This is a genomic window from Shewanella sp. ISS20, assembly GCF_056522965.1.
In genome coordinates this window covers 691,551-749,221 of sequence record NZ_JAWRZK010000001.1, presented here as the reverse complement: position 1 = coordinate 749,221, position 57,671 = coordinate 691,551, and the positions used below count along the sequence as shown (strand labels likewise).

Below are 57,671 nucleotides of genomic sequence, written 5' to 3'. Positions count from 1 at the left end.
TTCATCAATGGCGATGCGCTTGCGGGCTTCGGATAACAAATCATCCACTTGAGTACTGACTGGCCTAACTTCAAGCTCGGGATCGAGTAATCCCGTTGGCCGCACCAATTGCTCGGCAATATCAGTACCACTTTTTTCAAGCTCATATTTGGCTGGTGTCGCCGACACATAAATCGTTTGCGGCATTAAATCCTCAAACTCTTCAAACTTTAACGGTCGGTTATCCAGTGCCGATGGCAGTCTAAAACCATATTCTACTAAGGTGGTTTTGCGCGATCTATCGCCTTTATACATGGCGCCAATTTGCGGCACTGTGACATGAGATTCATCAATGATCATCAAGCCATCGGCGGGTAGATAGTCCAGCAAGGTCGGCGGACTTTCACCAGGGTTACGCCCAGATAAGTAGCGTGAATAATTTTCAATGCCAGAGCAATAACCTAGCTCCACCATCATCTCGATGTCATATTGCACTCGCTCAGAAATTCTTTGTTCTTCAATGAGCTTGTGGTTTTCGAGTAGTTGCTTTTTACGTTCGACAAGTTCAACTTTAATCAGCTCAGTCGCCGCCAGTATGGTTTCTCTTGGCGTCACATAATGACTTTTGGGATAAATAGTGGTCCGAGCTAAACGCCGATTGACTTGGCCCGTCAAAGGATCGAATTCGCTGATGCGCTCAATTTCGTCATCAAATAATTCGACACGAACGCCGTGATTTTCAGCATCTGCCGGAAAAATATCAATCACTTCTCCGCGCACCCGAAAAGTGCCACGATCAAACGCCATGTCATTGCGCTTATATTGCAGATCAGTCAGGCGCTTTAAAATATCGCGCTGCCCCATAGTGTCACCTTGGCGCAGGTGCAACAGCATTTTTAAATACAGCTCAGGATCACCCAGACCATAAATCGCTGACACAGAGGCAATCAGCACCACATCACGCCGCTCTAATAAGGCTTTGGTGGCAGAGAGACGCATTTGCTCAATATGAGCATTGACCGAGGCATCTTTCTCGATAAAGGTGTTTGACGCCGGCACATAAGCTTCGGGCTGATAATAATCGTAATAAGAGACAAAATATTCGACGGCGTTATTAGGAAAGAACTCTTTCATTTCCCCGTAGAGCTGCGCCGCAAGGGTTTTATTGGGCGCCATGATAATAGTCGGGCGACCTAAATTGGCAATGACATTGGCCATAGTAAAAGTTTTACCTGAGCCAGTCACTCCTAATAGAGTTTGGTGAGCCAAGCCACTTTCGAGCCCTTCTGTTAATTGAGCGATCGCTTTAGGTTGATCGCCTGCCGCTTGATAAGGCGCAACCAGTTCAAACAACTTTGACACTGTATCCTCTCTTTTTACCCGTTAGTGGTTTTTTACTGAAACTACACTGGCACATTAGTACTAGTTTCAACTTATCGCAGTGATTTATGCTAAAAAACCCAACAAAATAACAATTTAATTCATAAACAAATGGCGAGCAATTGTTACAAAGTTGCGACATTTGGCAACCTACCTATCAGCCACAAGCGCCAAGATTAAGTCACTGTTTATAAACACATTTAAAAAGTGCAACTAGATTTGGACATTTTAAGTCCAACCCAGTCTACATCGGACTTTGCGGGGTACTATACTCAGTAACCCACAAGTTTATCCACAGAAACAGTGGATAAGTGATTGGGAACCTTGACTCATAAGGGTTTGCTCTCGCACCAGCGAATAAGAGTGAGGCATCGCAAAAGTTGTAATTTTATGACATTTGAATCTAAGCCGTAACTATTCGTACCGACTGACTCACATTGCTGAGCCTGCAAGATAAAACTATTGGCTGAATTGATAGCTGCTTGCCTACTCGCTATGGCTGCGAGCCGTGAATGTAGCGTGATATTGCCCAGTGATAAATTCGGTCACCTTGAATCAAAGCCTTCGAATCAAATCACTTAGAGGCGAGATCAGTAGACATTAAATAAAACGACGACATCCGCCAAACGCAGCACTACTGATGTTAGCTTAGTTGCCTAAGCACGCCGCAGACAGACTGAGTATTCCCTCTTACGCATACTAGCAATTGCAGGCTGAAACATAAAGCAAGCCTGCCCTGGGATTGCGACTTTTCAGCACATGGCAGTACAAAAAGCGGTAAGGGATAAACTCAGTATTCAGACCGATAGTTAGTACGGAATCTGTATATCAGCATTTTGTGCTGTGTTTTTTGCAACTTGACACTAATAGCTTAATTTCATAGACGCTAATCAACACAAGCGAATCTCTCCATAACGGCCATTAGCCCATACTCAATCACTCAATCACTCAATCTCCATAGTGAGTATTTAGCGAATGTATTGAGTGAATAAGAGCTACGCAATCATCTTAGGAACTTGCCAACGCGAAGTGCCAGTGCGGCTAAAAACTAACTATTAAGCAGGTTTAAAACTCCAGTGTGCACAAATAAAATCAAGCTACTAGCAAGCATTGCTAAAAAAACCATCAATGTTTAGCCGCCAATCTTAAGCGTATGATGCCAAAGTCGAGTCATTATCCTGAAAAATTTAGCTAATCATGGTCACACGTCTAAAAAAACGAGTCATTTTCAAAAGTGAAGTGATAGCTAAATCGTTCTTTTTTAACCCGCAATGACTAAATATCACCCCCGATTGTTTGTAAGATAAACACTTGATTCACTATTTGGCATTTTTTTAGGAACGCGAGTTGACTCATGTGGCTGAGCGATTTACTATGCGCTCCGTTCTCAACGAGAAGTCGCAAACGATTCCCCAGTAGTTCAGTCGGTAGAACGGCGGACTGTTAATCCGTATGTCACTGGTTCAAGTCCAGTCTGGGGAGCCACTTCTCGGTGGTTAAATGAGAAAATGAAGTAATACGATTCCCCAGTAGTTCAGTCGGTAGAACGGCGGACTGTTAATCCGTATGTCACTGGTTCAAGTCCAGTCTGGGGAGCCACTTCTCGGTGGTTAAATGAGAAAATGAAGTAATACGATTCCCCAGTAGTTCAGTCGGTAGAACGGCGGACTGTTAATCCGTATGTCACTGGTTCAAGTCCAGTCTGGGGAGCCACTTCTCGGTGGTTAAATGAGAAATTGAAGTAACACGATTCCCCAGTAGTTCAGTCGGTAGAACGGCGGACTGTTAATCCGTATGTCACTGGTTCAAGTCCAGTCTGGGGAGCCACTTCTTGGTGGTTAAATGAAAAAATTGAAGTAACACGATTCCCCAGTAGTTCAGTCGGTAGAACGGCGGACTGTTAATCCGTATGTCACTGGTTCAAGTCCAGTCTGGGGAGCCACTTCTCGGTGGTTAAATGAGAAAATTGAAGTAACACGATTCCCCAGTAGTTCAGTCGGTAGAACGGCGGACTGTTAATCCGTATGTCACTGGTTCAAGTCCAGTCTGGGGAGCCACTTCTCGGTGGTTAAATGAGAAAATTGAAGTAACACGATTCCCCAGTAGTTCAGTCGGTAGAACGGCGGACTGTTAATCCGTATGTCACTGGTTCAAGTCCAGTCTGGGGAGCCACTTCTCGGTGGTTAAATGAGAAAATTGAAGTAACACGATTCCCCAGTAGTTCAGTCGGTAGAACGGCGGACTGTTAATCCGTATGTCACTGGTTCAAGTCCAGTCTGGGGAGCCACTTCACAGTTAAAGCGTTATTCCCTCCGCTATTATTCTAATCTCTCTTAGATACACGCCTTTTGTCATATTTTGATAGGCCATATACCCACAATTTCATTATTCCTCATCTCAATCTTGCTATTTTTATTTTCAGATCATAAATACGCCCAAGAACAGAGTTAAGTCATGCTTCTATAACCCAATTCCGTATACTTCTTCTCCAATGTATATAAATGCGTTATCTTATATTGGTAATATATGAAGAACTCAGGGACGGGTCATGGCCAAGCTATATCAAGTATTGCTATTTATTACATTTGCTATAGGAATATTGGCTCAGTTTTGGCTTCAAAAAAATCAATTAACTGTCAGTGCTAGCCAACATCAAACTGAGTTTGTGCAACTCGTTCATCAATATAAAGACTATCAAGGTGATGGCCAGCAATTATTCGCAACGATTAATGCCATTCAACCCTTACAGTTTTTTCAATACATCACTGACTTAAACCCACAGCAAAACTATACCTTCGGCGAATCACATCAAAGTCAGCATTGGTTGCAGCATTTACTGCCAGTAAAAATTACCCAAGATATTCAATTATCCAATGCCCGTTTGCAATTAAGTGCGGATACTCGCTCTTGGTATGGTGTCATTGAAACCAATATAATGACGCAAACCTTGATGCTACTGGCAATGTACCTGTTCCTCGTCATTAGCTTGCTATGGTTACAATCGAGAATAAAAAACAGCATTGCTTACAGCGTAACTTATATGTCGCAACTCATTGCCGATAATTATCCGCCACTACAAGCATCAAAACTCGGTGGTGAATGCAAGCCTCTGGCCAAGGCATTAGAGCAATTAAGACTTGATATCAAAGCTCATCAAAAAAACCTAGTTAGCAAACACGAACAATTAAACCAAGAATCATTGCAAGACTCGATTACAGGTTTTGGTAATCGCCAACAATTTACTCAAACATTGGCGCAACTGACGAGCGTTGGCACGTCGCAACTAGGAACTCTCGCACTGGTTAAAGCCTCCGAACTTGGCGCTATCAATCAGTTATATGGCCGTCAGGCCGGTGATGAATACTTAGTTACCATCAGTAAAACCATCAAGCATTCGTTAAGAGAATTTAGCTTTAGTCAGTGTTTTCGAATAAGCAGCGCTGATTTTGCTATGTTTATCCCGGATCTTTCGATAAAAGACGCCCCGAGAATATTTACTTCATTGAAGAATCAATTTGATGATTATCAGCAACAATTAGGCTCAGATAGCGTTGCTTATATGGGAATAGTGCCTTTTACCGAGCAATCCAACCCGGCATCACTGTTGGCCTTGGCTGATTCTGCGGTCAGCATTGCGCAAACATTGGGACCAAACCAATTCCATACCCTTGAGCATCAAGATGACCTAGAAGAACAAGGTGATAATCGCTGGCAAAAAGCCATAGAGTCTTTGTTAGATCACCGCAATATTGAGTTTTATCAACAGTCTATTCAGCCTTGTCGTCACAATGTTGATATGTATCGCGAGTTATTGGCGCGCTTTTATAACAGCAATGGCAAGTTATTACCGACAACCACTGTGTTTGCCATGGCCGAACGTCATGGTAAAAACCTTGAAATGGACAAACTCATAGTTCAAATGGTAATAGAGCGCTTAATAAAAGACCCATTACTTACTGGCTGGTACGGGGTTAATATCAGCGGCAACTCAGTGTTACAACCTGACTTTGTGGCTTGGCTTAAAGACACTCTCAACCGTTATCCAGAAATAGCAGCGCGCTTAGTTATCGAAGTTAATGAAATCAGCATTCACAAAAATCTGGTTTCAAGCGCTCATTTTGTCAAAGCCGTACATAGCGCCGGGGCGCGAGTCTCTATTGAGCGTTTTGGCATGGGATTTACCTCATTTAAATTCTTTCAAGAATTACGCCCAGACTTTGTCAAACTCGATGGTAGTTTTAGCAATCAAGTACACTTGGACAGCAGCAATCGCTTCTTTATCAAAATGATTGTCGATATTGCCAAACGACTCAATGTCAAAATCATTGCTACTGGTGTAGAAGTCCAAGAAGAAAAATTAGCACTCGAGCAATTATTGGTGGATGGACTGCAGGGTTACTATATTGCCAAACCCTTAGCCCTTGATAAGACGCCTTAGTCACGGTGGGCTGGATGGTGGAATAAATGCCACAAAATGAAGATATTATCATCTTCAATTGCTTTAACCCTGCATTCTATCGGTTGTTAATCAGGATCAAACCACCGATAATAGTGCTATTCCCAGCCTAAAAATTTATATTGCGATGAGCGAATATTTACTGTTGTTGATTGGTACTGTGCTAGTCAATAACTTCGTGTTAGTTAAATTCCTCGGTTTATGTCCATTTATGGGGGTATCGAGCAAACTCGAATCAGCCATAGGCATGTCAATGGCGACGACTTTTGTATTGACACTGGCGTCAATTCTTAGCTATTTGGTCAACACCTATTTACTGGACCCATTTCAATTAGGCTACTTGCGCACCATGTGTTTTATTCTGGTGATCGCTGTCGTCGTGCAATTTACTGAAATGCTAGTGCAAAAAACCAGTGCTTCGTTATATCGAGCATTGGGAATTTACTTGCCTTTGATCACCACCAATTGCGCGGTACTTGGGGTGGCATTACTCAATATCAATGAAAAGCATAACTTCTTACAATCTGCTGTATATGGTTTTTCCGCTGCATTAGGATTCTCGTTAGTGTTAATCCTGTTTTCTGCGATGCGTGAACGACTCGCCGCGGCCGATGTCCCCTCTCCTTTTCGCGGCGGCGCGATTGCCATGATCACCGCAGGTTTAATGTCACTGGCCTTTATGGGCTTCACTGGATTGGTTAAGTAATATGTCCACTATTCTTGTTGCGGTCATCTTATTGACCCTGCTGGCTATGCTTTTTGGTCTGATTTTAGGTTTTGCCGCCCAAAAATTTAAAGTCGAAGGCAACCCTATTGTTGATGAACTTGAAGCCATACTGCCGCAAACTCAATGTGGCCAATGTGGTTATCCTGGCTGTCGCCCTTATGCTGAAGCCATAGCTAACGGTGAGAAAGTCAACCGCTGCCCACCTGGTGGCAGTGCTACCATGGAAAAATTAGCCGAACTCATGGGCGTAGAACCTGAACCTATGAGTGCTACCACCGCAGAACCCATCAAAAAAGTCGCTTTTATCCGCGAACTTGAATGTATTGGTTGCACCAAATGCATTCAAGCCTGCCCTGTGGATGCCATTATCGGTAGCGGCAAATTAATGCATACCGTGCTTAGCAAAGATTGTACTGGTTGCGATTTATGCGTAGAGCCTTGCCCAGTTGATTGTATCGATATGATCCCAGTGGTTCAGGGCATAAATAATTGGGATTGGAAGCTAAATCAAATTTCATCACAAATACCGGTCAAATTTATCGAAGAGGATAAGCCGTGTTGACTATGTTAGATCAAATTGATCAAGGGTTTGTCTGGCCAATTCATGGTGGTATTCATCCGCCGCAAATGAAAGATATTGCGCCAGCGACATTACTCAAACACTTACCTTTGTCATCACGTTTTTTGGTTCCTATTCCACAAGTGAATGACAGCGCTGTACTTACGGTAGACGTGGGCGACAAAGTCAGTAAAGGCCAAAGTCTCACTCAAGGCCAAGGCCGGTTCTATCTGCCCGTACACGCCCCTACATCGGGTGTAGTCAGTGCTATTGAGCCGCGCCCAAGTAATCATGCATCAGGTTTACCCATACTCACCTGCGTGATTGACTCAGATGGCTTTGATACTAGCGTTAACTATCAAGCGGCCAATCCTGCTACGCTTAGCACAGATGAAATCCTTGCAAAAATCCAGCAAGCAGGCATTGCTGGCCTAGGCGGCGCCGCCTTTCCTAGCCATATAAAATTAGCGTCTGTCAGTAAAATTGAGCTAGTGATTATTAATGGCGTGGAGTGCGAGCCTTATATCACAGCCGATGATGCGTTAATGCGCCATCACAGCGACGACATCATAAAAGGTGTCGCCATTATTGAGCAGTTACTTAAGCCGCAGCGCATTGTTATTGCTATTGAAGATAATAAGCCCGAGGCTATTGCTGCTATGCAGCAAGCCTTAGCGAGTAGCACACTGCCAAGCCCATTAGCCCGCGTGACCGTAGTGCCAACCTTATACCCATCTGGTGGTGAAAAGCAGCTAGTGCAACTTCTGACTGGCAAAGAAATTCCATCAGGCGCTATCCCTGCGCAGCTTGGCATGCTAATTCACAATATCGGTACCTGTTTTGCTATTCATCAAGCCGTAAGCGAAGGTAAGCCTCTCATTGAGCGCGTAGTGACTGTCACGGGGAAACAAGCATCAGAACCTGCCAATTATTGGGTACCTATTGGCATGAGCGTGCACGATATATTGCAGCAGCTCAATTTCCGCCCTCAAGCAGAGCAAATGGTGATCATAGGTGGCCCTATGATGGGTTATACCTTGCCTGTCACCCAAGTGCCTGTGCTCAAAGGCACCAACTGTATTTTATTACCGGCGCAACAAGAAATGATGGCCCCGGTTGAGCAAGCCTGTATTCGCTGCGGCGAATGTGCAGTAGCCTGCCCTGCTATGCTACTGCCCCAACAACTCTATTGGCACAGTAAAGCTGAAGAGTATGACAAAGCCAGCAGTTTTAATTTACGCGATTGTATTGAGTGTGGTTGCTGCAGTTACGTGTGCCCAAGTGATATTCCCCTTGTGGAATATTTCCGCATTGCTAAATCGGCACTTAAAAAAGTGGCCCATGAAAAAGAGCAAGCGGAGCGCGCTAAACAGCGCTTTGAAGCCAGAGACAAGCGCTTAGCGGCAGAAAAAGAAGCCCGAGAGCTTAAGGCTAAAGCAGCCAGTGCTAAGCGTCAGCAGACTATGTCAAGTAATGAGAAAGATGCCATTGCTGAGGCTATGGCAAGAGTGAAAGCTAAGCAGGCGCAAAAAACGCAAGCCGCTGAACCTTTAGCTAAGATAGTCGCGCTTACAAACGATGACACAAAGCTTGTGCCAAGCCCCAATGCAAGAGTCAATGTCAGCACAAGCTCAAATACAAGTACTAGTGAGCCAGCGAGTACTAGCAATGCTGATAAAGTCAGTGCCGCAATCGCGCGCGCCAAAGCTAAAAAAGCGGTATTAGCGGCTGCCAGTTCAGTAAATGGTGCGGTTTTGGTGGAATCAAATCACCAGAATAAGGCTCAAGCTGCTGCAAGTAATCTGCAAAATGATGCCGACAATCACGTCGTGCCTCACGCAGACATTGTGACTCAAGCGGAAAGCAAAGCTGATAAAGTCGCGGCCGCAATCGCCCGAGCTAAAGCTAAAAAAGCTGCCATGGCTAACTCAACTGCGAATGAGAGCGACACTCTGCACCAAGCAAAGAATCAAGCAACAAGTCCAACTGAGCTTGCCGCAGAAAAGACAGTTGATGCTGGTGTTGATGCCAATTCCGAGGCTGTTACTAACACGGTAAGTAGTGCTGATAACTCAGCTGACACTAAAGCCGCTAAAATCGTGGCTGCCGTTGCCCGCGCTAAAGCTAAGAAAGCCGCATTAGCCGCCGAGCAAGACTCTTCTAACGAACAACTGAATATGGCGCCCGCGCCAGAATTAGCATCATCGGCATCAAATGCCATAGCTAACGCGCACCTTGAAGATAGCCTTGCCAACGACAAAGCAACGAAAGTTGCTGCTGCCGTGGCGCGCGCTAAAGCCAAGAAAGCGGCTAAGGCTGCTGAGTTAGCCGGTGTTAATGCTAATGCGACTGGTACTGGGGCAAATAATACTCAGTTTATTGAAAATCAAGCTATTGAGACTCAAGCCGCTGAAATTCAACTCGTTGAGCCTCAAACCGTTGAAAACCTAGCATCGCTCACTGAGGTTGCCAAAACTGAAGCTACCGAAGCTCAGCCTGTAGATGCGCGTGATGATAAAGCAGCCAGAGTGGCCGCCGCCGTGGCCAAAGCTAAAGCCAAGGCTCTTGCCAAAAAACAACACTCTGTCGATGAGAACAAGGATTAATTATGGCGTTTAAAATTGCCACTTCACCCCATATCATTAATAAGTTGCACACCTCAACTGTGATGCAGCGGGTGTTAATGTGCGCCTTCCCGGGCATAATTGCCCAATGCGTCTTCTTTGGCTGGGGCACACTCATCCAATTAGCCATAGCAGTCGTTGTTGCCATCGCCGCTGAAGCCTTAGTGATGAAACTGCGTGGACGCAGTATCAAAACTGCGCTGAGCGATTACAGCGCTGTGGTTACCGCCTTCTTATTAGCCGTCGCCATACCGCCTTTAGCTCCGTGGTGGCTAATAGTGATTGGTACCTTGTTTGCCATCTTAATGGTTAAACACGTCTATGGTGGACTGGGTAACAATGTATTTAACCCAGCCATGGCCGCGTATGTGTTATTGCTGATTTCATTTCCAGTGCAAATGACCAGTTGGTTAGCGCCAGCACCTATTGCCGCTCATATCCCCGATATTTTATCGAGTTTACAAGCTATCTTTTTGCAAGCGGATATCAGTGCTTATCGCCTAGGTTTTGATGGCATCAGCATGGCAACCCCTCTTGATGCCTTAAAAACGGATTTATCTATGGGTCTTACCGTCACTGAGTCCATGTCAAAATCCATTTTTGCCAATGGCGCTGGTGTGGGTTGGTTTTGGGTTAATGCTATGTACTTAGCTGGCGGCTTAATGCTGTTAAAGCTTAAGGTCATTCGATGGCACTTACCGGTCGCCTTTTTGGCCAGCTTAACCTTGTTCAGTGCCATGGGCTTTGTTATGGGTCCTGATACTCACGGCACGCCTTGGTACCATTTATTCTCTGGCGCGACTATGCTCGCTGCGTTTTTTATCATTACCGACCCGGTCACTGCCGCGAGTAGCCCACGTGGACGTATTATCTTTGGTGTCTTGATAGGCTTGCTTGTATACCTTATTCGCAGTTTTGGTGGTTATCCCGATGCCGTGGCCTTTGCGGTATTACTGGCCAACTTGTGCGCCCCGTTTATTGATTATTATGTCCGCCCTCGTGCTTATGGACATCGCAGTGGCCATTAAGCCTTTAGGAGCAGCGTTGTGAAAAAATCCATGGCTAAAAATGCCGCTATCTTAGGCCTGTTTGCTTTAGTTTGTACGGCAGTCGTGAGTCTGGTTGATTATGTCACTAAAGATGACATTTTATTGCAACAGCAACGTCAGTTACTGAGCATATTAGAGCAAATCATACCTACCGATTTGCATGACAATGACTTGTCGCAAGCCTGTACATTATTATCATCACCCGCTCTTGGTACTAATGAGCCCATGCCGGCTTATATCGCCACGTTAAATGGCAAGCCTACGGCAATTGCCATGGAAACTATTGCCCCCGATGGTTATAGCGGCGCAATTAAAATCATAGTGGCGGTAGATGTTAAAGGTCAGGTACTTGGCGTTCGCACCTTAAATCATCAAGAAACCCCAGGGCTTGGCGATAAAATCGAGGTTAAAAAATCTAATTGGCTCAATGCATTTATCGGCAAAATGGTGAGCGGCGAAGATGATCCAAAATGGCGAGTCAAAAAAGATGGTGGTGAATTTGATCAATTCACTGGCGCGACTATTACGCCTAGGGCTTACGTTGGTGCATTACGCCGTACCATACATTATTTTGATACCAATCAAGACGCCATTTTTAACCAAGTTCGCCAATGTGAGGTAAGCCATGACTAAATTATCTGAAATTGCCTGGCAAGGACTGTGGAAAAATAACCCAGGCTTAGTGCAATTATTGGGATTGTGCCCATTACTTGCGGTTACTGCCACAGTCACTAACGCTCTTGGCCTAGGGTTAGCCACCTTAGTGGTGTTGGTTTGCTCTAATATTCTGGTGTCGTTAATCCGCCAATGGGTGCCAAAAGAAATCCGCATACCTGTGTTTGTGATGATTATTGCGGCCTTAGTGACCACAGTGCAGTTACTGATCAACGCTTATGCCTACGGCTTGTATTTATCCTTAGGCATATTTTTACCTTTGATTGTGACTAACTGCGTCATTATTGGCCGCGCTGAAGCCTTTGCTTCACGTAATAACGTAGGTCATGCCGCCTTTGATGGACTAATGATGGGTGTAGGTTTTACCTTAGTTCTAACCTTGTTAGGCGCCTGCCGTGAAATCTTAAGCCAAGGCACCTTATTTACAGGAGCTGAGCAATTACTCGGTCCTTGGGCGCAGCACTTAACCATACATTTATGGCAAGTGGAAACCCCATTTTTGCTGGCAATGTTGCCACCTGGGGCGTTTTTAGCCATGGGACTATTAATTGCTGGCAAAAATATCATCGACAGCAAACTTGAACAAAAACAAGCGCAAGTGGTTACAGACACTAGTATTACGCGCGTCCGAGTGACCAAAGTATGAATGCACTTAAGCGACGAGAAATCCTCACGCGCTTTCGAGATAACAACCCAAAGCCTGAAACTGAGCTCAACTTTTCCAGTCCATTTGAATTGTTAGTGGCTGTAACCTTGTCAGCACAAGCTACGGATGTCAGCGTCAATAAGGCCACAGATAAACTGTTCCCGATTGCTAATACTCCAGAGGCGATAGTGGCATTAGGAGTTGAAGGCCTTAAAACCTACATTAAAACCATTGGTTTATTCAATACCAAGGCAGTGAATGTAGTGAATGCCTGCCAAATGTTAATTGATAAACATGATGGCCAAGTCCCGGAAGATAGAGATGCCTTAGAAGCCTTACCTGGTGTAGGTAGAAAAACTGCCAATGTGGTATTAAATACTGCCTTTGGATGGCCGACGATTGCAGTGGATACTCATATCTTTAGGGTATGTAACCGCATGCGCTTTGCCCCAGGCAAAAACGTCAATGAAGTTGAACACAAACTGCTGAAAGTGGTGCCAAAAGAGTTTATGGTGGATGTGCATCACTGGCTAATCTTGCATGGGCGCTATACCTGCATAGCCAGAAAACCGCGCTGCGGCAGTTGTTTAGTGGAAGACCTCTGTGAATTTAACGACAAGGTGTATCCCGAGGAATAACAAAAACCGCGCTGATTGGCGCGGTTTATTTTTATAAAAATAACATAGTAAAAAATATACTGAGGATTAACGCAACCACAACTGTGATCCCTAAAGACATTTTTAACTCGGTTGACATACACTACCTCCCTTTCGTTAATAAAAACAATAACTCATAAATGATAGTTCTTCAAAACAAATAACCACAATTTAATTAAATTCCATTAACAACGACAATCTTAGCGACATTTCACACTGTTGATATAACAACCAAAAACATACTCTAAGGAATAATTGATGTCTCAACTACTGCATACCATGATCCGAGTGGGAAATCTTGAGCGTAGTATCGAATTTTATACCCAAGTATTAGGGATGAAATTACTGCGTACTTCGGAAAATACCCAATATCAATACAGCCTAGCATTCGTTGGTTTTGATACTGAAGCGAGCGGCGCCGCAGTTGTCGAGTTAACTTACAACTGGGGCACCAGTGAATACGACCTAGGCACAGGTTTTGGCCATCTGGCTATTGGCGATGACGACATTTATTTACGATGCGAGCAAATTAAAGCCGCCGGCGGCAAAGTAACCCGCGAACCAGGACCAGTAGCCGGTGGCAATACCCATATTGCGTTTGTTGAAGATCCGGATGGCTATAAAATCGAGTTTATTCAAATGAGCTCAGCTACTCACGGTCTTGGCTAAGCCTTATTGCAAAAGCCAGAACAATTCTGGCTTTTCCACTAAAATAAAGACATGTATTGACCATAAGGACATGTCTTTGCCTGCGCCAGATATCTTGACCTATTTGCCGAGAACTGCCTCTTTGTGGTTTCAAGGAATAGCCATATTTCTAATTTCACTATTTCTGGTGCTTAGGCTGTTTTTAATGGATGTCGCTTTAGTAGTGATGTTAGGCGCAAGCTTAATAATTCTATGCTATTCATTTTTCAAAGATTATCGCCATCAAGGCACTATTACTCAAAAGCAAGTATCACTCATCTGTGCCAGCATTATGCAGGCCTACAGCAGTTATCAAATACCTGAAACATCTATCTATTTGTTTGCTCTGCTGCCTATATACTTCTTCATCTTCAATCTGAAAATCGCTACCTTAATCGCCTTCGTATTCTTAATGATTAATTTACTCGGAAGCTGGTCCAGTGATAATCAATGGAGCTCAATCAGATTTTTAATTTCAGGAACGACCTCCCTCACCTTTTTAGCCATTTTGGCTTATGTCTTAGAATACCAAAGAAATAATCTCTATCTATTTGCCACCACCGACGATCTCACTGGTGCCCGCAATCGTAAAACCATGTATGCCAATTTAGAAAATGCTCGCCAAGCTTGGCTCAACAAACAAGTTCCTTCGAGTCTAGTGATGATGGATCTTGACCATTTCAAACAGATAAATGACCAACAAGGGCATTTATTTGGGGATAAGGTACTGCGAACCTTTGCTGAGCATTTGATGGCGAATCTCGACGACAATGAAATTTTATATCGTTATGGTGGTGAAGAATTTTTGATTATTATGTGTCAATGCGACCAACCTAGAGCCTACGCCCGCGCCCAGCAACTAAAAACCAGTGCTCATGAGGTGTGTCTGCTTAAACTCCACCAGCAAATTACCTGCAGTATGGGTGTCGGTGCACTGTGTAATGATGAGAATTGTGAAACGTGGATTAAAGCGTGTGACAACGCCTTATATCAGGCTAAAAAAGATGGTCGCAACCGCGTTATTCATCGCACGCAGCAAGAGGCAAGTTAAATCATAGACAGTGTACAAAGAGGAAATAAACAGGCACAGCGAATACAACTAGAGTGAGGATAAATCGCCTAATCAACGAATAAATAAGTCTTGATTAGGCGAAAATGCGTTATGCGTTTTTAGTCAGTTTAGCCAGATAAAATCCATCAAAGCCTGACACTGATGGCAGAATGGTTTCTTCCATCACTAAGCTAAATTCTGGATGATTAACTAAAAACAACTGAACTTGCTCTTGGTTCTCACAAGGCATAATTGAACATGTTGCGTATACCATCACGCCACCAGGCTTAAGCATACGGCTATAACTATCAATAATGTGGGCTTGCAGTTCCATCAATACAGGTAAGCGGTCTTGAGCATCACGCCATTTGGTATCTGGATTACGTTTAAGTACCCCTAGGCCTGAACACGGCACATCTAATAACAAACGGTCGGCGGACTCTTTCAATCGCTTAATGGTTTTACTGCCGATGATTAATCGGGTTTCAACATTATGAGCACCGGCGCGACGAGCGCGGATTTTGAGATTATCAAGTTTCCAAGTCTCGACATCCATGGCCAACAAACGGCCTTTACCCTGCATGTGCGCAGCTAAATGCAAGGTTTTACCACCAGCACCAGCGCAAGCATCAATCACTCGCATACCGGGCTTTACATCAAGTGCATCGGCAACTAATTGCGAGCCGGCATCTTGCTGCTCAAACCAACCGTCTTTAAATGCTTGTGATTTAAACAAAGCCGAATCATTAAGCACTTCTAAGCTGCTATCAACAGTTTCAACAAATTGAGTTTCAATGCCTTCGCCAGCTAATTTCTGCTGTAACTCGGCGCGAGTGCATTTTAATAAATTCACTCGGATAAAACGTTTAGCACCTTGTGCCAATGCTTGGCGCTCTGCTGGCCATGCATCACCAAGGCTTTGTACGCCGAAGGCTTCAAGCCAAGCAGGACAGCCATCCCACAACACCAAATCCTCTTTAGCGAGCGCTAAACGCTGGGCAAAATCATCTTCATCAAGAGGACGACAATAAGGGAATTTAGGTAGCGGCAGCTCATGCAATAAATGCCACGCACTCACAAGTTGGGTACTGGCATTGCCAAGTTCAGCTAACTCAAATTCATCTGAACCTGTGACTAAGAAGGCGAACAGATTTAAGCGGCGCATAATTTCGCCAACACAGCGCGTAATTTGGGCCAACTGTGCAGGGGCCATTTGCTGATTAGTAAAGGCTAATGAATAAGCGCGATCTAAAGGTTTATTATCCTGCAGCACACTGCTGAGGATGGTCGTCGCCATATTGGCTTGGACGGCATTTAATGGTGTATGGGTCATTCAGGGTTACCGGCAATGAAAAGCCGTCGGATCATAGGTGCTTAGGCTAACATGCGCAATAGAAAAGCCGATTTAATGCCACCAAAACACTTGAGTCAGGGTGTTTGATGGCATTTGCGATTAACTGGCTTGGCTGGCGTGTATTTCCATTAACTTATCAGGATCAAATTCTTCATCTATTTCATCTTTAAGCTGCAAGAACTCAGTATTATCCATAGCAAATTCAAGATAAAAAGAATGATAATCTGCCGTTCTGAAGGATACGCGCCTAAAAATAGGGTTATCTAGATTGGCATCAATTGAGACTGTTAATTCTTTATTGATGGTTAACATTTTGGGCTGGCTTTGACCAATCGAAGTTTTTAATTCTTTCGAGACAGTCAAAATGAAATCACCCAATATTTGGTTAGTGAGTTCACCTAACACATTACCGACTTCATCAGAGGTGTGAGAAAACACGAGTTCACTTTCTGGAATACCCATATTAAGCATATATTTGCGGTATAACTCCACCGCAGCATCCGCGGTATAATTAAGCACCACTAATCCTGAAAATCCGCCATCAAAAATAGAAAAACAGCCTAAATCTGGACGTAATCGAGTTTGATGTATCACTTGCACCATTCCAGAATGACTGATCTCACTATTGGAGGCTTTTGATAAGACGCTTTGCATACTGTGGCATAGCTTTAATAGAATATCGTCAAAGGTGACAATTTTACGACTCGAAGGAGCTGCTTCGACTGGGTGCATAATAACTTCCTTGTGTTCTAATAATTAATTTAAGCTTGTATCTCAATAGCCAAAATTGCAAATCAGTACCGAATAACAGCCAAACACACCCACGCCACAGCCAGAGAATAATTGATAATAAACGCTAACAATCAAACGATTACCTCTTAATGGCTACTTTCATTTGTTTTCACTAAAACAATCACCTTTCAACCATTTTTTATGCTTAAATCAGCCATAATGTAAATAATATCACTTGCTTGATGACCTATGGCTGTCACCAAGGATTCAGATAAACATGCTAGTGTGGACTGCTGTAATAGTAAGCATGAACAAAAACACGGGTCTATGTCTTATTGCCGCAGGTCGGCATAGTTAATTAGACAAATACCGCCATTAGCTTGCAGGAGCGAAGCCCATGAGAATGACCTTAGCCATTCATTGTCAGCAATATACTGTGCATAGCTTCAGCCCACTCACCACTATTCCTGCAGCCGTGTTAACCCAAGACATTTTTTTATTGGTAAAACCCAAGAAGAATTATCAATTGTCGTCCCCGCTGATGTTGAACTTGATAGCCTAGAACAAGAGCAAGGTTGGTGTTGCTTAGAAGTCATGGGGCCATTAGGGTTTTCTATGACGGGAATACTGGCGCGCATTGCTGCTACGTTAGCAGATGCCCAGGTCAGTATTTTTTCAATATCGACCTTTGATACTGATTATATTTTAATAAAAGAAAACAAATTAGCTGTCGCGGTCGCAGCACTGAAAAAGAAAGGTTATCAGATCATTGAATATGAACAATAATGCCAAGGTTCCTTACATAGCCATAAGATAAAATGTATCCATGTATAAACAAACTACCTGTATTTTGATCCCGCACGGCTTACATACCAGACCTGCGGCGCAATTTGTCAAAGCCGCCAAGCAATTTAGTGGCGACATACTAGTGCACAGTCAAGGTAAGCAAGCCAGCGCCAAAAGTTTATTTAAACTGCAAACCCTTGGACTGTCTCATGGCAGTGACATTACGATAGAAGCTCATGGCCCTGACGCAAAGCTCGCCGTTGAGCACTTAATCGCCTTACTTGATACTCTAGAATAAATGGTCGTGACCGTCCCGCCATTACCCAAGAGCCTAATGTCCAAGTAATTAATGTCTAAGCATAAGACGACATTCAGGCGCAATGATAAATGCTAAAACGCCACCTTAATGCTTTTATGATGGAGAACCTATGAGCCGAAGTGTCACTGGGATGAGTGTCTGTAATGGTATCGCCGTTGGGCCGGCATTAGTGTATTTACAGCAATTACCTAAACAAACTTTAGGTTCATTAGCTTCGCGTACTCATATTCCGCAGCAGCAACAACGCTTTCTGGATGCTATCGCTCATTTAATCGCTATCTATGAAAAACGCCTAGCGCAGTTACCGCTTGATAGCGTGAAATTACAGACTCAAGCCCAATTATTGGAAGCTACCTTGTTATGGCTTGATGATGAAGATATGCAGCAATGCGTACTCGATACCATTGAGCAATACCAGCTAACCGCAGTGGCGGCCATTGACCATGTTTATTCGACCCACGCGGCTGAAATTGCGGCGATTGCTGACCCGTATCTCGCTTCTCGTAGCCATGATATTCGCGCCTTAGGCCAACGACTGTGTCTGTATTTATCGGGGCAAACTACAGATATCACTGACATTGAAAGTCCGGTCATCTTATGTTGCCAAGACCTATCCCCAGGGGACTTCATGTTGTTGGACGTAACTAACATCATGGGGTTAGTTTTGCGCCAATGCGGCTTAACCAGCCACACAGTTATTTTGGCCAGAAGCGCTGGCATTCCTTGTTTAATTAATTGCGACTTTATAGCCGAGGGCCTGAGCACAGGTCAAAACATCATGATAGATAGTCAGCATCAACAGCTGATTATTGAGCCTGAAGAATGGCGACAACAGGCCAATATTGCGTGGCAAGCCGCGCAACTAGCCAATCAAGTACGTTATGAGCATGAGCGCCTTATTCCATGTCAAACCTTAGATGGTCACGCCATAAAATTACGCGCCAATGTCGGCAATCAGCAAGATATTGATAATAGCCGTGAGCTGCAAAGCGAAGGCATAGGCCTGCTACGCACTGAATTAATGTTTATCAATGCCTTATCGCTTACTGATGAAACCGTGCAGTTTGATGCTTACTATCAGGCAGTCATGAGTTTACAAGGCGCTATGCTCACTATTCGCACCTTAGATGTTGGCGCCGATAAGCCCTTAAAAGCCATCTCCCTCGGGCATGAAGATAACCCGGCATTAGGCATGCGCGGCATACGTTACACCTTAAGGCATCAAGAAGTATTAATGCCGCAACTGCGGGCGTTACTGCGCGCCGCACATTTTGGGCCCATAAGTGTCATGTTTCCTATGCTGTCGCAACTTGAAGAGCTCGATGATTTACTTGATTGCCTTGAACTTGCCAAAACGCAATTAACTGCTCTCAAGCACCCCTTTGGCGAGCTTAGGCTTGGGCTTGTTATTGAAACGCCAGCGGCAGCAATGATGTTACCGGCACTCTTACCCAAATTAGCTTTTATTAGCATAGGCACTAACGATCTTAATCAATACTTACACGGCGCCGATCGCGGTCACCCACAGTTAAGTGCGCAGTTCCCAATACTCAACCCCGCCCTATTAGCACTGATGAACACCATTTTACAACAAGCTCAGCACGCTGGGGTGGATTGCGGAATTTGTGGTGAGCTTGCCAGCATCCCTCAAGCCACGGCGCTGTTACTGGGAATGGGATTTAGCGAGTTTTCTGTCAGTCTTGATTGCTTTGGCGCTATAAAGTCGAATATCTTAAGTTTACGACTGGATGATTGTCGAGATTTAGCCAGTTCAGCGTTATCATTACCCAGTTTGAATGCCTTGACTGCTTGTCTGAATAATTTCAATTACCAAGCAGGCCTTAGCAACCTGTCACAATAATAAAAAGGATCAATAATGGGATTTTTCAGTCGGTTCCGTAGAATGTTAGCAGGCCATACCCCTGTTGCCGGTGCCATAGCTGTCGTTGCGCCTATGGATGGCACCTTAGTGGCTTTATCATCGGTTCCAGACAGAGTCTTTGCCGATAAAATTGTTGGTGATGGCATAGCTATTCAACCAACAGGCTCGTTAGTGTGTGCCCCTATATCAGGCACCATAGGAAAAATATTTGAAAGTAACCATGCTTTTAGTATTGAATCAACTCAGGGCTTAGAGTTATTTGTGCATGTTGGCATAGGTACGGTTGAATTAGGTGGCAAAGGGTTTGAGCGCTTGCAGCAAGAAGGCGCTAAAGTGGAAGTCGGCACGCCGATTTTATCGGTGGATTTTTCAAAAATTGACGGCAAGGTCGAAAGCTTGCTCACGCCTGTAGTCGTTGCCAATATGGAAGATGTTGATTATATCCAGTGCAGCGAAGGTCAAGTCAAAGCAGGTAAAACCATAATATTCCACGTATTTAGTTAATCCGTTGCAATTGCAATTAGGCTACATTGGCCGATACACATAATTTGATGACATCTTGTATGGCTTGTTATCCAATAATCCCTGTGTCCGCGCCAATGCCTAGCGCTAGAGGTGCTTAACCGCTCTCATTCAGTTAAGCTCGAATAATTAGTCCAATCAGTTAAGCGTAAGCAATAAGCCCAGCAACATCCTCCAAGTCCCCACTTAGTCCTACTACAAGCCGCTAAATTTATAGCCTTTTTTGTTAACAGCTTAGCTTAACCCTTGAGTCAGCAGTTATTAATGGTCACAATAAGTTAATTTGCTTATCGAGGAATACCCTATGTTATACGGCATCAAAAATTGTGACACAGTAAAAAAAGCGCGCAAATGGTTGGAAGCTCATGGTCAATCCATGGAGTTTATCGATTATCGCGAGCAACCACTGACCCAAGACACCTTAAGTCGCTGGGTCGATGCCTTAGGCTGGCAAGTCCTGTTTAATCAACGTAGCACTAGCTTTCGCGCCCTAAGCCCTGAAGATAAACAAGATATCGACCAAGCCAAAGCGTTACGTTTGATGCTTGATATCCCTACCTTGATAAAACGCCCTGTGCTAGATACCAAGCAAGGTGTGTTGGTCGGTTTTAGTGATGCCTCTTACCAAGAGTGGTTTGCCCAATGAAACAAGATGTTCTCGCGTTAGCGAAAGAATTAATTGCTCGGCCATCTATCACACCTCTTGATGAAGGCTGTCAGCAATTAATGGCTGACAGACTCAGTAAGTGCGGCTTTGCCATTGAACCTATGATTTTTGCCGATACCACCAATATGTGGGCACGCCGTGGCAATACGTCGCCAGTCTTTTGTTTTGCGGGCCACACCGACGTGGTACCGACCGGCCCAGTAGCTCAGTGGCATAGCGCACCTTTTACCCCAACCGTGCGAGACGGCATGCTTTATGGGCGCGGCGCCGCCGATATGAAAGGCTCATTAGCCGCCATGATTATCGCGACCGAGCGTTTCATAAAAGAGTATCCCGATCATCAAGGCTCGATTGCCTTTTTAATCACCAGTGACGAAGAAGGCCCGTTTATTAATGGCACCCCGAAAGTCATAGAAACTCTAGAAGCGCGTAATGAAAAAATCACTTGGGCATTAGTTGGTGAACCCTCATCAACTACGCATCTTGGTGATGTAGTTAAAAATGGGCGCCGTGGCAGTTTAACTGCCAATATCACGGTTAAGGGCATTCAAGGCCATGTGGCTTACCCGCATTTAGCACTCAATCCTATTCATGTAATGGCGCCAGCTATCAATGAATTAGTTGGGATCACTTGGGATAACGGCAATCAATTCTTTCCGCCCACCAGCATGCAAATCGCTAACATCAATGGCGGCACCGGTGCCTCCAATGTCATTCCTGGCACATTAGAGGTCATGATTAATTTTCGCTATTCCACCGAAGTGACGGCTGAGCAATTAATTGAACGGCTTGAAGCGGTACTGACTAAGCATGGTGTCGATTTTAGTATTGATTGGGTATTCAATGGCTTACCTTTCTTAACTGCCGATGGGCCGCTGTTAACTGCAACCCTTGATGCTATATCTGAGGTGTGTCAGCGCCAAGCCCAACCCTTAACCACAGGCGGAACCTCAGATGGTCGCTTTATTGCACCAACGGGCGCGCAGGTTATTGAATTAGGGCCAGTCAATGCCACCATTCATAAGGTCAATGAATGCGTTAATGTCGATGATCTTGAGCAATTAGCCCTTGTGTATCAAAGATTACTGGAAAAACTCCTGTGTCGATAACCTCAGCGCCTAAGAGCGGCGATAATTCATCAAACCATGAGGCACAGCGCAGTGAGCTTCGCCTCTATGGTTTGGCAGTAAATTCTGGCTTAGCAATGAAGAACGATTTATCGCCAGCATTAACTGAGCCTTCATGGCTCACGCCGTGCTTTGGGGTGCAATTATCAAAAGCCTGCGCGCAAGCATTTAGCACCATGAAAACCGCAGCCGCAAGCGATGGCATAGACCTAATGCCCTGCTCTGGCTATCGCAGTTTTGAGCGCCAGCTAACCATTTGGAATAATAAGGCGCGCGGCTTAAGCCCGTTACTTGATGCCAATGAACAACCGCTTAACTACTGTGATTTAACCGATGATGAGCTAGTTGATACCATATTACTTTGGTCAGCGTTACCAGGGGCATCACGTCATCATTGGGGCTGCGATGTCGATGTTTATGATGCCGCCACCCTTGATGTTAAGCAGCTGCAATTAGTGCAGAGCGAATATAACGCCGGCGGTCCTTGCGCCAAATTAAGTGAATGGTTAGCGCAGCACGCCCATGAATTTGGCTTTTTCTTACCCTTTCAGCAAGGTTTGTCGGGGGTCAGCCCTGAGCCTTGGCACTTAAGTTATGCGCCAGAATCGACGCTGCTATTACGTCAGTTCTCAAGCCACGATTTGTACCAAGTATTAAGCCAGCATGATATTTGTCTTAAAGCAGCGATTTTGCCCAAACTTGAGCACATAGTTGCGCACTATGTTCGCAACATTGCGCCAATTCCACTGTCACTAAGGCTCAGCAACGATCCCAATGGTTAAACCAGCTAACACTAATACGAGTGTTATACTCGAGCCAACTCACTGATAGAAGTTGAACAATGAAGTCATTAAAAGCCTTATTTGATAATAATAAACGTTGGTCTGAACGCCTGAGTAAAGAACATCCAAACTTCTTTGAACAACTGGCGCAGCAACAAAACCCGCAGTATTTATGGATAGGTTGTTCTGATAGTCGAGTGCCTTCAAACCAGATCATCGACTTATTACCTGGTGAAGTGTTTGTACATCGCAATATCGCTAATATGGTGATCCATACTGATCTTAACTGTTTATCGGTGATTCAATATGCCGTGGAAGTATTACAAGTAAAACACATCATGGTGGTGGGTCATTATGGCTGTGGTGGCATTAAAGCCGCATTAAGCCCTATTAGCTTAGGCTTAATTGATAACTGGTTAGGTCATATTCGCGATATTCATCGCATTTATAAAGATGAAATCCAAGCCTTGAGTCCTGAGCAGCAAGTTAACCGACTGTGTGAGCTCAATGTGATTGAACAAGTGACCAACGTTGCCAGTTCATCGATATTGCGTGATGCTTGGCGCCGCGGCCAAGAAGTCAGTGTACATGGCTGGATTTATGGCATAGACAATGGTTTATTGACAGATTTAGATGTGACTGTCGATAGCGCACAAACTCTCTAATGGGTGCTTGCTAAGCCATTAACTGGCTGTGATTTCATGTTTATTCGAGTGTTCTAATAACCTGCCTAGTGCAGGTTTTTTATTGGCGCGGTAAGGCCAACTTAAGCTTACCAACAGCCGTGCTCCTAGGGTTTGGTAGTACCGACATAGAAAAATGGTTACACATGCAAAGCGCCGCCTATCTCATGCAATATGGCTAATTCTGTGTCTGTGGTATGGTTGAGAGAGCAAGATCACAGATGAATTAGTTAAGTCTTTCTATCTGCGAATGTAATCCCGCACTACTTGCGCCAGAGCGCAAAGCAGTTTACGCTCTGGGCAAATTTTTACAGGGCATTATTGTCCTTTCATTCAGTACAAAGGTATTTGTATGGCAGTCACACTGATAATTCCTGCACGCTTCGGCTCGAGTCGTTTTCCAGGTAAACCTCTGGCCCCTATTTGCGGCAAGCCTATGATCCAACACGTTTACGAGCGCGCCTCGTTAGCCAAAGGATTAGATAATATTTATGTGGCCACTGATGATGAGCGCATTAAACAAGCGGTAGAAAGCTTTGGCGGCAAGGTCGTGATGACTGACAGTAATGCTGCATCAGGTACAGATAGATTAGAGCAAGCAGCGCAAATTCTGAATCTTGCAGAAGATGAGCTGATCATCAATCTGCAGGGCGATCAGCCAATGATAGACCCTATCTGTATTGAGCAGCTAATTAGCCTGTTTAACGCCAATCCAGGTGAATTTGAAATGGCCACCTTGGGCGTTGAAATTTTCAGTGAAGAGCAGCGTAACGACCCTATGCTGGTAAAAATGGTATTTGATAATCAGCACCATGCCATTTATTTCTCGCGCAATCGTATTCCTTATGGCCGCGACACCAACGACTATCCTGTGTATAAGCACTTAGGTATTTATGCCTATACCCGCCGTTTCTTACACACCTTCGCGACCTTGCCTGTCGGCCGTTTAGAAGATTTGGAAAAATTAGAGCAACTGCGCGCTCTTGAAAATGGCCACAAAATTAAAATCGCCATTGGCGCTTTTGATTCGCCAGAAGTGGATACTCCATCGGATATTCGCAAGTGTGAGCAACTGTTAGGCATTGATTAATATCGCAAGTATTAATCTGGATGTTAGATGTTGGTAAATAGGATGAACTATGTCTGATTTGGAAGTCATTTTAATTATTGCACTGGTGATAGGTGTTATTGCTAGCAATCTCGCCGTACTTAAATACAGTGCCAAATTCAAGATGACCCAATTTGGACATAAGCCTAAGGGCACGCAAGTTAACTTGCTGCGCCCCAATGAGCCTGAAACCGAGGCTGAAATGGCAGTGACTGAAAAAAAAGCGACTAACAACTCTGACGCTGACAACAAGGACTGCGCGACCCAAGATGACGGCGTTAGCAAAGATGGCACTAAGTCAGTTGATGGTAAGCAAAACCACTAAAGACTACTTATCCGCGAACACCATTGGTTGTCGTTAGCTAATCGTTCGCTAACCGTTCGATAGCCGCTTGACCGACATCGGCATCCAATAAAGCCCCGTTCGGGGCTTTATGTTTTTTGGCTTAAGCTTAATGTTAAGGTGTTGAATTAGCTTATTATCCCTTTAGCTTACTCGTGAAGCTTGCTACTGATGGCTGTTGTTGAGGGCTGTTGCTGAGTAGTGCAGTGAATACCACCGCCCCCCGCCGCAATGCCATCTATGTTGATTTGTACGACTTGGCGCTCAGGGAACAATCGCTGTAATTCATTAAATGCCAGCGCATCAGCCTTAGCATCGCCAAATTCAGGGGCGATGACAGCGCCATTACACACATAAAAATTAATATAACCTGCGGCAAAATCATCATTAGCATAAGTTTCGCGAATATCTTGCGGCGCTGGCAATACTACTATTTCCAATTTGCGCCCCGCAGCATCCGTCGCTGCGCGTAAAATCTCAATGTTTTTAGTAGTAACGGCATGATCGAAAGACTCAATATCTGGATCAAATCCCGCCACAACTACGCCAGGGCGCGCGAATCTTGCATAAAAATCTGTGTGACCATCGGTAATATCCCGCCCCTTAATGCCTGGTAACCAGATGATTTTATCCAGTCCTAATAGACGTTTAAGCTCAGCCCCAACCTGCGCCTTACTAAGTCCTGGATTGCGATTATCATTAAGCACGCAGCTTTGCGTAATAATAGCTGTGCCTTCACCATCAACTTCAATACCGCCGCCTTCAAGGATTAACTGAGTGGTTATTAAATCCACATCGGCGTTATCCGCCACAAAAGCGGCAACACCCGCATCTAAATCAAAATCTTGCTTCTCACCCCAGCCATTAAAGTTAAAATCAATGGCAGCTTCGTCGCCACTATCATTAAGCACAAATACAGGGCCAATATCGCGCATCCACAAGTCATCAAGGGGGCATACTATTAACTCAACCTTATCACCCATTAATTGCTTGGCTACAGCAAAGTCTGACTGGCGCACTAGCATAGATACGGGCTCAAACTTAGCTATGGTAAGCGCTATCGTCGCTAAATTGCGCTGCACTTCTGGCAATAACTTTTTGCCCCAAACTTTGCGGCTCGCGCCAAAAGCCATCCAAGTACGTAAGTGCGGCGCACTCTCATCTGGCATAAACCAAGCCTTGTTGTTACTCATAGCCCACAACTCCTTTGGGCCACAGAACATAGTGACCGCACTGATAATACCGAGTGATTGAATAAAGCGGCGCCGAGTGGCCATGCTATGAGTCTCCTTAACTGTGATTGAAAGTAGCGAGTTAGGATAAGCGAAGGGATAAATGTAAAGACTAGTGGCAAACAAGCATTCGCGGGGGAATGCTTGCTTTAGCGACTCGCTAACAGGCCATGATATCTATGCAGCTAGATGCGTGAAATTCGCTTGGCATTCCAATACTTAGATGCCCAATAGACATTATGCAGGCTTGAAATTTTCACGCCTTGACTGGTGGATACATGCAAAAAGTTATCGCTACCCACATAAATTCCCACATGATGAGTGCTTTTACCTGTCTTAAAAAAGACTAAATCCCCTTTACGCAGTTGATTACGCGGCACTGTATGCCCCAATCTTTGCTGCTCGCGCACTGTGCGCGGTAAGGTCATGCCGACCATTTTTTCATAGGCAACTGAGACAAAGGCTGAGCAATCTATGCCACTTTTAGTGTCGCCGCCTAATCGGTAAGGTACCCCATGCCACTCTGAATGCAACTGCGAAATATTGTTATCATTCCATACTGATACTGGCGCTACGGGTTTGAGCTTAGGCTTAGGTTCTGGTGCGCTAGCACATGCGCCAAGACCTAAGGATAAGATAACTATTAATATTTTTTTCATCGAGTCCATCTTCACCTTGAGCCATTCCATACTCTTATCTAATGGCCAACACCACAGATAGAGAGGTTAAGGGTTATCAGATTATTTTCAATAGGTTAACAAGCTTAAGTCTACTATGACAGATAAAAATAAAGCACGCATTAATGCGTGCTTATGACAGTCTCCACAGGTTAACGACTTAACGGCGTGTCAGCACAAAATCTATGGCGGCTTTAACGGCAGCCGCTTGCGCTTGATTACACTCTAAGGCCGTAGCACTTGGGCTATCTGGATACACTTCGGTGGTGGTGCAAAAAAGACTATTAGTTACGCCAGCGCACAGCCCTAAGGATTTCACCGGATAATTAATCACGCCAGGCTGCACAACATCAGCGCCAATAATCTGCCCGTGTTCATCACTTGGAGCTATATGGGTAACGGCGCGTACCGCTTGAATGATGGCTGCTTGAAAATCAGACTGAGGATTTTCACTGTCCCCCACTAAATAAAAACCATCAGGGATGGTGCCAGGCTCAGTGTTTTTGCCATCGCGCGCCGCTAATGCTGGGCGAAACTCAGATTCATCGGTATCTGTGGTTTCATGCAGGTCAATATGCATAGTAAATTCATGACCTAATTGTGCCAAAAGCGCCATAACCGCCTTAGCTTCTTCACTATGGCTGTCTTGGCTAAATGAGCGATTTGGGTCAACGGCATTGGGCGCCCAACGATTAATGGTTTCATAACCCCATGGGCTGATGCATGGGAACATTAACCAGTTAACCTGAGTGCCATAGCTCAGGCCATGTTCGGCGGCAAATGCTAAGGCGCCATGGACACCACTAGTCTCATAACCATGAACGCCGCCTGTGATCAGTACACACGGCTTATCGGTTTGCCAGTGGCGACTCTTAATCGCCCATAAGGGATAGCGCTCAACATCAATGGACAGAGCGCCATAATTAATCAAGTCAAAGTCTGCACCTAATTGACTTATTTCATCAAGCACGTCTTTATACGCGCGTTTAATTTGACATGACGCTAGCCAAGCTTGGCGCTCAGCGGCGCCCCAAGGGGTATTGACAGTACCAATAGGATAAAAAGACACTTGAGTCATATAAATGAATTCCTTAAAAAAACTGTCCCTGAGCATACCCATAGAGCGGCCAAGGGACAATCATAAATGCCAAAATTCATTGCTGATTAAGTGTGATGACGGCGTATTTACTTTTCAACCACGCCGTTTTCGTCAGCAAGTTCGGCCTCTAACTTAAGGGCAACATGTTGCGGTGAGTTGCCATGCTGGCCCACAAAGGCATAAGCCACAGGCACCACCCACAAGGTAAACACTGTGGCCACACTAATACCTGCAAGCACAACAACGCCAATCACAAAGCGAGTTTCGGCGCCTGCGCCGGCGGATAACACTAAGGGCACAGCGCCGGCGGCCGTAGTAATGCCTGTCATTAAAATCGGTCTTAATCGCTGCATCGAGGCTTGCAAAATGGCTTCTTCAAAAGGCACTGCCCTATCACGCAATTGATTGGCAAATTCCACAATCAAAATACCGTTTTTAGCCGCTAAGCCCACCAGCATGACTATGCCGATTTGGCTGTAAATGTTTAGGGTCTGCCCAGAAAAATACAGCCCTAATAAAGCGCCTAAGGTAGCTAACGGCACAGTTAACATAATCACTAACGGGTGAATAAAGCTCTCAAACTGCGCCGCTAACACTAAAAACACGACCGCTAACGCCAAGATGAACACAAAATTCATGGCTGAACTCGACTCTTGATAATCAAGAGATTGCCCCTTGTAACTGATAATGGCCTGCGCGGGTAAATGAGTGGCGGCTAATTCATTCATAAAGGTTAAGGCTTCACCGAGACTGTAATCTGGCGCTAAGTTAGCTTCTAAGGTAATGGCGCGCATACGGTTATAGCGCTTAAGATCGGAAGCATCCGCAAATTCAGTCACTTTCACTAAGTTAGATAGCGGGATCAAGTCATCGGTGCGACTTGAACGCACATGAATATTGGTGAGATCTGTGGCGGTATTTTGTAAATCACGGCGCCCTTCGACTATCACGTCATACTCTTCGCCATCACGCATAAAAGTCGTGACTAAGCGAGAGCCCAGCATAGATTCTAAGGTTCTGCCGATATGGGATACGCTCACCCCAAGGGCGGCGGCGCGCTCGTTATCAATGACCACCCTAAATTGCGGTTTGGTTTCTTTATAGTCATGATCAAGCCCAACCAACCCAGGGTTTTTAGCAGCGTGCTCAAGTAAAATATCGCGCCAACGAGCGATTTCTTGATAATCGCCGCCCCCCAACACAAATTGCACCGGTTTACCCATACCCCGACCAAAGGCTTGGCGCATCATAGGAAAAGCTTGCACCCCAGTAAGATCCGCAAGGCGAGTTTGAATATCGCCAATAATGGCGTTAGCAGGCCTACGTTGCCCCCAATCTTCTAAGACGATAATCGCCATACCACCAGAAAAATCGGCACTACCGCCCCAACCGCGCGGCGCGCGAATGAGCAGGCGTTTAATATCGCCGCTATCAACCAGCGGCATTAAACGCTCTTCAATCTCATCCATGTATTCTTTCATGTATTCAAAGCTCGCGCCCTGCGGGCCGTTGACCATTAAAAATAACGATCCCCTGTCTTCTTTAGGCGCAAATTCACCAGGTAGGTGTTTAAACAAGTAACCGCTAGCCGCAATCGCCACTATGACTATGATTGCCGTAAACACTGGTACTTTAAATAGGCGCGACAATAGCTGGCGATAGCTATTTTCAAGGGTAGACATCAGGCTATCAATCGATTTAATCAGCTTGGAGTCATGAGATGCGGGCTTTAATATCTTGGAGCCCATCATAGGGCTTAACGTTAAGGCAACTAGGCTCGAGAAAATCACCGCCGCGCTCATGGTAACGGCGAACTCTTTGAATAATTTACCAATATCTCCTTGTAAAAAGGTAATAGGCATAAACACAGCCACCAGCACTAAGGTGGTGGCAATAATCGCAAATGACACCTCTCGGGCACCAAGAAAAGCGGCCTTTAACGGGCTTTCACCTAATTCAATGCGCCGGTGAATATTTTCCAGCATCACAATGGCATCATCCACCACCATGCCTATGGCTAAAATCAAGGCCAATAAGGTAATAAGGTTGATGGTGTATCCCAAGGCGTATAACACAATAAAAGTGCCCAGCAAGGAGACTGGCACAGTTAAAGCAGGAATGAGCATGGCGCGCACGCTACCAAGGAACAGATAAATCACCACTATCACTAAGATCATGGCCATAAATAAGGTGCTGTAGACCTCGTTAATCGAGGCTTCAATAAACACCGAACTGTCATAAGAGCGCTTAATCTCCATCCCTGGCGGTAAGGTTGGATTGATGACATCCACTAAGGCATTAATTTGTCTGGCAACATCTAAGGTATTGGCGGTAGATTGCTTAGACACCCCAAGGCCAATCATGGACTCACGGTTACCACGAAACATTATGCGCTCTTCTTCCGAGCCAATTTCCACCTGTGCCACATCGCTTAAACGCACCAAGTAGCCATCTTTGCCTTCCTTTAACACCAGATTGGCAAAGTCTTGTTGAGTATGAAAGCCGCGCTCTAAGCGCACACTAAAATGACGGTCTTGCGACTCCACCGAACCTGCGGGCAGTTCCACGTTTTCACTGCGAAGTGCATTTTCTATATCGCTAATTGTCAGTTGCCGCGCCGCTAACGCTTGTCTATCGACCCAAATACGCATGGCATACACTTTGCCGCCACCTAACTGAATTCGGGCGATGCCATCAACCACAGACAATCTATCGACTAAATAGCGATTGGCATAATCCGTGAGCTGCAAGGTATCCATGTTGGCGGCTACTAAATTAAGCCACATGATAGTGTCATCATTACTGCCGGCTTTTTGCACTTCAGGGGCATCGGCTTCTTGCGGCAAGCTTTCAAGGGAGCCTGCAATCTTATCGCGAATATCATTGGTCGCCGCTTCAATATCTCGGCTAACATCAAATTCTAAGGTCACGCTCGAGCGGCCATCACTGCTCGATGAGCTAATATGGCGCACGCCTTCAATACCGCTCACCCTATCTTCAATCACTTGTGTAATACGGCTTTCAACCACTGAGGCACTGGCGCCGCGATAGGTGGTTTCGATGGAAACTATCGGTGGGTCGATACTTGGGTATTCGCGCAGCGGTAATCTATCAAAGGCCATCAAACCAAAGAGCACCAAAAGGATGCTAATTACCGAGGCTAATACCGGGCGCTTGACTGAAATGTCGGTCAACATCATAGCGCAGCCTCCCCATGAATCTTAACCGCGCCCTTTACACTCGGTTTTTCAGGCGTGTTAGTGTCACCTTTTACAGCGCTAAAGCTTTCTTGCGCTTGCACCTCGACCGCCATCGCTGGGCGCACTTTGAGTATGCCGCGCGTGACTAACACTTCACCCTGCGCTAAGCCATCCATCACTTCAACTGTGCCGAGTTGACGCAGGCCCAGCTTCACTTGTCTTTGTTCAATCACGCCTAGGCTGTTCACGAGATAAACGTAATGCCGGTCTTGCTGCGGAATAATCGCGCCTTCTGGCACCATAATGGCTTGGCGCTGATCCTTAATTAATTTAACCGTCATGAGCATGCCGGGTAATAACTTACCATCGGGATTGGGCACTATGGCTCTGACCGTCACCGCGCGTGTATTGGCATTAACGCGATTATCAATCAGGGTAACTTTGCCAGTAAATAGCTCGTTATCAAATGCCACCGCAGTAGCTTCAATCACTTGGCCTTTGGATAATAGCTGGATGAAGCGCTCTGGCACGGTAAAATCAAGTTTCACCTGAGCGATATCATCTAAGGTGGTGATGACGGTAGCAGGTGATACCAAGGCACCTTGGCTAACATTGCGCAGACCTAAGCGCCCTGAAAATGGCGCGCGAATTTCACGTTCATTAAGCGCGGATAAGGCTTGATCCAGTTCAGCCTTGGCGGTTTCCATTAAACTTTGCAGCCGATCGCGCTCTAATTCCGCCACAGTTTTATTGGTCACTAAGGTGCTAATTCGGGCTAATTCCCGTGTTTGCTCGCTCAGTTTAACTTTGGCGGCAGTCACTTGGGCTTGCTGCTCTGCACTGCGCAATTGCACTAACAGTTGGCCTTGCTTGACATATTCGCCATCGACAAAATAAATACGCTCTATCACTTCTGATATTTTTGAAGTGATAGTGGTTGATTCATTCGCGCCGATATTGCCTAAGGCTTCCACTTCATCACGGACATTTACAAATGTGACATTAGCCACCACCACATTGGGTGTTAATTTCGCGCCTTTGGGCGGCGACTCTGATGGCGCCGGACCTTGGCTAAACCACAAGGCGCCAGCAATCGCTGCTGCAACTACCACAAGTGACATTATTTTTTTCATTGGGCATCCACTGTACTGTGTTTTTTTGCGTTAAGTGCAGCGCTACAGAACGGAGTAAAAATTCAGTCGTCAACGTTTTGCACTTGGAATTGCTGCCAGTGTAATCGTTAACACCTTGATATCAAGTTGTTTTACTTATCCTTACAATTAAGCTTCACTAAAACTAAGTGGTGGATTTTAATCCCAAAAAAAACGCCCATCAGGGCGTTTTAAATAAGGCTTAAGCATTCCTATCTCGCAATAATCAACGGCGATATAAGGCGCATTAACGGACTTTGCGTTTCTCAGACATCATCTTAGAGAAGCCTTGATAAATCTGTTCCATCATGTCGTTGCTTAATGGCTCACCAGAGATATCGCTAAGCTTAATGGCGGTTTCTTGCGGATTGTCAGCGTTTGATAACTGCACGCGATAACTGCCTTTTTTCAGCGGCAGGCTGTTATTACCCCACAGTGTACTCCAGAAACCTGATTCATTGTCAAAGTTAACAAAGAACAAGGATTTAGAGCGATCCATATCCGCAATTTCTAAGCCCATCTCTGGCAGAATGATCCGCAGGCGTTCCCACACTAAATCGTAAGAGGCCTTAGCTAGGAAGTAATCATGCTCAGCTTCCACTAAACCAATTTCAATACCTTGGCTTTGCTCCACACGCTTAGCTTGCGCTGCTTCAGTACGCTTAAGGCTTAGATAAGCCACCGCAGAGTTCAGCATATCAATGGTGTAGCGCTGTTTATCAGCTGCCGTTAACTCAATGCGCTTAATATCACCATCATAAGATTCTTCATGATCAATAAGACTAATCACCAATGAACCGGTACGGCCGTGCGAGCGCACTTCAACATCAAAACGGTATCTTTGCTTTAAGGTATAAATCTTATCGCTACCAAAAAAACTGGTATCCAGCACTTCACTATTTTCAATCCAATCGGTATCTAACTTACCGGCTTGAAAATCTTCAGCGGCAATACCTATGTTTTTAAGTGTTAAGTACTCTTTAAGGGTGCTAAAGATTTCTTGTTTTAAATCAACATTATTATCTATGCTTTCCACCACAACTTTAATGGTGTCAGCGCCCTCTTCAACGTGCGTACCTTCTGCCATAGGCAAAATTTGCAATGGCGGGCGAATATCTAACGCCAGCCCCACCATGTTAGGGTCAACCTTGGCACTGAGCGCCGGGATGTCATACTCACGGCTAAAGCGCGGCGTAACTAACGGCGCAGGCACAGTCAGCATAGGGACAATTTGCGCACTGACATAGTCATCAGTGCCATTGGCATGACGTCTATCTAAGGGACTAGAGCAAGCACTAATCAAACTTAACAACAGCACACTGGTTAAGGGTTTATACATTAAAGAACCTCTATTCGGGCTTTTATCATTGCATTAACAACTTCCTCGTGGAAATTGTCAGAAAGTTGGGTTAGCGGTAAACGTAAATGACCATGACTAATTAAGCCCATACGATCAACAGCCCATTTCACTGGGATAGGGTTAGCTTCACAAAAGAGTGACGAATATAAACCGCGCATTGGCGCATCTAAATGGTTGGCAAGTTCAGTATTCCCCGCTAAGGCAGCGTCACACATAGCTTTAAATTGCGCTGGTGCCACGTTATTAGTCACAGAAATTACGCCATTACCGCCTAATAACATGAACTCACAAGCGGTAGCATCATCGCCACTGAATAATAAGAAGTCAGGGCCACATAGCTCGCGCAGTTGTGGCAAACGTGACACTTGGCCAGTGGCATCTTTAAGGCCAATAATATTGCTCACTTTAGCTAACTCGCTCGTGGCCGCTGGCAATAAATCTACGCCAGTGCGCCCTGGCACGTTATACAGAATTTGCGGAATATCAGTCACAGCAGCTATGGCTTTAAAATGCGCCACTAACCCTGCTTGAGTGGGCTTATTATAATAAGGCGTGACTCCCAGCATGGCATCAACGCCAGTGGAGGCTAACGCTTTAGTCAACGAAATTGCTTCGGCCGTGGCATTGGCGCCATTACCGGCAATCACTGGGATACGACCCGCCACAAAACGAACGGTTTGCGCTACCACAGCAACATGTTCATCGGCCGGTAACGTCGCTGATTCCCCTGTGGTACCAACAGCCACTATGGCATCGGTTCCTTGTTCGATGTGAAATGCTACGAGTCGCTCAAGACTGGCATAATCCACTGTGCCATCACTCAACATAGGAGTAATTAATGCGACAATACTTCCATTAATCATCTGACTTGTCCCCAAGAAAATTGCAAAGGCTATGGTACTAATGCACTTAGCGAATGACAAGCACTGCTAAGGCTATAAAATAGGATAAGTTATGGTAGCATTAGTTCCCTTAGCAAATCCGCTCAATTCTCGGTTTTGCTTACAAAAATGATGAATTATTCGAGGAGATTCCATGACCAACTATCTGGTCGTCACAGCCATGGGTGCTGATAGGCCTGGTCTGGTCAGCAAACTCTCACGGCTTGCTGCCGATTGTGACTGTGACATTATTGACAGCCGCATGGCATTATTTGGCAATGAGTTCACCCTGATCATGATGATGGCAGGCTCTTGGGGCGCGATTACTAAAATCGAATCCAGCTTACCTGAGCTCAGTGTGCAGTTAGATTTACTGACCATAATGAAGCGCACGAGCAAGCATATTCCGCAAAATTATGTCTCACGTATTGAAGTTAATTTTCAAGGTAAAGATGAGCGCGGCTCGATAAAACGTATTACCGAGTTTCTCGCCGAACGTGGCCTTGATATTGCCTCACTGCGTTCATGCTCGGATTCAGACACAGGAAATGTGACTCAAAAAGTGTCGCTAGCTATAAATATTCCTGAAAAAGTTGAACTCGATAAATTAGAGTCGCAGTTACAACTCTTAGCCCAAGAGATGTCGCTAACACTGACAATTAAGCGCATGCAAGGCAACTAAACCTAATTAAAGGACAAGTGATGAATACCTTAACCACAGGCGATATGGCCCCCCTATTTACCTTAACTAACCAACACGGAGCCGCGATTAATTTGAGCGATAAGCTCAGTCACGGCCCAGTGTTAGTGTACTTTTATCCCAAAGCCATGACACCAGGTTGCACAGTGCAAGCCTGTGGACTCAATGAGGTATTACCGCAATTAACCCAGCAACATGTACACGTGATAGGCATTAGCCCAGATCCCGTGGCTAAGCTTTTAAAATTCAGCGAAAAATATCAACTCAGCTTTGATTTAGTCAGTGATGAAGATCATCAAATCGCTGAGGCCTTTGGCGTATGGGGCGAGAAAAAATTCATGGGCAAAGTGTATGACGGCATTCATAGATTAAGTTTCCTGATTGGCCAAGATGGCAAAGTCAGCCATGTCTTTGATAAATTCAAAACCAAAGATCACCACCAAGTGGTATTGCAGCAATTATCAGCACAAGCTTAATTAACTGCAGCGTTAATAGTGTTGTTAACGCCGGCAGTGAATGCTGATAGTTAATGCAGACAAGTAATACAGACAAATAACTAAGGCGCCCATGGGTGCCTTTAATTTATTCGCGCGAGTTTGTTCCCCCTAACAAAGCCTAGCTATATACCGATAAAAATCCTTAGCTCCGAACTGATAGCCACCCTACCAAAACAGTCATAAGCCATTGCTTTTACATCAAAATAGCTTAATCATGTTGAGCATATCAATCCATTGGAGTTCACATGCCTACGGAAATTGTCATTGATTGGCAGCAATGAAAAGTGACTATTTATAACAAGTAATTTGGGCTGAGATTAACGGTGTAAGCAAAAACTAAACACTCATGCTCTCGCCAGGGCGGGATTAAACTTTGTTAAATCACTTAACCAAAGAAAATCTCGCTCCTAAAATCGCCATTCCATGCAGCCTTTCTTATTTTGGTTGGTTTACTGGCTTTTAGCGGATGCTGTTCTAAAAGGTTCAGCACAATACGCCGAAATAGCGCCATCTTCTTCGCGTTTTCACGGTCACCAATCCTTGAACTGTCTTCCCTAAAGCTGACGTCAAGAACCCAATGTTGCTGATTCTCGATGTGCCAATTCTGACGCACCGCTGTGGCTGCAAGCTCGATGTCCAAAAGTAAAGAACTTAAGTAATAATCGGTATTTATGGTGGTAACACCTTTATGTGTTCGTTGACGTTCAACCGCAATGAGCGACTTTGCTGACGGCCACTTTTTCGCGAGCGCCTGCGGCAGCTTTGCTGGAATTTGAAACGTCGTGCGACGCTCCTTACGGCCATGTCCCTTGTCATCCTCTTCGATACTCAATATGTCGACGCCGTCGTTATCCCAGTGAGGTTGGAACTCCACCTCTATGGCCTGCCTAAGTAGAGGTTGGTTGCCTTTTACCGGAACAACATAGTCGCCTTTAGCTTTGATGATTTGTTGAAGCGTTTCCCGCTGGCAGTGAAGTGCATCAAAGGTTACAACTGCATCTTTAATGTCTAACATGTGCAACAACGCCTGAACCGTTGCGATTTCATTGCCTTTAGTCTGTGTATCTTGCTGATACAGCACAATTCCTTGTTCGGTATCAAAGGCTGAAACCAAGTGAAGCGCATTGTTAGCGCCATGTTGATTAACCGCCCCACGCAAGGTTTTGCCGGCAATAGCAATCAATGGCTTGGATGAGGCTTCTCTTAAGCGATGTGCCCAACTAAAGAGTGTCATAACCAGTATTTCGGTATCGATCACTGTAATGATCCGAGCAATGGAATGCCGAGTAGGAATTCCGTTATCAAAATCTCGATGTTTACGCAGCCAAGATAGGTTCTCTTGGCCGAATTCTTCGATAGCTTGCCAGCCCAACCTGAAGCGATAGCGGCTAAAACGAGAAAAATAATATCAACTAAATCATGGTGTAGGTTGATGTGGGAGCGAGGGTCTTCGATGAGTTTTAAGTGTTCAAATAAGGTCATGGATTAGGCTCAATAGAATAATATGCCCAATCAGATCATGCAGATACGAAGAAGTTCCCTACTGTTAACAAAGTATGATCCCGCCCTGATGGAATAAGCTTGCCATTTTCTCGAGACATTCAGCCTCCCCCCTTATATAGCAGCGCACAATAACAGAGTGCAATGAGGCATTGTTATTGCCAGATTAACCCGATCATTTATATAAAACGCTATGTCAGTCACATTAAAATATAAAGCACTATATCGCTATTACATTGTACTCATATAGAGCAATGAATGGAGTCTGGGTCATGCATTCGAGAATTGAGCATGAGTGTTCGCCAATTCAATACCTGCGAATTCGACGCCTAAGTTACCTTTATGGTGAGCATAAAGTAAAGGCGCCCATCGGCGCCTTTGTTTTATTATATTACTCTTAGTGCGGTTATTTCGGTTCAGCTGAGGGCGCAATGGCCTTAGTGTTCACGCTTGATTTAGGCCAAGCATTGATTACCGCTTTAATGAGTGATGCTAACGGAATTGCAAAAAACACCCCCCAAAAGCCCCACAGACCGCCAAACACTAATACCGCGGCAATAATCATGACCGGGTGTAAGTCCACGGCATCAGAGAATAATACGGGCACCAACACGTTACCATCTATGGCTTGAATAATGCCGTACCCTAACATTAAATAACCAAATTCAGCGCTAAATCCCCACTGAAAAAAGGCCACTAGCGCAATCGGTAAGGTCACTAAGGTGGCGCCTACATAAGGAATTAACACAGATAAACCGGTTAATACTCCAAGCAGCGCCGCGTAACGTAAATCCATGACCGCAAAAAAGATGTAACTGGCGATACCAACAATCACAATTTCAATCACTTTACCGCGAATGTAATTGAAGATTTGCTGATGCATTTCCGACCAGACTTGACCCGCTAATTCACGATTATTCGGGAAGAAACGCTTGGCGCCATTAATTAATTCTTGTTTATCTTTTAAAAAGAAAAACACTAATAACGGCACTAAAATCGCGTACACCATCCACACCAATAACGAGGCCGAATAACCTAATAAATGCTTACCAAAATCAAGCAAATGCTGAGTATCAAGTAAGGCCCTGACTGAGTCAATCATGCTACTTAGTTGCTCGGATGACATGTATTGTGGGTATTGAGTCGCAAGCGATTCAGCAAGTAACAAGCCTTTATCGACCATGCGCGGTAATTCAGTCAGTAATGCGCCGCCTTGGCGCCATAAGCTTGGGAGCAAACCTAAGGTGAGTAACACCATCAGTCCAATAAATAACACTAAGACTAATGAAGCCCCAGCCACGCGGTTAATTCCAAGCCGACTCATTTGTGCAACCGGCCATTCCAGCAAAAACGCCAGTACTAATGCCACCAAAATAGGTGCCAGTAAGCCGCCACCGAAATAAATAAATGAAGCCAGCACCACTAATATAAATACCAGAGTGACAGCTTGCGGGTCACTGAAACGATCTTTATACCAATTATTGACAAAACTCAGCATTGTTACTTCCATCAAAACTTTTGAGTAAAGAGTGAGAATAAATCAGGCTTTGGTGATCCAAACCGCCAAAAATCCCAACTTTGTAGGGGCTGTACTCACTGTATGGCCCTGTTTTTTTATATAAGCGGGAACATCCTTGCAAGATTGCTTGTCTGATAACAACACGTGCAACTGCATTCCCACAGACATCTGTTTTAGTGCCATTTTTACTGTCACTAACGGGTATGGACAACGGTGGTCAGTTAAGTCAATAAATTCCATAATCCGCTTGCCTTCTATAAGTGCAGACTATTATGCTAACTTGCCCTCGGATGCACAAGACTTGCACCGCTAGCGCAGAAGATAAATCACAGAAAAATAAGGATCATCTTGCCTAAGTCACTGCCATATCACCTAAGGGTAACCTGTATCGCCTCAGTCTTAAGTCTGACCTTGGCTTTGTCCAATTTTGCCGTCGCATCGGCGAATCAGACATTAACTTCCGACAGCCAAAATTTGCCAGAACTCGGCACTGCGGCGATTAATACCTTCAGTTTAGAAAAAGAACAACTTTACGGTGACACTTACATGCGGATTATCCGCGGTTCGGCTCCTGTGATTAACGATCCGGTATTGAGTCAGTATCTGACTGAACTTGGCAATCGTTTAGTGGCCAATGCCACAGGCGTTAAAACGCCCTTCTATTTCTTCTTATTGAATAATGATGAAATTAACGCCTTTGCCTTCTTTGGCGGCCATGTTGGTGTTCATACCGGCCTATTTTTAAATGCTGATAATGAAAGTGAGTTAGCTTCAGTGCTCGCCCACGAAATCACTCACGTAACGCAGCGTCATATAGCCCGCGGAATCGAAGCCCAGCAAAAAGCCACGCCTGCCACTGTGGCTGGTATTTTAGGCGGCATTCTATTAGCCATTGCCGCGCCTCAAGCCGGTATGGCGGCATTAATGACCACGCAAGCCATGTCGCAGCAAAGCTCAATTAACTTTACTCGCTTACATGAAAAAGAAGCTGACCGTATTGGTACCCAAGTCATGGTTGATGCGGGATTTGACCCTGAAGCTGCAGCCGATTTTTTTAATAAAATAGCCACTCGCTATCGCTTTACCACTAAACCACCGCAAATGTTGCTAACCCACCCCTTACCTGAGTCACGGATTTCGGAAGCGCGTAGCCGCGCTGCTCAATATGCACCAGTGCGCTTACCTGTAAGCCTAAATTACGAATTGGCGCGCGCGCGGGTACAGGTTAGATTTTCAAGTTACAGCGATGATGCTGTGCTGACTATGTTTAACGACCAATTGAAAAAGAACAGCTATCAAGTAAAAGAAGCCGCGCTTTATGGCAAAAGCTTGGCGCTGTTTCGTAATAAAAAGTACCAAGAGGCCGAAGCCATCATAGATGGACTCTTGGCTAAGGATGCCAATAACCTCTTTTATCTAGATACCAAAACGGATTTATTGTTGCAGCGCAAAGCTTTTGATCAAACCATTGCTATGTTGCTCGCTGAGCGCGCCTTAAAACCGACCTCGCAAGTGGTGACTCTTAACTTAGCCAATGCCTATATTGAAGCCAAGCAACCCGCTAAAGCCATTCCGTTGCTGCAAGAAATGATCTTTCTAGATAGAAAGAATGCCTTGCCGCTGCAGTTGTTAACGCAAGCCTATAAAGACTTAAATAACAAAGCAATGGAGTTTTATACCCGCGCAGAATCTTTAGGTTTAGTCGCCGATTATGCAGGTGCTATCGATCAGCTAAATTACGCTTATCGCGCAGCGGTCAATGATCCTTTAGAGCAAGCACGGATTGACGCCAGAATTCGGCAATTTAAGCAACTTGAGCGCACCTTAGATGAATTTAAATAGGATGAATTCAAATAGCGGGATAGATCACAAAATGCTAGACTGCGCCTTCCCAATTAGGAGAGGTATGTATGGGCAAAGTTGTTATTTATCATAACCCTAGATGTTCAAAAAGTCGCGAAGCGCTGGCGCTGCTAGAACAGCATAATTGTGATATTGAGGTGGTGTTGTATTTGCAGCAACCGTCCGTTCTCGCAGATATAGCTAAGCTCTTGTCATTATTAGGATTTGATAGTGCGCGTCAGTTAATGCGCACCAAAGAAGCTGAATATAAAGAGTTAGCCCTGGCTGATAGCAATGATGAGAGCGTATTGCGTCAAGCCTTGGTGGATTATCCCAAGCTGATTGAGCGCCCGATTGTTATTGTCAACGATCGCGCTATTATCGCCCGTCCGCCAGAGCAATTACTTAACTTGTTAGCATAAGTTGGCTGCAGTTCATCATTGGCACTCGCTAGTCGCATGTTTTAAATGGAGGTTTTATGTCGACCCAAGGGTTATTACTGGCAAGCCGCATTGGCTATGTCGGCCTGATAATACTACTTAGCTACTATTTTATTAGCGCCGCTTTTGCGGGCAATGGATATTCACCTTGGTTTAGTCTTTTGGGTTTGCTGCCAATTTTGCTCCCCATGAAAGGGATCATTGAAGGGCGACCTTATACTTTCGCTTGGGCAGGATTTATCTTGTGCTTATACCTACTGCACAGCTTAACCTTATGGTGGGTAAGCCCAGAACTTAGAATATTTGCCAGCATAGAAAGTGCCTTACTCATGTTTTGTTTAATCACTTTTTCGTTGTTTGCGCGCCTAAAGGGTCGAGAACTTGGCTTAGGATTAAAAAAACATTAAGCCTAAATGGGGTTGGCAATTGCACTCGGTAGCGTTGCCAACCTTTTCAACTGAGTAGTTTTTAAGATAAACAAGCCGTGTTATAGTCGTTTCATAACAAAAAAAACGATTATCGTTAACGAGGCTTTATGGATAAGAACCCTAATATTTATCTTGCTCTCTTGACCAGTTTGTTAGTTTCAGCCTGTGGCTCGGATTCTGCCGAACCTGTTCCGCCACAGCCTCCTATCGATAATCTGACTCGCTGTGAGGCGCCCTTATCGCTCATGACAGCAATCGATCGCAGCCAATATCGCTTACTCACAGAAGCTAATTATTATCGCAATCAAAATCATAGCCTTATCATTCAATCCAAAAACCATAGTCAACAATGGCGTTACCAATGGCGCCAAATTACAGGCCCAGCCTTAACCCTATTAAGCCCCACTAGCCCAGTATTAGCCTTTGAAGCCACACAAGCAGGCAGTTATCAGTTTGAAGTGAGCATTGAATTACCAGACGCCAATACCAGCATTGAGCAAGTCACCATAGAGATTATTGATGAAGCGCCCGCATTATTAGCGCGGTTAGATCATCAAGTAGTTGAAGGGAATAATGTCAGTTTTCGTTTAGATGGCGCAGCAACGCCAACCCAAGTCAGTTGGTGTATTCAAAGTGGCCCAGATCTAGGGCTTGATGTGTCGCAGCCTCTTCGCCCCTTGTTTACTGCACCACAGGTTAATGCTGATACCTTAAGCGTGCTAAAAGTACAAGCGAGCGTCAATGGTCAAGTGCATACCGACCTAGCTTATGCCTTAATTACCCAAGAGCCTGCCATCAGCTCCAGTTATTTTGATGAACCCGTCGCCAGAGTGCATGCTTATCGCGCCTCTAATTATCAAAAAGCGCTAGAAAGCTGCATTTACTCCAATAGTTTAGTGAACACTTGCACGATGGCGCGCTTGCCGTTAATTGGCCAAACATCAAATGCCAACAATATTGACGCCATTTTAGAGCGGGTATTAGTGTCACACCCTTGGATGGGGGATAATTTTGCCTTATTTCTTAGACAAATGGACCCTAATAGCGATTTTGTAAATCTACTACAATCGGTCAGTGCCATCGTCATAAGTTATGATGTTAGGCCATCTTTTTACTGGGTAGTCACAGGCGCGATTTATCTCGACCCCAGTGATTTATGGTTAACGCCAAGTCAGCGCGATACTATCAACGAAGCGCCAGATTATCGTTCAGGTTTTGGCGATGAACTGCAGTTTTATATGCCATGGCGTTACGTTAAAAACAACCAATACGCTAGCAGTAATATCCCTATCAATGTTCGAGAATCGCGAAGTTTAGCGGATATTGAAGCGGATTTTGCCTCGCTGCTTTACCATGAACTGGCTCATGCCAATGATTTTTTCCCGCGCAGCGTGCATCAGCAGTTGGTTGGAGATACCTTTATTGATGCTTATAATGCCCGCAACGACGCAGGCACTTTAGTCAGTAGTGTGTTGACCCAAGCCTACCCACTGCAAAGTGATGCGATGCAAGGCTTAGCTCAAGTAAGATTTAGAGGCGCCAGCGTTAGCGCGGCGCAAAAGCAATATTTACCGGCAGATATCAGCGGGTTTTTCAATCAAGATGTTGCCAATGATTTTTACAATTATTCAACCATACGCGAAGATGCAGCCATGTTATTTGAAGAGGCGATGATGAGTTATCGCCTTGGCGTACTAAGGGATGTGGCCGTAACAGACAAACCGGCCAGTTTAACCGCAGACAGTATTGTGGTGGATTGGGGCCAAAGAGGTCGGATTGGCGATAATAGCTTAGCAAGCCGCGCCGCTTTTGTGATTGATGCAATGCTGCCAGAACAAACTGGTGACAAATTAATCAGTAGTTTACCTGAGCCAATATTAATGACGCCAGGTCGCAGCTGGGCCGCGAATGTTGCCATTTCGCCAGATACCATCTCACCAAATACCATAGCGCCAAGTAATCGCAACATGGCATCATCAGCATCGCCACTGCGCTTACCGGAAGTAAATGTCCATGGTCGCCACCAAGGACTGCATATCAAAGCCGCTAACTACTAACGCTAGAGAGTAAAACTGGTATTGCTGGATGAATTGATTAAATCAAAAAGCACAGCCTAGGCTGTAATGCCGTTCACTTAGTGTGAGCGGCATTTTTCTTAGGCTTAATGGGATACTTGTTTTTACTCATTTTTAACGCACGTGGATAGGCCCTATCCCGTTTGCCATCGAGCTTGAACTGCCTTGCATTACGCACTATGTCCAAGACATCTCTCGGGACATTCCCTGGCGTTTGAGATGGCAGCTGAGTTAATTTTAAAATGATATAACTCGACGCATCTCTAAAGCTTAATTGGTTCGGATGTAACGACGGTAAGCTTTTAGCCATCAACACCATCTTGTATCTGATGAGGTTATAGGCCAACAGTACCCCCCACAATTCTTGGATAACCAGTTTGGAAATTGGCTGCGTAACGTAAAGCGACTCTCCAGCAGATGTTGCTTCATCTCCCGAGAGCCCACATCGATGGGTATATGAATCCACTATCTCGGCCCCCGGATAACGTAAGGGGTCAGTTAATCAGGTCAAAATGGAAACCAACTTACCTTTTACCGTCTTCGTCAGTAAGCGAGCTTCAATATTGTCAGGCAATAGGCCATTTCTTTCTGGCTTGAGGTGTGGTGGTTAACTGCACCAGTTGGTCGTGTTTTCCTAAAGAGCGTACCACTTCATATTGTGTGCCTTTCTTCAACAGCAGCAGCCAGTGGCTGTTAGGTTGAGCCTGTTGCCAGGCGTGCAAAAGCCCCAAGGAATAGAAGCCTCTGTCAAACAGAGTCAAAGGCGCTGTTCAATACCAAGTGGCTGCTTAATTCCATCATGCAAACCATACGAATTTGAGGATAGCCAGCATCACCAGCAGCGTTGGCGGTTTTGGCAAAGGCCTGGTTGTTTTGCTCACTATCAGGTGTTCGCCACACGACACCGTAGAGGTTGAGTCCACACCAATGAGGATGCTCGGCTCTCTCATGCCAGGTTTTGGCACTTCGCTTAAACACATCCTGAACAACGTCAGAGCCTAGCCGCTTGCGCGCTTGCGTGACAGCACTGCGAGCCACGTAATCCACCTCTTGAGGTAAGACGATAGCAAGCTTATTGATGAGAGAGCGGACGGACTCGCCTCTGAACAGAGCCATACCAATCACCGCCCAAATCATGGCATCCATAGGTAACTTACGTCGCCGTAAACTGGCAACACCATGAGAATCAAGGCACGACTGAATTAAATCTGGCTCAAGCACATAGGCCAGACAGGTGAATTCGGTATGGCGATTGATATGGGTACGCGCCAAAGCGTCTGAAAGTTGCATAAAAAAATCCGATGACATGGGGTCATCGGATTTTGATCCTTTCAGTGAGATCGTCAAGCAATCTGTCTTAACTGATCGGCATTACAGCCTAGGCTGTGCTTTTTATTGATCAGATGGCATAGATTAGAGGCGAAGCGTTTCTTTCACGAATGGGATAGTTAATTTACGCTGATGGATCATTGAGGCTTTATCTAACTTATCAAGCACATCAAACAAGGTGCGTAAGTCGCGCGCCATTCTATTTAACAAAAAACGACCAACATCATCAGGTAAATGTAAACCACGCATAGCGCTACGGCGCTGCAGTGCCGCTAACTTTTCATCATCGGCCATTGGTTGCAATTGATAGTTAATGCCCCACTGCATCCGCGATAACAAATCTGGCAGTAAAATACCTATGTCACTAATGGGCTTAGCGGCGCTCACTATTAAGGAGCAACGACCATGTTCAGTGACACGATTATATAAATCGAACAAAGCCTCTTCCCATAATGGGTGGCCAGCAATAGCATCAACATCATCGATACAAATCAAATCCAGCTGCTCTAAACCTTCAAGCAAGGCAGGAGAGATACTGGCATGAATTCCCATAGGTAAATAAAAGCTACGCCTGTCTTTATCATTGGCGTAAGCGCAAGCTGCATGCAACAAATGGGTACGACCAGATTTGATGGGCCCCCATAAATAAATGATGTGAGCGCCTTCCCCGGCCGCAGATATTTGCAGGGTTTGGATCAGTTCATCGTTGCCGGTGGCAGGATAATAACTGTTGAATGTTTCATCATCCGGCAAATGTACCGGTAAAGATAACTGTATAGGTGAGTTTTGTGTCAATCAAAAATTCTCAATCACCGAGCCGTTATAAGGCGTACAGTTTACCACGTACGCCGGATAAAATATCAATTTCACCTAGTTTGACGTCGATTTTGACGTCAAGCGGTGATTATTGCCACAAATAGTACAAGGTCGTTAGCGCTTCGTTAGGCACTGCTACCGGATTTGGCACAGGGGTAACAGTGGCACCGGTTAATGGCGTCATACTTACTCCCGTATTTACATCGGTCTGAGTATTAGTCTCTGCAGCAGTCACATCCCCTGCCACATTCATATCAACTTGAGCACTAACACTGGCTGGCGAGTTTGTGGTTTTAAATGGGCTCACAGGTGACAAGTGAGCCTCTAACGCCAATAAGCGCTGAAAATCTTGCTCATTAGAGAATAAGCTTATCTGATAAATCGCCGCTGAAGGCTTGAGCTCACTTAAGGTAATTTGTTTAACCACACTCAGTTGCTGCAGATAGGTTTGCAGTTTATGCATATCTTCCAAGTTAGATAAGCCGCCCACCTGCAATTGCAAACGAGTGCCCTCGCCATTATCTGCAACCGCATAACGTTGAACTAAGAACTGACTGATTTTACTTATGATGGCTTGACTGGCTTGAAGCTCGGTGACGGCACTACCACTATCAGACAGTAAAGGCACTATGGCACCTTGAGTTTCATCGGCGCTTGGCTGCTTATATAAAGCAAGACGATATTTCCAACCCGTAGCATCAGCCAACACTGAAGTAATAGCAAAGTAATCGGCGCCATAGCGCAGTGATGCTTGCGCGATATTGCCAGTCAAACCACCCGCCACATCGGTCACACTCACTAACATCATGTCGTCTAAATCAAGCACTGGGAATAATAATGGCACGCCAGCATCTTGGCCTTGCTGCTTAAAATCTTTGCGTATGGTTAAGCTACTTTCATCGCCCACCAGTTGGCGCGGGTCCTGTGTCGCTTGTTGATCATCATTGGCCAGCCACATTAAAATGAGCGGGCGTTGCTTACCCCATATCGGCACATTAGCTTCGCGCAATAACGATATTAATCTGCGTTCATCAAAGCTTGCCGTCACAGCTAATTGACCTTCAATTTGCAGGTAACCAAATTGGCGCAATATCGCATCGGGATCGTTAATTTGCGCCTGAACAAGCGGGTTAGTTAATGCATTAGGATTACCAGTATTTTTGATAATGACTTGTTTAAGTGCATCCGCCAAGGCCACTTTGCGGGCATCCGCACTTCTATCCGTGACAGGGACAACAGCCTGATTAAGTTGTTGAACTACCACCGCATTAGCAAAGTTTGACCACATATAAGTGTTCAAAACCATGAACAGAATAAATAATTTACGCATTTATCCGCAATAATCCCAATGACAATATAATGGCCAAAGTGTACCACAGAAACTTAAGTTCGCGATCCTATCCCCTTGGATAATTTGAAGTTCTCGAATAACGCTTTCATTAGCATTAGTGTGATAAACCCCAAATTAATCAAAATTTAATCATTAATTTTCATGATAAAATCTGTGGGTTTTGCACGTAGCTTAGCTAAGCCTTCATGCATACAAGCATCGAATCGCATTGATTGTGTTGTGGAGCGCCCTCCTCAGTATAAAAGATCCCTATTCGATTCAATATTGCTCAAATATTAATGTTCCCTTCAATAATGAATCACAATAATGAGACCGTTTATGAGTAAGTACACTCTCCCATTACAAGGGGCACAAATGCTGTTTGTGGCATTTGGTGCGCTCGTGCTAATGCCACTGATCACCGGGCTTGATACTAGCGTGGCGCTGTTCACCGCTGGATTTGGCACCTTGTTGTTCCAGTTAGTGACCAAACGCCAAGTACCTATCTTCCTCGCTTCCTCGTTTGCTTTTATTGCGCCCATTCTTTATGGCGTACAAACTTGGGGTATACCTGCCACCATGGGCGGCTTAATGGCCGCAGGCTGCATGTATGTGCTTCTAGGCGCTGCCGTTAAAATCAATGGCGTCACTTTTATCCATAGACTATTACCACCTGTAGTTGTAGGCCCAGTCATCATTGTGATTGGTTTAGGCTTAGCGCCTACGGCCGTCAATATGGCTTTAGGTAAAACTGGTGATGGCTCAAGTGTGTTAGTGCAACAAGACTTAGCCTTATTTATCTCTATCGCCTCACTACTCACCACTATTTTGGTGGCGGTATTTGCCAAAGGCATACTGAAATTAATGCCTATTTTATCTGGCATTACCGTAGGCTACTTACTGAGCTTATATTTCGGCATTGTCGATTTCAGTGCCGTCGTTGCTGCGCCATGGTTTGCTATCCCCCACTTCGTAGCCCCAGAATTTCACTGGCAAGCCATCATGTTTATGATCCCTGTGGCCATTGCCCCAGCGGTTGAGCACATAGGTGATATCTTAGCTATCTCCAACGTGGCACAAAAAGATTACATGAAAAAGCCAGGGTTACATCGCACCTTAATGGGCGATGGTATCGCGACAATTGCGGCGGCAAGTTTTGGCGGACCACCCAACACCACATATTCAGAAGTCACCGGTGCTATTAGTCTGACCCGTAACTTTAACCCTGTAGTGATGACTTGGACTGCAATTACCGCCATAGTGTTAGCGTTTGTGGGTAAGTTAGGCGCCATGATGCAAACTATTCCAGTGCCTGTGATGGGCGGTATTATGTGCTTATTATTTGGCTCGATTGCGACCGTAGGGCTTAACTCGTTAATTAAAAATCAAGTTGATCTTAATATTCCGCGCAACTTATGTATTGTTGGCGTGACCTTAGTCTTTGGTATTGGCGGTATGGCATTTGGTATTGGCGAGTTTAGCCTGAGCGGCATTAGTTTGTGCGGTATTGTAGCTATCTTAATGAATCTATTACTGCCAGCGCACTTTACTGTGGAGAGCAAAGCGCAGTAAAACTAACGTATTATAAAATCTGCAACTAACCCTACTACATTGGCGATTAGTGCATCAAAAAAGCCCGCAATCGCGTAATGCCGTTCACTTAGTGTGAGCGGCATTTTTCTTAGGCTTAATGGGATACTTGTTTTTACTCATTTTTAACGCACGTGGATAGGCTCTATCCCGTTTCCCATCGAGCTTGAACTGCCTCGCATTACGCACTATGTCCAAGACATCTCTCGGAACATTCCCTGGCGTTTGAGATGGCAGCTGAGTTAATTTTAAAATGATATAACTCGACGCATCTCTAAAGCTTAATTGGTTCGGATGTAACGACGGTAAGCTTTTAGCCATCAACACCATCTTGTATCTGATGAGGTTATAGGCCAACAGTACCCCCCACAATTCTTGGATAACCAGCTTTGGAAATTGGCTGAGTAACGTAAAGCGACTCTCCAGCAGATGCTGCTTCATCTCCCGATAGCCCACTGCTATCTCCCATCGATGGGCATATAAATCCGCTATTTCGGCCCACGGATAACGCAATGGGTCAGTTAATCAGGTCAAAATGGAAACCAACTTACCTTTTACCGTCTTCGTCAGTAAGCGAGCTTCAATATTGTCAGGCAATAGGCCACTTCTTTCTGGCTTGAGCTGTGGTGGTTAACTGCACCAGTTGGTCGTGTTTTCCTAAAGAGCGTACCACTTCATATTGTGTGCCTTTCTTCAACGGCAGCAGCCAGTGGCTGTTAGGTTGAGCCTGTTGCCAGGCGTACAAAAGCCCCAAGGAATAGAAGCCTCTGTCAAACAGAGTCAGGCTGTTATTGGGTATGCTGGATATCAGTTCGGCGGCTAAATTCATTTCACTGACAGCAACAGAATCAAAGGCGCTGTTCAATACCAAGTGGCTGCTTAATTCCATCATGCAAACCATACGAATTTGAGGATAGGCAGCATCACCTGCAGCATTGGCGGTTTTGGCAAAGGCCTGGTTGTTTTGCTCACTATCAGGTGTTCGCCACACGACACCATCGACACCGTAGAGGTTGAGTCCACACCAATGAGGATGCTCTGCTCTCTCATGCCAGGTTTTGGCACTTCGCTTAAACACATCCTGAACAACGTTAGAGCCCAGCCGCTTGCGCGCTTGCGTGACAGCACTGCGAGCCACGTAATCCACCTCTTGAGGTAAGACGATAGCAAGCTTATTGATGAGAGAGCGGACGGACTCGCCTCTGAACAGAGCCATACCAATCACCGCCCAAATCATGGCATCCATAAGTAACTTACGTCGCCGTAAACTGGCAACACCATGTGAATCAAGGCACGACTGAATTAAATCTGGCTCAAGCACATCGGCCAGACAGGTGAATTCGGTATGGCGATTGATATGAGTACGCGCCAAAGCGTCTGAAAGTTGCATAAAAAAATCCGATGACATGGGGTCATCGGATGTTGATCCTTTCAGTGAGATCGTCAAGCGATCTGTCTTAACTGATCGGCATTATGCAATCGCGGGCTTTTTTATTATCAATTAAGCTTCTGGCTCATCGTTTTTGTACTTGGCGGCAACGTCTTTAACTAACGTCTGCAGCTCACCTTTTTGGTACATTTCAGTCAAAATATCACAGCCACCGATTAATTCACCTTCAACCCACAGTTGTGGGAAGGTTGGCCAATTTGCATATTTTGGTAATTCGGCGCGGATATCTGGATGCTGTAAAATATCAACATAAGCAAACTGCTCACCCATATTGATCATTAACTGTGCAACCTGAGATGAAAAACCACAGCTTGGCAATTTAGGTGACCCTTTCATGTAAACAATGATTGGGTTTTCGGCAATTTGTTGCTTAATCTTTTCTACGGTTTCCATGCTTGTTCCTAAGTTAATACATGCTGAACTTATCCAATATTGTACGCTAAGCCATCCAAGAACAAAATCCCACAGATTGTAAGTCTTTTACTTAATGGCTTATTTCGATGATGACTATCTAGCCAATCGGTAAATTGATGATTCACTTCACACAATTAATCAGTACAATAGAGACATCAGCACGGTCAAGATAATGACCAATACAATCCACGGAGAGAATCGCATGGCTTTTACCTTACCCGCTTTACCTTACGCTATGGATGCACTTGAGCCACACATTTCTAAAGAAACCTTAGAATATCACTATGGCAAGCATCACAATACCTATGTAGTCAAACTGAATGGTTTGATTGAAGGGACTGATTTTGCTGACAAATCTTTAGAAGAAATCGTTAAGACTTCTACTGCTGGTGTATTTAACAACGCCGCTCAAGTATGGAACCACACTTTTTACTGGCATTGTTTAGCCCCTAACGCTGGCGGCGAACCAACAGGTGCTGTGGCTGACGCTATCAAAGCGCAGTTCGGTTCTTTTGCTGATTTCCAAGCTAAGTTTAACGACAGCGCTGTTAACAACTTCGGTAGTTCTTGGACTTGGTTAGTTAAGAATGCTGATGGTAGTTTAGCCATTGTTAACACTAGCAACGCTGCTACCCCACTAACTCAAGCTGGTGTAACGCCTCTGATGACCGTTGATTTGTGGGAACACGCTTATTACATCGATTACCGTAACTTGCGTCCAGATTACTTAGCTAACTTCTGGAAATTAGTGAACTGGAACTTTGTAAACCAGAATCTGCAAGGCTAATCATCAGCCTTGATAATAAGGAGCTCTTAGAGCTCCTTTTTTATGGTTAGCGTTTATTGATAGCGTCGATAATGCGTTTGCAACTGTTGCGTTTGCAACTATTTGTCGTTGTTTTTATTAAATATTTTTGATCTTTGTGTAAATATAGTGTCTATTCTTAACTAAGGGATGGGATGATAATCATCGTATTGTTAAGTCAGCGCTTCAGGGGGTCAATATGAGCATTTTTGAGCACTACCAACAACGCTACGAAAGGAAGCTCGACGAAGAGTATAGCTTGCAGGAGTTTTTAGATATTTGTAAAAACGATCGCAGTGCCTATGTATCAGCAGCAGAACGCCTGCTAATGGCCATTGGTGATCCTGAAGTAATTGACACTTCAAAAGATCCCATTCTTAGTCGCATTTTTTCTAACCGTCTGATTTCAAGATACCCTGCCTTTAAAGATTTTTATGGCATGGAAGAAGCCATAGAGCAAATCGTTGCTTATCTAAAACACTCAGCCCAAGGGCTTGAAGAATCAAAACAAATTCTCTATCTACTGGGCCCTGTCGGCGGCGGTAAATCGTCATTAGCCGAAAAGCTCAAAGCTTTGATGCAAAAAGTTCCTGTGTACATTTTAAGTGCTGATGGTGTGCGTAGCCCTGTCAATGACCATCCGTTTTGTTTATTTGATGTTGATGAAGATGGCGCGATTTTAGCCAACGAATATCAAGTACCAAAACGCTACTTAAAAACCATCATGTCGCCATGGGCGGTCAAGCGCTTACACGAATTTGGTGGTGATATTAGTCGCTTTAAAGTGGTGAAGGTGTATCCGTCAATTTTGGATCAACTTGCCATCGCCAAAACTGAGCCTGGGGATGAAAACAACCAAGACATTTCCGCCTTGGTGGGAAAAGTCGATATTCGCAAGCTTGAACATTACTCCCAAGATGACGCCGACGCTTACGCCTATTCAGGCGCCTTGTGCCGCGCTAACCAAGGTTTAATGGAATTTGTGGAGATGTTTAAGGCGCCGATTAAAGTGCTGCATCCCCTATTAACGGCGACTCAAGAAGGCAACTATAACGGCACCGAAGGTTTATCCGCACTGCCTTATAGCGGCATCATCTTGGCGCACTCGAATGAATCTGAGTGGTCAGCATTTCGTAACAACAAGAACAATGAGGCTTTCTTAGACCGAGTCTACATAGTCAAAGTACCTTATTGCTTACGAGTTTCTGAAGAAATTCGTATCTATGAAAAATTACTGGTCAATTCTGAGTTAGTCAAAGCGCCTTGCGCCCCTGGCACCTTAGAAACCTTGGCACAATTTACTGTGCTATCACGCTTAAAAACCCCAGAAAACTCTTCCTTGTTTTCAAAAATGCGGGTTTATGATGGTGAAAGCTTAAAAGATACCGACCCGAAAGCTAAATCTTATCAAGAGTATCGCGATTATGCCGGCGTTGATGAAGGCATGCAGGGCTTATCAACCCGTTTTGCTTTCAAAATTCTATCGAAAGTATTTAACTTTGATAGCATTGAAATTGCCGCCAACCCTGTGCACTTGTTCTACATACTTGAACGCCAGATTGAACAAGCCCAGTTCCCAAGCGACACCGCAGAGCGTTACTTGGAGTTCTTAAAAGGCTACCTCATTCCTAAATATGTGGAGTTTATTGGTAAGGAAATTCAAACCGCGTATCTCGAGTCTTATTCAGAATATGGCCAGAACATTTTTGACCGTTATGTCACTTATGCTGACTTCTGGATCCAAGATCAAGAATATCGCGACCCAGAAACAGGCCAATTATTTGACCGCTCATCGCTTAACTCTGAACTGGAGAAAATTGAAAAGCCAGCGGGCATTTCAAATCCTAAGGATTTCCGGAATGAAATCGTTAACTTCGTGCTGCGTGCACGGGCGAATCATGAAGGCAATAATCCGCAGTGGACTAGCTATGAGAAGTTGCGCACTGTGATTGAGAAGAAAATGTTCTCCAACACAGAAGATTTACTGCCTGTCATTTCCTTTAACGCTAAGACATCGACCGATGATCAGCGTAAGCATGATGACTTTGTCAATCGCATGATGGAGAAAGGCTACACCAAGAAACAAGTACGTTTACTGTCTGAGTGGTATCTCAGAGTGCGTAAATCATCTTAGTCCTACTGGAGGGGCTTAGTCCCCTCCAGCCTATGGGAGGTGCGCTATGGCTAATTTCATCGATAGACGGTTAAATGCTAAAGGAAAAAGCACAGTCAACCGCCAGCGTTTTATTGACCGTTATAAAAACCAAATCAAAAAATCAGTCAGTGAGGCCGTCACCCGCCGCAGCGTCACCGATGTGGATAAAGGCGAAAAAATCAGTATTCCGACCCGCGATATTACTGAGCCAAGTTTTCATCAAGGTAAAGGTGGCGTGCGTGATCGCGTGCATCCGGGCAATGACCAATTTATTCGTGGCGATAAAATTGAACGTCCCCTAGGCGGTGGTGGCCAAGGGAGCGGCAAAGGTGATGCCTCAGATTCTGGCGAAGGCCAAGATGAGTTTGTGTTTCAAATATCCCAAGAAGAATACTTGGAGTTATTGTTTGAAGATTTAGAACTGCCCAACTTACAAAAAAACCGCCTTAATAAATTAGTGGAATATCAGATTTATCGCGCTGGCTTTACCAATAACGGCGTGCCAGCCAACATCAACATAGTGCGTTCACTGCGCGGCTCGCAGGCGCGGCGCATTGCTATGACTTCAGGGCGTAAACGCCAACTCAATGAACTCATTGAGCAACTTGCCGCCTTAGAAAACACGCCAGGCTCACAAGCTGAGAAGATTTTAGCGCTGAAAGAAGAAATCACTCTACTGCAACAACGCATTGATAAAGTGCCATTTATTGATACTTTCGATTTGAAGTTCAATAACTTTGCCAAACGCGAAATTCCTACCAGTCAAGCCGTGATGTTCTGTTTAATGGACGTATCAGGCTCAATGGATCAAGCCACTAAGGACATGGCTAAGCGCTTTTATATCTTGCTATACCTATTTTTAACTCGGACTTATAAGAACTTAGAAGTGGTCTATATCCGCCACCACACCCAAGCCAAAGAAGTGGATGAACATGAGTTTTTCTACTCACAAGAAACCGGTGGCACCATAGTATCAAGCGCTCTTAAACTCATGTATGAAGTGCAGCAAGAACGCTACCCAGCTCATGAGTGGAACATCTACGCAGCCCAGGCCTCGGATGGTGACAATTGGGCTGATGACTCGCCAGGTTGCAAAACCTTATTAGAAGATAAAATCCTGCCATTAGTGCGTTATTTCAGCTATATCGAAATCACTAATCGGGCGCATCAAACCTTATGGCGTGAATATGAAGCGCTGCAACAAAGCTACGACAATATGGCGGTCCAGCATATTCGACAAGTAGAAGATATTTACCCAGTGTTTCGAGAATTATTTAAGAAACAAGCGGTTTAAGGGGGGCTTATGCCTAAAACAATGCAAACACCGTTAAGTGATGGCCCTGAATGGACCTTTAACTTAATCGAGCAATATCAAAAAGAGATTAAACGAGTTGCCGCTCATTACGGCTTAAGCAGCTACCCCAACCAAATTGAAGTGATCACAGCGGAACAAATGATGGATGCCTATGCCGGTATTGGCATGCCCATAGGTTATACCCATTGGTCTTTTGGCAAACGCTTTATTCAAACCGAGCAAGGTTATAAACGCGGCCAAATGGGGCTGGCCTATGAAATTGTAATCAACTCCAACCCGTGTATTTCCTACTTAATGGAAGAAAATACAATTACTATGCAAGCACTGGTGATTGCCCATGCTTGCTATGGTCACAATAGTTTCTTTAAAAATAATTACTTATTTAAAACTTGGACAGATGCTAGTTCCATCATAGATTATTTAGTGTTCGCTAAAAATTACATTGCCGAATGTGAAGAGCGCCATGGAGTGCGAGCAGTTGAAGACATTCTCGACTCGTGTCATGCCTTAATGAATTATGGTGTGGACCGCTATAAACGCCCGGCGGAAATATCATTCCGAGAAGAGCAATCGCGTCAACGTGAGCGCGAAGCCTATTTGCAAAGTCAGGTTAATGATTTATGGCGCACCACTATACCAAAAACCGATAGCTCCAAGACCGAGCGCCGCCAGAAGCAACGCTTTCCCATTGAGCCACAAGAGAATATTTTATACTTCGTGGAAAAAAATGCCCCGCTGCTCGAGCCATGGCAGCGCGAGCTAGTGCGCATTGTACGCAAGATGTCGCAATATTTTTATCCGCAAAAGCAAACTCAAGTCATGAATGAAGGCTGGGCGACTTTTTGGCATTACACCATATTGAATCATCTTTATGATGATGGCGTAGTGACAGACCGCTTTATGTTGGAGTTTTTACAAAGCCATACAGGTGTAGTCGCGCAACCGGCCTACAACAGCCGTTATTACAGTGGCATTAATCCTTATGCGTTAGGCTTTAATATGTTTATGGACATCAAACGGATTTGTGAAGAACCGACCGATGAAGATCGGCACTGGTTTCCTGACATAGTCGATACTGATTGGTTAACGACGTTACACTTTGCCATGGAAAACTTTAAAGATGAAAGCTTTATCAGCCAGTACTTATCGCCACGCTTAATTCGCCAATTTAAGTTTTTTGGTGTGCATGATGACACCAATAAACAGTTTTTATCTGTGTCGGCCATCCATGACGAGCAAGGTTATCGTGATATCCGTCATACTTTATCGCAGCAATATAACTTGTCGAATTTGGAACCCAACATTCAGGTCTGCCAAGTGGATGTCGCGGGAGATAGATCAATCACCTTAAGATACGTGCCTCATCAAGGTATTCCGTTAGCGGATTCCTGCCAAGAAGTGGTGCGTCATCTGCATAGGTTGTGGCAGTTTGACGTGAGAATTGAGCAACATAATGACGATGGTAGCCGCCAAATCATTGCCAGTTGCCCGATTTCTGATAAGCCCCATCGCTCACAGCCATAATGGCTTAAGGCTAATCGAAAACTGCAAATACAAAAAATGCTCCATTTTGGGGCATTTTCTTGATAAGTCCACTCAAGATAACTGACTAACATAACACTGAGTCTAGTGGTTGTTAGGGGAGTTCATCGGTAGTTATTTCAGTTCCTGAGCAACATCAGCAGGCATATCATCTCTAAGCTTTAACCACATTTTGCCACTGTCCATACCATAATGGCGCATCAACATAGGCACATCCATATAGTTGCTTTCTTGGGCTAACATTTCCAGCTTGCGATAAAAATTTAGCGCTAATAAACGCGCTTCGCTGCTGCTGAAATAATAACGGCCAACGCCACTATACAGCTTTTTAAAGCCATTAAGGATCAACACATACAATGGATTACCAGAAGAGAACGCCATGGTATGGTGCAATTGATAGTCAAATTCAGCATAAGCCTCAGCCGTATCTTCAAGCTGATGAATACCGCTCAAGACTTCGGTCGCAATCTTAGGGTTCATGCGAATACAGCCACGGAAATAAATGGCGCTGATATTGGTTCTAGCAGACAGTAATTGGTCGACTAAGGTAGGAAAACCTTCGGGGTCTAGATCTGCTATGGTACTTAAAATATTAAGACCTGAGGTTTCCCAGACATTGTTAACACGAGTCGGTTTACCATGTTGGATAGTTAACCAACCATCACGCGCTAAACGTTGTAATACTTCTCGAAGCGTGGTGCGAGTCACACCAATCAGTTCTGACAGCTCACGCTCAGCAGGCAATATTGAGCCCGGCGGGAATTTTTCTTCCCAAATGGATCGCACAATATACTTCTCTGCAAAACTTGCAGGTCCTTTGGCTTCGATAATCATCAGCCCACTATCCTTTGGTCTTGCATTAATATTGGCGCTTATCATACCAGAAGGGACAAAAATGAAAACCCAAAGCGTAAATCCATAAAAATCATAAATTAAAAGTTAACAATTATGATAAATGGGCTTTATCTTTAAAATACTGCCATTATGTTGTATAGATCAGGTTTAGACTAATTATCCCGTCATTGACATGACATTAGTTTGCACTTTACGTTAGAATTTAGCGATAACAAACACAAGTTTAGCCGCTAGTTATATTCAAATTATTTAGGAGTACGGAAGCCATGCCTGTGACCTTAAGTCAGGCGTTTATCTCAAACTTTTTAGGCAGTTCGCCTAAGTGGTATAAGATAACAATCCTCGCATTTTTACTAATTAACCCGATCCTGTTTTATATCGACCCATTTGTTGCTGGTTGGGCATTAGTTATACAGTTTATTTTCACCTTGGCCATGGCATTAAAATGCTACCCATTACAACCTGGTGGTTTACTTGCCATAGAAGCCGTCATTATAGGAATGACAACGCCTAACCAAGTCATGCATGAAATCGAAGCCAACCTCGAGGTCATTTTATTACTGGTGTTTATGGTCGCCGGCATTTACTTCATGAAGCAGTTGCTGCTATTTGGCTTCACTAAGATAATCACTAAGGTGCGCAGCAAAACAGCGGTATCGCTAATGTTCTGTGCCG

The 57,671-nt window shown here is 44.8% G+C and carries 47 protein-coding genes, 8 tRNA genes and 4 pseudogenes (2 of these 59 cut by a window edge); 40 read left to right on the top strand and 19 right to left on the bottom strand.

The window, feature by feature from the left end; all coding sequences use genetic code 11:
• Positions 1-1,341 carry the 5' portion of an excinuclease ABC subunit UvrB gene (gene uvrB, locus AC1HDP_RS03360; RefSeq protein ID WP_479637665.1) on the bottom strand. The gene continues 693 nt to the left of window position 1, outside the view, so 1,341 of the gene's 2,034 nt are visible here — the first part of the coding sequence; the start codon lies at positions 1,339-1,341; the stop codon falls past the left edge of the window.
• A gap of 1,427 nt (positions 1,342-2,768) precedes the next feature.
• Between uvrB and AC1HDP_RS03355 the strand changes: the two genes are divergently transcribed.
• The 18 genes from AC1HDP_RS03355 to AC1HDP_RS03270 all read left to right on the top strand — a co-directional run bounded on the left by AC1HDP_RS03355 (position 2,769) and on the right by AC1HDP_RS03270 (position 14,489).
• A tRNA-Asn gene (locus AC1HDP_RS03355) sits at positions 2,769-2,844 on the top strand.
• Positions 2,845-2,882: 38 nt separating this feature from the next.
• Positions 2,883-2,958 (top strand) — tRNA-Asn (locus tag AC1HDP_RS03350).
• 38 nt (positions 2,959-2,996) lie between these two features.
• Positions 2,997-3,072, top strand: a tRNA-Asn gene (locus tag AC1HDP_RS03345).
• 38 nt (positions 3,073-3,110) lie between these two features.
• Positions 3,111-3,186: transfer RNA gene (locus AC1HDP_RS03340), tRNA-Asn, on the top strand.
• A gap of 39 nt (positions 3,187-3,225) precedes the next feature.
• Positions 3,226-3,301: transfer RNA gene (locus AC1HDP_RS03335), tRNA-Asn, on the top strand.
• A 39-nt stretch (positions 3,302-3,340) separates the two neighbouring features.
• Positions 3,341-3,416: transfer RNA gene (locus AC1HDP_RS03330), tRNA-Asn, on the top strand.
• A 39-nt stretch (positions 3,417-3,455) separates the two neighbouring features.
• Positions 3,456-3,531 (top strand) — tRNA-Asn (locus AC1HDP_RS03325).
• Positions 3,532-3,570: 39 nt separating this feature from the next.
• Positions 3,571-3,646 (top strand) — tRNA-Asn (locus AC1HDP_RS03320).
• 261 nt (positions 3,647-3,907) lie between these two features.
• Positions 3,908-5,797 (top strand): EAL domain-containing protein, encoded by a 1,890-nt coding sequence (locus tag AC1HDP_RS03315; RefSeq protein WP_479637664.1) that lies wholly within the window; start codon positions 3,908-3,910, stop codon positions 5,795-5,797.
• Between the two features lie 145 nt (positions 5,798-5,942).
• Positions 5,943-6,521 (top strand): electron transport complex subunit RsxA, encoded by a 579-nt coding sequence (rsxA, locus tag AC1HDP_RS03310; RefSeq protein ID WP_140932461.1) that lies wholly within the window; start codon positions 5,943-5,945, stop codon positions 6,519-6,521.
• A gap of 1 nt (position 6,522) precedes the next feature.
• Complete coding sequence (rsxB, locus tag AC1HDP_RS03305) at positions 6,523-7,104, top strand: electron transport complex subunit RsxB (RefSeq protein WP_140932460.1); 582 nt, start codon at positions 6,523-6,525, stop codon at positions 7,102-7,104.
• Entirely contained in the window at positions 7,098-9,707 is a 2,610-nt protein-coding gene (rsxC, locus tag AC1HDP_RS03300) for an electron transport complex subunit RsxC (protein ID WP_479637663.1), read from the top strand. Before rsxB ends, rsxC begins: the two co-directional genes overlap by 7 nt.
• A gap of 2 nt (positions 9,708-9,709) precedes the next feature.
• Positions 9,710-10,753, top strand: coding sequence for an electron transport complex subunit RsxD (gene rsxD / locus AC1HDP_RS03295; RefSeq protein WP_479637662.1), 1,044 nt, complete (start codon positions 9,710-9,712; stop codon positions 10,751-10,753).
• A gap of 18 nt (positions 10,754-10,771) precedes the next feature.
• A complete protein-coding gene (rsxG, locus tag AC1HDP_RS03290) occupies positions 10,772-11,407 on the top strand; it encodes an electron transport complex subunit RsxG (protein WP_479637661.1) in 636 nt (211 codons plus the stop codon).
• The gene (locus AC1HDP_RS03285) at positions 11,400-12,095 is read left to right on the top strand and encodes an electron transport complex subunit E (RefSeq protein WP_479637660.1); all 696 of its coding nucleotides are present in this window, start codon (positions 11,400-11,402) and stop codon (positions 12,093-12,095) included. The genes rsxG and AC1HDP_RS03285 overlap by 8 nt, the downstream gene beginning before the upstream one ends.
• The gene (nth, locus tag AC1HDP_RS03280) at positions 12,092-12,733 is read left to right on the top strand and encodes an endonuclease III (RefSeq protein WP_479637659.1); all 642 of its coding nucleotides are present in this window, start codon (positions 12,092-12,094) and stop codon (positions 12,731-12,733) included. The genes AC1HDP_RS03285 and nth overlap by 4 nt, the downstream gene beginning before the upstream one ends.
• Positions 12,734-13,009: 276 nt before the next feature.
• The gene (gene gloA, locus AC1HDP_RS03275) at positions 13,010-13,420 is read left to right on the top strand and encodes a lactoylglutathione lyase (protein WP_479637658.1); all 411 of its coding nucleotides are present in this window, start codon (positions 13,010-13,012) and stop codon (positions 13,418-13,420) included.
• A gap of 184 nt (positions 13,421-13,604) precedes the next feature.
• Positions 13,605-14,489 (top strand): GGDEF domain-containing protein, encoded by an 885-nt coding sequence (locus AC1HDP_RS03270; RefSeq protein WP_479637657.1) that lies wholly within the window; start codon positions 13,605-13,607, stop codon positions 14,487-14,489.
• A gap of 109 nt (positions 14,490-14,598) precedes the next feature.
• On the opposite strand, the gene AC1HDP_RS03265 is transcribed toward AC1HDP_RS03270, so the two are convergent.
• Positions 14,599-15,822: an RsmB/NOP family class I SAM-dependent RNA methyltransferase gene (locus tag AC1HDP_RS03265; RefSeq protein WP_479637656.1), complete on the bottom strand. Its 1,224-nt coding sequence runs from the start codon at positions 15,820-15,822 to the stop codon at positions 14,599-14,601.
• A gap of 120 nt (positions 15,823-15,942) precedes the next feature.
• Positions 15,943-16,575, bottom strand: a complete 633-nt coding sequence (locus tag AC1HDP_RS03260; protein WP_140932451.1) for a DUF3334 family protein — start codon at positions 16,573-16,575, stop codon at positions 15,943-15,945.
• 397 nt (positions 16,576-16,972) lie between these two features.
• Between AC1HDP_RS03260 and AC1HDP_RS03255 the strand changes: the two are divergent.
• The 10 genes and pseudogenes from AC1HDP_RS03255 to AC1HDP_RS03210 all read left to right on the top strand — a co-directional run bounded on the left by AC1HDP_RS03255 (position 16,973) and on the right by AC1HDP_RS03210 (position 24,776).
• Positions 16,973-17,361, top strand: a pseudogene (locus tag AC1HDP_RS03255) (ACT domain-containing protein).
• Positions 17,362-17,401: 40 nt separating this feature from the next.
• On the top strand, positions 17,402-17,659 hold the full coding sequence (locus AC1HDP_RS03250) for an HPr family phosphocarrier protein (RefSeq protein WP_140932449.1): 258 nt from the start codon (positions 17,402-17,404) through the stop codon (positions 17,657-17,659).
• A gap of 130 nt (positions 17,660-17,789) precedes the next feature.
• Positions 17,790-19,541: a phosphoenolpyruvate--protein phosphotransferase gene (gene ptsP, locus AC1HDP_RS03245; protein WP_479637655.1), complete on the top strand. Its 1,752-nt coding sequence runs from the start codon at positions 17,790-17,792 to the stop codon at positions 19,539-19,541.
• 15 nt (positions 19,542-19,556) lie between these two features.
• Entirely contained in the window at positions 19,557-20,066 is a 510-nt protein-coding gene (gene crr, locus AC1HDP_RS03240; RefSeq protein ID WP_479637654.1) for a PTS glucose transporter subunit IIA, read from the top strand.
• Positions 20,067-20,388: 322 nt separating this feature from the next.
• The gene (locus AC1HDP_RS03235; protein ID WP_479637653.1) at positions 20,389-20,730 is read left to right on the top strand and encodes an ArsC family reductase; all 342 of its coding nucleotides are present in this window, start codon (positions 20,389-20,391) and stop codon (positions 20,728-20,730) included.
• The gene (gene dapE, locus AC1HDP_RS03230) at positions 20,727-21,860 is read left to right on the top strand and encodes a succinyl-diaminopimelate desuccinylase (RefSeq protein ID WP_479637652.1); all 1,134 of its coding nucleotides are present in this window, start codon (positions 20,727-20,729) and stop codon (positions 21,858-21,860) included. Before AC1HDP_RS03235 ends, dapE begins: the two co-directional genes overlap by 4 nt.
• A gap of 95 nt (positions 21,861-21,955) precedes the next feature.
• Positions 21,956-22,660 (top strand): M15 family metallopeptidase, encoded by a 705-nt coding sequence (locus tag AC1HDP_RS03225; RefSeq protein WP_479639814.1) that lies wholly within the window; start codon positions 21,956-21,958, stop codon positions 22,658-22,660.
• A 59-nt stretch (positions 22,661-22,719) separates the two neighbouring features.
• Positions 22,720-23,325 (top strand): carbonate dehydratase, encoded by a 606-nt coding sequence (gene can / locus AC1HDP_RS03220; RefSeq protein ID WP_479637651.1) that lies wholly within the window; start codon positions 22,720-22,722, stop codon positions 23,323-23,325.
• Between the two features lie 370 nt (positions 23,326-23,695).
• Entirely contained in the window at positions 23,696-24,433 is a 738-nt protein-coding gene (gene kdsB, locus AC1HDP_RS03215; RefSeq protein ID WP_479637650.1) for a 3-deoxy-manno-octulosonate cytidylyltransferase, read from the top strand.
• 49 nt (positions 24,434-24,482) lie between these two features.
• The gene (locus AC1HDP_RS03210; RefSeq protein ID WP_479637649.1) at positions 24,483-24,776 is read left to right on the top strand and encodes a DUF2897 family protein; all 294 of its coding nucleotides are present in this window, start codon (positions 24,483-24,485) and stop codon (positions 24,774-24,776) included.
• Between the two features lie 167 nt (positions 24,777-24,943).
• Here the strand turns inward: AC1HDP_RS03210 and AC1HDP_RS03205 are convergent, their stop codons facing one another.
• From AC1HDP_RS03205 to dapA, 7 genes are all read right to left on the bottom strand, one after another.
• Complete coding sequence (locus AC1HDP_RS03205) at positions 24,944-26,071, bottom strand: agmatine deiminase family protein (protein ID WP_479637648.1); 1,128 nt, start codon at positions 26,069-26,071, stop codon at positions 24,944-24,946.
• A gap of 140 nt (positions 26,072-26,211) precedes the next feature.
• Complete coding sequence (locus tag AC1HDP_RS03200) at positions 26,212-26,685, bottom strand: NlpC/P60 family protein (protein ID WP_479637647.1); 474 nt, start codon at positions 26,683-26,685, stop codon at positions 26,212-26,214.
• Positions 26,686-26,863: 178 nt separating this feature from the next.
• On the bottom strand, positions 26,864-27,781 hold the full coding sequence (locus tag AC1HDP_RS03195) for a M14 family metallopeptidase (RefSeq protein ID WP_479637646.1): 918 nt from the start codon (positions 27,779-27,781) through the stop codon (positions 26,864-26,866).
• 107 nt (positions 27,782-27,888) lie between these two features.
• Positions 27,889-31,002 (bottom strand): efflux RND transporter permease subunit, encoded by a 3,114-nt coding sequence (locus tag AC1HDP_RS03190; RefSeq protein WP_479637645.1) that lies wholly within the window; start codon positions 31,000-31,002, stop codon positions 27,889-27,891.
• A complete protein-coding gene (locus AC1HDP_RS03185) occupies positions 30,999-32,123 on the bottom strand; it encodes an efflux RND transporter periplasmic adaptor subunit (RefSeq protein ID WP_479639813.1) in 1,125 nt (374 codons plus the stop codon). The genes AC1HDP_RS03190 and AC1HDP_RS03185 overlap by 4 nt, the downstream gene beginning before the upstream one ends.
• A 277-nt stretch (positions 32,124-32,400) precedes the next feature.
• On the bottom strand, positions 32,401-33,492 hold the full coding sequence (gene bamC, locus AC1HDP_RS03180; RefSeq protein ID WP_479637644.1) for an outer membrane protein assembly factor BamC: 1,092 nt from the start codon (positions 33,490-33,492) through the stop codon (positions 32,401-32,403).
• Positions 33,492-34,376: a 4-hydroxy-tetrahydrodipicolinate synthase gene (gene dapA, locus AC1HDP_RS03175; protein WP_479637643.1), complete on the bottom strand. Its 885-nt coding sequence runs from the start codon at positions 34,374-34,376 to the stop codon at positions 33,492-33,494. Before dapA ends, bamC begins: the two co-directional genes overlap by 1 nt.
• A gap of 172 nt (positions 34,377-34,548) precedes the next feature.
• Here dapA and AC1HDP_RS03170 point away from each other — a divergent pair, with 172 nt between their 5' ends.
• Both AC1HDP_RS03170 and bcp read left to right on the top strand, forming a co-directional pair.
• The gene (locus tag AC1HDP_RS03170; RefSeq protein WP_479637642.1) at positions 34,549-35,076 is read left to right on the top strand and encodes a glycine cleavage system transcriptional repressor; all 528 of its coding nucleotides are present in this window, start codon (positions 34,549-34,551) and stop codon (positions 35,074-35,076) included.
• A gap of 20 nt (positions 35,077-35,096) precedes the next feature.
• Positions 35,097-35,570, top strand: a complete 474-nt coding sequence (gene bcp / locus AC1HDP_RS03165) for a thioredoxin-dependent thiol peroxidase (RefSeq protein WP_479637641.1) — start codon at positions 35,097-35,099, stop codon at positions 35,568-35,570.
• A 406-nt stretch (positions 35,571-35,976) separates the two neighbouring features.
• Here bcp and AC1HDP_RS03160 read toward each other — a convergent pair.
• The 3 genes and pseudogenes from AC1HDP_RS03160 to AC1HDP_RS03150 all read right to left on the bottom strand — a co-directional run bounded on the left by AC1HDP_RS03160 (position 35,977) and on the right by AC1HDP_RS03150 (position 38,850).
• Positions 35,977-37,073 (bottom strand): annotated as a pseudogene (locus AC1HDP_RS03160) (ISAs1 family transposase).
• Positions 37,074-37,497: 424 nt separating this feature from the next.
• On the bottom strand, positions 37,498-38,589 hold the full coding sequence (locus AC1HDP_RS03155; RefSeq protein WP_479637640.1) for an AI-2E family transporter: 1,092 nt from the start codon (positions 38,587-38,589) through the stop codon (positions 37,498-37,500).
• A gap of 42 nt (positions 38,590-38,631) precedes the next feature.
• Complete coding sequence (locus AC1HDP_RS03150; RefSeq protein ID WP_479637639.1) at positions 38,632-38,850, bottom strand: sulfurtransferase TusA family protein; 219 nt, start codon at positions 38,848-38,850, stop codon at positions 38,632-38,634.
• A gap of 108 nt (positions 38,851-38,958) precedes the next feature.
• Here AC1HDP_RS03150 and bepA point away from each other — a divergent pair, with 108 nt between their 5' ends.
• The 4 genes from bepA (at position 38,959) to AC1HDP_RS03130 (ending at position 43,377) form a co-directional block, all read left to right on the top strand.
• Positions 38,959-40,452 (top strand): beta-barrel assembly-enhancing protease, encoded by a 1,494-nt coding sequence (gene bepA, locus AC1HDP_RS03145; protein WP_479637638.1) that lies wholly within the window; start codon positions 38,959-38,961, stop codon positions 40,450-40,452.
• 68 nt (positions 40,453-40,520) lie between these two features.
• Positions 40,521-40,874, top strand: a complete 354-nt coding sequence (arsC, locus tag AC1HDP_RS03140) for an arsenate reductase (glutaredoxin) (protein WP_479637637.1) — start codon at positions 40,521-40,523, stop codon at positions 40,872-40,874.
• A gap of 56 nt (positions 40,875-40,930) precedes the next feature.
• Entirely contained in the window at positions 40,931-41,299 is a 369-nt protein-coding gene (locus AC1HDP_RS03135; RefSeq protein ID WP_479637636.1) for a DUF2069 domain-containing protein, read from the top strand.
• A 128-nt stretch (positions 41,300-41,427) separates the two neighbouring features.
• Positions 41,428-43,377: a hypothetical protein gene (locus tag AC1HDP_RS03130; protein WP_479637635.1), complete on the top strand. Its 1,950-nt coding sequence runs from the start codon at positions 41,428-41,430 to the stop codon at positions 43,375-43,377.
• Positions 43,378-43,450: 73 nt separating this feature from the next.
• Here AC1HDP_RS03130 and AC1HDP_RS03125 read toward each other — a convergent pair.
• The 3 genes and pseudogenes from AC1HDP_RS03125 to AC1HDP_RS03115 all read right to left on the bottom strand — a co-directional run bounded on the left by AC1HDP_RS03125 (position 43,451) and on the right by AC1HDP_RS03115 (position 46,870).
• Positions 43,451-44,685: pseudogene (locus AC1HDP_RS03125) on the bottom strand (transposase domain-containing protein).
• 123 nt (positions 44,686-44,808) lie between these two features.
• A complete protein-coding gene (gene hda / locus AC1HDP_RS03120) occupies positions 44,809-45,519 on the bottom strand; it encodes a DnaA inactivator Hda (protein ID WP_140932425.1) in 711 nt (236 codons plus the stop codon).
• A gap of 109 nt (positions 45,520-45,628) precedes the next feature.
• A complete protein-coding gene (locus AC1HDP_RS03115) occupies positions 45,629-46,870 on the bottom strand; it encodes a DUF2066 domain-containing protein (RefSeq protein ID WP_479637634.1) in 1,242 nt (413 codons plus the stop codon).
• 339 nt (positions 46,871-47,209) lie between these two features.
• Here AC1HDP_RS03115 and AC1HDP_RS03110 point away from each other — a divergent pair, with 339 nt between their 5' ends.
• On the top strand, positions 47,210-48,442 hold the full coding sequence (locus AC1HDP_RS03110) for a uracil-xanthine permease family protein (protein WP_140932423.1): 1,233 nt from the start codon (positions 47,210-47,212) through the stop codon (positions 48,440-48,442).
• Between the two features lie 84 nt (positions 48,443-48,526).
• Here the strand turns inward: AC1HDP_RS03110 and AC1HDP_RS03105 are convergent.
• A pseudogene (locus AC1HDP_RS03105) lies at positions 48,527-49,850 on the bottom strand (IS4 family transposase).
• Positions 49,851-49,961: 111 nt separating this feature from the next.
• On the bottom strand, positions 49,962-50,303 hold the full coding sequence (locus tag AC1HDP_RS03100) for a Grx4 family monothiol glutaredoxin (protein ID WP_479637633.1): 342 nt from the start codon (positions 50,301-50,303) through the stop codon (positions 49,962-49,964).
• Positions 50,304-50,526: 223 nt separating this feature from the next.
• Here AC1HDP_RS03100 and sodB point away from each other — a divergent pair, with 223 nt between their 5' ends.
• From sodB to AC1HDP_RS03080, 4 genes are all read left to right on the top strand, one after another.
• Positions 50,527-51,111, top strand: coding sequence for a superoxide dismutase [Fe] (gene sodB, locus AC1HDP_RS03095; protein ID WP_479639812.1), 585 nt, complete (start codon positions 50,527-50,529; stop codon positions 51,109-51,111).
• Between the two features lie 217 nt (positions 51,112-51,328).
• Positions 51,329-53,263 carry a PrkA family serine protein kinase gene (locus AC1HDP_RS03090; protein WP_479637632.1) on the top strand — a complete coding sequence of 645 codons (1,935 nt, stop codon included), beginning with the start codon at positions 51,329-51,331 and terminating at the stop codon, positions 53,261-53,263.
• A 46-nt stretch (positions 53,264-53,309) separates the two neighbouring features.
• Positions 53,310-54,578, top strand: coding sequence for a YeaH/YhbH family protein (locus tag AC1HDP_RS03085; protein WP_479637631.1), 1,269 nt, complete (start codon positions 53,310-53,312; stop codon positions 54,576-54,578).
• A gap of 9 nt (positions 54,579-54,587) precedes the next feature.
• The gene (locus tag AC1HDP_RS03080) at positions 54,588-56,123 is read left to right on the top strand and encodes a SpoVR family protein (RefSeq protein WP_479637630.1); all 1,536 of its coding nucleotides are present in this window, start codon (positions 54,588-54,590) and stop codon (positions 56,121-56,123) included.
• Positions 56,124-56,255: 132 nt separating this feature from the next.
• Here the strand turns inward: AC1HDP_RS03080 and fadR are convergent, their stop codons facing one another.
• Positions 56,256-56,975 (bottom strand): fatty acid metabolism transcriptional regulator FadR, encoded by a 720-nt coding sequence (gene fadR, locus AC1HDP_RS03075; protein WP_479637629.1) that lies wholly within the window; start codon positions 56,973-56,975, stop codon positions 56,256-56,258.
• Between the two features lie 287 nt (positions 56,976-57,262).
• On the opposite strand from fadR, the gene nhaB reads away from it, so the two are divergent.
• Positions 57,263-57,671, top strand: the 5' portion of a protein-coding gene (gene nhaB / locus AC1HDP_RS03070; protein ID WP_479637628.1) for a sodium/proton antiporter NhaB. Its footprint extends 1,184 nt past the window's final position; the window shows 409 of its 1,593 coding nt (coding positions 1-409); the start codon lies at positions 57,263-57,265; the stop codon falls past the right edge of the window.

What these genes read in the sequence shown, in the direction of transcription:
- AC1HDP_RS03285 (WP_479637660.1), top strand. Translation starts at nt 11,400, where the DNA reads ATGACTAAATTATCTGAAATTGCCTGGCAAGGACTGTGGAAAAATAAC.
- AC1HDP_RS03235 (WP_479637653.1), top strand. Translation starts at nt 20,389, where the DNA reads ATGTTATACGGCATCAAAAATTGTGACACAGTAAAAAAAGCGCGCAAA.
- AC1HDP_RS03260 (WP_140932451.1), bottom strand. Translation starts at nt 16,575, where the DNA reads ATGCACCCAGTCGAAGCAGCTCCTTCGAGTCGTAAAATTGTCACCTTT.
- crr (WP_479637654.1), top strand. Translation starts at nt 19,557, where the DNA reads ATGGGATTTTTCAGTCGGTTCCGTAGAATGTTAGCAGGCCATACCCCT.
- AC1HDP_RS03170 (WP_479637642.1), top strand. Translation starts at nt 34,549, where the DNA reads ATGACCAACTATCTGGTCGTCACAGCCATGGGTGCTGATAGGCCTGGT.
- kdsB (WP_479637650.1), top strand. Translation starts at nt 23,696, where the DNA reads ATGGCAGTCACACTGATAATTCCTGCACGCTTCGGCTCGAGTCGTTTT.
- AC1HDP_RS03250 (WP_140932449.1), top strand. Translation starts at nt 17,402, where the DNA reads ATGTATAAACAAACTACCTGTATTTTGATCCCGCACGGCTTACATACC.
- AC1HDP_RS03190 (WP_479637645.1), bottom strand. Translation starts at nt 31,002, where the DNA reads ATGATGTTGACCGACATTTCAGTCAAGCGCCCGGTATTAGCCTCGGTA.
- AC1HDP_RS03195 (WP_479637646.1), bottom strand. Translation starts at nt 27,781, where the DNA reads ATGACTCAAGTGTCTTTTTATCCTATTGGTACTGTCAATACCCCTTGG.
- AC1HDP_RS03225 (WP_479639814.1), top strand. Translation starts at nt 21,956, where the DNA reads ATGAAGAACGATTTATCGCCAGCATTAACTGAGCCTTCATGGCTCACG.
- AC1HDP_RS03135 (WP_479637636.1), top strand. Translation starts at nt 40,931, where the DNA reads ATGTCGACCCAAGGGTTATTACTGGCAAGCCGCATTGGCTATGTCGGC.
- AC1HDP_RS03100 (WP_479637633.1), bottom strand. Translation starts at nt 50,303, where the DNA reads ATGGAAACCGTAGAAAAGATTAAGCAACAAATTGCCGAAAACCCAATC.
- AC1HDP_RS03090 (WP_479637632.1), top strand. Translation starts at nt 51,329, where the DNA reads ATGAGCATTTTTGAGCACTACCAACAACGCTACGAAAGGAAGCTCGAC.
- AC1HDP_RS03110 (WP_140932423.1), top strand. Translation starts at nt 47,210, where the DNA reads ATGAGTAAGTACACTCTCCCATTACAAGGGGCACAAATGCTGTTTGTG.
- rsxB (WP_140932460.1), top strand. Translation starts at nt 6,523, where the DNA reads ATGTCCACTATTCTTGTTGCGGTCATCTTATTGACCCTGCTGGCTATG.
- arsC (WP_479637637.1), top strand. Translation starts at nt 40,521, where the DNA reads ATGGGCAAAGTTGTTATTTATCATAACCCTAGATGTTCAAAAAGTCGC.
- ptsP (WP_479637655.1), top strand. Translation starts at nt 17,790, where the DNA reads ATGAGCCGAAGTGTCACTGGGATGAGTGTCTGTAATGGTATCGCCGTT.
- AC1HDP_RS03150 (WP_479637639.1), bottom strand. Translation starts at nt 38,850, where the DNA reads ATGGAATTTATTGACTTAACTGACCACCGTTGTCCATACCCGTTAGTG.
- rsxD (WP_479637662.1), top strand. Translation starts at nt 9,710, where the DNA reads ATGGCGTTTAAAATTGCCACTTCACCCCATATCATTAATAAGTTGCAC.
- AC1HDP_RS03085 (WP_479637631.1), top strand. Translation starts at nt 53,310, where the DNA reads ATGGCTAATTTCATCGATAGACGGTTAAATGCTAAAGGAAAAAGCACA.
- sodB (WP_479639812.1), top strand. Translation starts at nt 50,527, where the DNA reads ATGGCTTTTACCTTACCCGCTTTACCTTACGCTATGGATGCACTTGAG.
- AC1HDP_RS03115 (WP_479637634.1), bottom strand. Translation starts at nt 46,870, where the DNA reads ATGCGTAAATTATTTATTCTGTTCATGGTTTTGAACACTTATATGTGG.
- AC1HDP_RS03210 (WP_479637649.1), top strand. Translation starts at nt 24,483, where the DNA reads ATGTCTGATTTGGAAGTCATTTTAATTATTGCACTGGTGATAGGTGTT.
- AC1HDP_RS03205 (WP_479637648.1), bottom strand. Translation starts at nt 26,071, where the DNA reads ATGGCCACTCGGCGCCGCTTTATTCAATCACTCGGTATTATCAGTGCG.
- AC1HDP_RS03130 (WP_479637635.1), top strand. Translation starts at nt 41,428, where the DNA reads ATGGATAAGAACCCTAATATTTATCTTGCTCTCTTGACCAGTTTGTTA.
- AC1HDP_RS03200 (WP_479637647.1), bottom strand. Translation starts at nt 26,685, where the DNA reads ATGAAAAAAATATTAATAGTTATCTTATCCTTAGGTCTTGGCGCATGT.
- AC1HDP_RS03270 (WP_479637657.1), top strand. Translation starts at nt 13,605, where the DNA reads ATGGATGTCGCTTTAGTAGTGATGTTAGGCGCAAGCTTAATAATTCTA.
- AC1HDP_RS03315 (WP_479637664.1), top strand. Translation starts at nt 3,908, where the DNA reads ATGGCCAAGCTATATCAAGTATTGCTATTTATTACATTTGCTATAGGA.
- nth (WP_479637659.1), top strand. Translation starts at nt 12,092, where the DNA reads ATGAATGCACTTAAGCGACGAGAAATCCTCACGCGCTTTCGAGATAAC.
- dapE (WP_479637652.1), top strand. Translation starts at nt 20,727, where the DNA reads ATGAAACAAGATGTTCTCGCGTTAGCGAAAGAATTAATTGCTCGGCCA.
- AC1HDP_RS03155 (WP_479637640.1), bottom strand. Translation starts at nt 38,589, where the DNA reads ATGCTGAGTTTTGTCAATAATTGGTATAAAGATCGTTTCAGTGACCCG.
- bamC (WP_479637644.1), bottom strand. Translation starts at nt 33,492, where the DNA reads ATGTATAAACCCTTAACCAGTGTGCTGTTGTTAAGTTTGATTAGTGCT.
- AC1HDP_RS03265 (WP_479637656.1), bottom strand. Translation starts at nt 15,822, where the DNA reads ATGACCCATACACCATTAAATGCCGTCCAAGCCAATATGGCGACGACC.
- gloA (WP_479637658.1), top strand. Translation starts at nt 13,010, where the DNA reads ATGTCTCAACTACTGCATACCATGATCCGAGTGGGAAATCTTGAGCGT.
- fadR (WP_479637629.1), bottom strand. Translation starts at nt 56,975, where the DNA reads ATGATTATCGAAGCCAAAGGACCTGCAAGTTTTGCAGAGAAGTATATT.
- AC1HDP_RS03080 (WP_479637630.1), top strand. Translation starts at nt 54,588, where the DNA reads ATGCCTAAAACAATGCAAACACCGTTAAGTGATGGCCCTGAATGGACC.
- AC1HDP_RS03185 (WP_479639813.1), bottom strand. Translation starts at nt 32,123, where the DNA reads ATGTCACTTGTGGTAGTTGCAGCAGCGATTGCTGGCGCCTTGTGGTTT.
- rsxA (WP_140932461.1), top strand. Translation starts at nt 5,943, where the DNA reads ATGAGCGAATATTTACTGTTGTTGATTGGTACTGTGCTAGTCAATAAC.
- bcp (WP_479637641.1), top strand. Translation starts at nt 35,097, where the DNA reads ATGAATACCTTAACCACAGGCGATATGGCCCCCCTATTTACCTTAACT.
- can (WP_479637651.1), top strand. Translation starts at nt 22,720, where the DNA reads ATGAAGTCATTAAAAGCCTTATTTGATAATAATAAACGTTGGTCTGAA.
- dapA (WP_479637643.1), bottom strand. Translation starts at nt 34,376, where the DNA reads ATGATTAATGGAAGTATTGTCGCATTAATTACTCCTATGTTGAGTGAT.